This window comes from Thermomonospora sp. CIF 1, from assembly GCF_001896795.1.
In the GTDB taxonomy this organism is placed as follows: domain Bacteria; phylum Actinomycetota; class Actinomycetes; order Streptosporangiales; family Streptosporangiaceae; genus Thermomonospora; species Thermomonospora curvata.
Window position 1 is genome coordinate 336,541 of sequence record NZ_MOYN02000023.1, and the last position, 57,671, is coordinate 394,211.

At 72.0% G+C, this 57,671-nt stretch carries 45 protein-coding genes, 1 other RNA gene and 2 pseudogenes (2 of these 48 only partly in view); 11 read left to right on the plus strand and 37 right to left on the minus strand.

Translation table 11 applies throughout. The annotated features are described in order from the left end of the window. The 10 genes from BUE48_RS19905 to ftsE all read right to left on the minus strand — a co-directional run. Positions 1-2,181 carry the 5' portion of an acyl-CoA dehydrogenase family protein gene (locus tag BUE48_RS19905; protein ID WP_286990719.1) on the minus strand. The gene continues 24 nt to the left of window position 1, outside the view, so only the first 2,181 of its 2,205 coding nucleotides appear in the window; it begins with the start codon at positions 2,179-2,181; the stop codon falls past the left edge of the window. Between the two features lie 57 nt (positions 2,182-2,238). Then, entirely contained in the window at positions 2,239-4,062 is a 1,824-nt protein-coding gene (locus BUE48_RS19910; RefSeq protein WP_148233065.1) for a hypothetical protein, read from the minus strand. Between the two features lie 75 nt (positions 4,063-4,137). Continuing rightward, the gene (locus tag BUE48_RS19915) at positions 4,138-4,977 is read right to left on the minus strand and encodes an EI24 domain-containing protein (RefSeq protein WP_286990720.1); all 840 of its coding nucleotides are present in this window, start codon (positions 4,975-4,977) and stop codon (positions 4,138-4,140) included. Positions 4,978-5,012: 35 nt separating this feature from the next. After that, a complete protein-coding gene (locus BUE48_RS19920; protein ID WP_286990721.1) occupies positions 5,013-5,828 on the minus strand; it encodes an SAM-dependent methyltransferase in 816 nt (271 codons plus the stop codon). A gap of 177 nt (positions 5,829-6,005) precedes the next feature. Continuing rightward, positions 6,006-6,376, minus strand: a transfer-messenger RNA (tmRNA) gene (ssrA, locus tag BUE48_RS19925). A 496-nt stretch (positions 6,377-6,872) separates the two neighbouring features. Beyond that, positions 6,873-8,783, minus strand: coding sequence for a penicillin-binding transpeptidase domain-containing protein (locus BUE48_RS19930; RefSeq protein WP_245536905.1), 1,911 nt, complete (start codon positions 8,781-8,783; stop codon positions 6,873-6,875). A 23-nt stretch (positions 8,784-8,806) separates the two neighbouring features. Continuing rightward, positions 8,807-9,295, minus strand: coding sequence for an SsrA-binding protein SmpB (smpB, locus tag BUE48_RS19935; protein WP_012854316.1), 489 nt, complete (start codon positions 9,293-9,295; stop codon positions 8,807-8,809). Positions 9,296-9,332: 37 nt separating this feature from the next. Beyond that, positions 9,333-10,457, minus strand: a complete 1,125-nt coding sequence (locus BUE48_RS19940; protein WP_041442430.1) for a S41 family peptidase — start codon at positions 10,455-10,457, stop codon at positions 9,333-9,335. Between the two features lie 117 nt (positions 10,458-10,574). Continuing rightward, positions 10,575-11,480 (minus strand): permease-like cell division protein FtsX, encoded by a 906-nt coding sequence (gene ftsX / locus BUE48_RS19945; protein WP_012854318.1) that lies wholly within the window; start codon positions 11,478-11,480, stop codon positions 10,575-10,577. A gap of 63 nt (positions 11,481-11,543) precedes the next feature. Further along, positions 11,544-12,233: a cell division ATP-binding protein FtsE gene (ftsE, locus tag BUE48_RS19950; RefSeq protein WP_041440141.1), complete on the minus strand. Its 690-nt coding sequence runs from the start codon at positions 12,231-12,233 to the stop codon at positions 11,544-11,546. A 264-nt stretch (positions 12,234-12,497) separates the two neighbouring features. On the opposite strand from ftsE, the gene BUE48_RS19955 reads away from it, so the two are divergent. Then, positions 12,498-12,686, plus strand: coding sequence for a hypothetical protein (locus tag BUE48_RS19955; protein WP_012854320.1), 189 nt, complete (start codon positions 12,498-12,500; stop codon positions 12,684-12,686). 23 nt (positions 12,687-12,709) lie between these two features. Here BUE48_RS19955 and BUE48_RS19960 read toward each other — a convergent pair whose 3' ends face one another. Beyond that, entirely contained in the window at positions 12,710-13,798 is a 1,089-nt protein-coding gene (locus BUE48_RS19960; protein WP_286990722.1) for a DUF8094 domain-containing protein, read from the minus strand. Between the two features lie 188 nt (positions 13,799-13,986). On the opposite strand from BUE48_RS19960, the gene prfB reads away from it, so the two are divergent. Together prfB and BUE48_RS19970 are read left to right on the plus strand one after the other, a co-directional pair. Then, on the plus strand, positions 13,987-15,123 hold the full coding sequence (gene prfB, locus BUE48_RS19965; RefSeq protein ID WP_286990723.1) for a peptide chain release factor 2: 1,137 nt from the start codon (positions 13,987-13,989) through the stop codon (positions 15,121-15,123). 334 nt (positions 15,124-15,457) lie between these two features. Beyond that, complete coding sequence (locus tag BUE48_RS19970; protein ID WP_012854323.1) at positions 15,458-16,393, plus strand: DUF8094 domain-containing protein; 936 nt, start codon at positions 15,458-15,460, stop codon at positions 16,391-16,393. 42 nt (positions 16,394-16,435) lie between these two features. Here BUE48_RS19970 and BUE48_RS19975 read toward each other — a convergent pair whose 3' ends face one another. Both BUE48_RS19975 and BUE48_RS19980 read right to left on the minus strand, forming a co-directional pair. Beyond that, positions 16,436-21,280: an NAD-glutamate dehydrogenase gene (locus BUE48_RS19975; RefSeq protein ID WP_286990724.1), complete on the minus strand. Its 4,845-nt coding sequence runs from the start codon at positions 21,278-21,280 to the stop codon at positions 16,436-16,438. A gap of 480 nt (positions 21,281-21,760) precedes the next feature. Beyond that, entirely contained in the window at positions 21,761-23,347 is a 1,587-nt protein-coding gene (locus BUE48_RS19980) for a serine/threonine-protein kinase (protein ID WP_012854325.1), read from the minus strand. A gap of 454 nt (positions 23,348-23,801) precedes the next feature. Between BUE48_RS19980 and BUE48_RS19985 the strand changes: the two genes are divergently transcribed. After that, positions 23,802-24,269 carry a C40 family peptidase gene (locus BUE48_RS19985; RefSeq protein WP_286990725.1) on the plus strand — a complete coding sequence of 156 codons (468 nt, stop codon included), beginning with the start codon at positions 23,802-23,804 and terminating at the stop codon, positions 24,267-24,269. Positions 24,270-24,437: 168 nt separating this feature from the next. Here the strand turns inward: BUE48_RS19985 and BUE48_RS19990 are convergent, their stop codons facing one another. The 3 genes from BUE48_RS19990 to pruA form a co-directional block, all read right to left on the minus strand. Next, positions 24,438-26,441, minus strand: coding sequence for an acetoacetate--CoA ligase (locus BUE48_RS19990; RefSeq protein ID WP_286990726.1), 2,004 nt, complete (start codon positions 26,439-26,441; stop codon positions 24,438-24,440). A 164-nt stretch (positions 26,442-26,605) separates the two neighbouring features. Continuing rightward, positions 26,606-27,355 (minus strand): HAD family hydrolase, encoded by a 750-nt coding sequence (locus BUE48_RS19995; RefSeq protein ID WP_012854328.1) that lies wholly within the window; start codon positions 27,353-27,355, stop codon positions 26,606-26,608. Positions 27,356-27,487: 132 nt separating this feature from the next. Further along, on the minus strand, positions 27,488-29,116 hold the full coding sequence (pruA, locus tag BUE48_RS20000; RefSeq protein WP_012854329.1) for an L-glutamate gamma-semialdehyde dehydrogenase: 1,629 nt from the start codon (positions 29,114-29,116) through the stop codon (positions 27,488-27,490). Positions 29,117-29,262: 146 nt separating this feature from the next. On the opposite strand from pruA, the gene BUE48_RS20005 reads away from it, so the two are divergent. Continuing rightward, the gene (locus BUE48_RS20005) at positions 29,263-29,394 is read left to right on the plus strand and encodes a hypothetical protein (protein WP_012854330.1); all 132 of its coding nucleotides are present in this window, start codon (positions 29,263-29,265) and stop codon (positions 29,392-29,394) included. Between the two features lie 10 nt (positions 29,395-29,404). Here the strand turns inward: BUE48_RS20005 and BUE48_RS20010 are convergent, their stop codons facing one another. Further along, positions 29,405-29,893 carry a DUF6912 family protein gene (locus BUE48_RS20010; protein ID WP_286990727.1) on the minus strand — a complete coding sequence of 163 codons (489 nt, stop codon included), beginning with the start codon at positions 29,891-29,893 and terminating at the stop codon, positions 29,405-29,407. A 4-nt stretch (positions 29,894-29,897) separates the two neighbouring features. After that, positions 29,898-30,596: an HAD family hydrolase gene (locus tag BUE48_RS20015; RefSeq protein WP_012854332.1), complete on the minus strand. Its 699-nt coding sequence runs from the start codon at positions 30,594-30,596 to the stop codon at positions 29,898-29,900. 17 nt (positions 30,597-30,613) lie between these two features. Between BUE48_RS20015 and BUE48_RS20020 the strand changes: the two genes are divergently transcribed. Beyond that, positions 30,614-31,822 (plus strand): acyl-CoA dehydrogenase family protein, encoded by a 1,209-nt coding sequence (locus tag BUE48_RS20020; RefSeq protein ID WP_012854333.1) that lies wholly within the window; start codon positions 30,614-30,616, stop codon positions 31,820-31,822. 96 nt (positions 31,823-31,918) lie between these two features. Here the strand turns inward: BUE48_RS20020 and murQ are convergent, their stop codons facing one another. Both murQ and BUE48_RS20030 read right to left on the minus strand, forming a co-directional pair. Continuing rightward, positions 31,919-32,815 (minus strand): N-acetylmuramic acid 6-phosphate etherase, encoded by an 897-nt coding sequence (murQ, locus tag BUE48_RS20025; RefSeq protein WP_012854334.1) that lies wholly within the window; start codon positions 32,813-32,815, stop codon positions 31,919-31,921. Further along, positions 32,812-33,774 (minus strand): MurR/RpiR family transcriptional regulator, encoded by a 963-nt coding sequence (locus tag BUE48_RS20030; RefSeq protein WP_012854335.1) that lies wholly within the window; start codon positions 33,772-33,774, stop codon positions 32,812-32,814. Before BUE48_RS20030 ends, murQ begins: the two co-directional genes overlap by 4 nt. Positions 33,775-33,862: 88 nt before the next feature. On the opposite strand from BUE48_RS20030, the gene BUE48_RS20035 reads away from it, so the two are divergent. Next, positions 33,863-35,011: an N-acetylglucosamine kinase gene (locus BUE48_RS20035; RefSeq protein WP_286990728.1), complete on the plus strand. Its 1,149-nt coding sequence runs from the start codon at positions 33,863-33,865 to the stop codon at positions 35,009-35,011. Between the two features lie 286 nt (positions 35,012-35,297). Here BUE48_RS20035 and BUE48_RS20040 read toward each other — a convergent pair whose 3' ends face one another. The 8 genes from BUE48_RS20040 to nagA form a co-directional block, all read right to left on the minus strand. After that, entirely contained in the window at positions 35,298-35,768 is a 471-nt protein-coding gene (locus BUE48_RS20040; protein WP_148233066.1) for a hypothetical protein, read from the minus strand. 143 nt (positions 35,769-35,911) lie between these two features. Continuing rightward, positions 35,912-37,543 carry a glycoside hydrolase family 3 protein gene (locus BUE48_RS20045; RefSeq protein ID WP_012854338.1) on the minus strand — a complete coding sequence of 544 codons (1,632 nt, stop codon included), beginning with the start codon at positions 37,541-37,543 and terminating at the stop codon, positions 35,912-35,914. Positions 37,544-37,937: 394 nt separating this feature from the next. After that, complete coding sequence (gene ptsP / locus BUE48_RS20050) at positions 37,938-39,650, minus strand: phosphoenolpyruvate--protein phosphotransferase (RefSeq protein WP_286990729.1); 1,713 nt, start codon at positions 39,648-39,650, stop codon at positions 37,938-37,940. Then, positions 39,643-39,912: an HPr family phosphocarrier protein gene (locus tag BUE48_RS20055; protein ID WP_012854340.1), complete on the minus strand. Its 270-nt coding sequence runs from the start codon at positions 39,910-39,912 to the stop codon at positions 39,643-39,645. Before BUE48_RS20055 ends, ptsP begins: the two co-directional genes overlap by 8 nt. A 130-nt stretch (positions 39,913-40,042) precedes the next feature. After that, positions 40,043-40,492, minus strand: coding sequence for a PTS sugar transporter subunit IIA (locus BUE48_RS20060; protein WP_012854341.1), 450 nt, complete (start codon positions 40,490-40,492; stop codon positions 40,043-40,045). Between the two features lie 56 nt (positions 40,493-40,548). Then, a complete protein-coding gene (locus tag BUE48_RS20065) occupies positions 40,549-40,782 on the minus strand; it encodes a PTS sugar transporter subunit IIB (protein ID WP_012854342.1) in 234 nt (77 codons plus the stop codon). Between the two features lie 21 nt (positions 40,783-40,803). Further along, complete coding sequence (locus BUE48_RS20070) at positions 40,804-41,859, minus strand: SIS domain-containing protein (RefSeq protein ID WP_286990730.1); 1,056 nt, start codon at positions 41,857-41,859, stop codon at positions 40,804-40,806. Beyond that, positions 41,856-43,088 carry an N-acetylglucosamine-6-phosphate deacetylase gene (nagA, locus tag BUE48_RS20075; protein WP_286990731.1) on the minus strand — a complete coding sequence of 411 codons (1,233 nt, stop codon included), beginning with the start codon at positions 43,086-43,088 and terminating at the stop codon, positions 41,856-41,858. The genes BUE48_RS20070 and nagA overlap by 4 nt, the downstream gene beginning before the upstream one ends. A 292-nt stretch (positions 43,089-43,380) precedes the next feature. Between nagA and BUE48_RS20080 the strand changes: the two genes are divergently transcribed. The 3 genes from BUE48_RS20080 to BUE48_RS20090 all read left to right on the plus strand — a co-directional run bounded on the left by BUE48_RS20080 (position 43,381) and on the right by BUE48_RS20090 (position 46,303). Beyond that, a complete protein-coding gene (locus BUE48_RS20080) occupies positions 43,381-44,121 on the plus strand; it encodes a GntR family transcriptional regulator (RefSeq protein ID WP_012854345.1) in 741 nt (246 codons plus the stop codon). 31 nt (positions 44,122-44,152) lie between these two features. After that, a complete protein-coding gene (locus BUE48_RS20085; protein WP_012854346.1) occupies positions 44,153-45,535 on the plus strand; it encodes a PTS transporter subunit EIIC in 1,383 nt (460 codons plus the stop codon). A gap of 165 nt (positions 45,536-45,700) precedes the next feature. Beyond that, positions 45,701-46,303 (plus strand): Rv3235 family protein, encoded by a 603-nt coding sequence (locus tag BUE48_RS20090; RefSeq protein ID WP_012854347.1) that lies wholly within the window; start codon positions 45,701-45,703, stop codon positions 46,301-46,303. A 276-nt stretch (positions 46,304-46,579) separates the two neighbouring features. Here the strand turns inward: BUE48_RS20090 and BUE48_RS24535 are convergent, their stop codons facing one another. The 3 genes and pseudogenes from BUE48_RS24535 to BUE48_RS24545 form a co-directional block, all read right to left on the minus strand. Then, positions 46,580-47,977, minus strand: coding sequence for a preprotein translocase subunit SecA (locus BUE48_RS24535; protein ID WP_353745306.1), 1,398 nt, complete (start codon positions 47,975-47,977; stop codon positions 46,580-46,582). Between the two features lie 112 nt (positions 47,978-48,089). Continuing rightward, positions 48,090-48,170, minus strand: a pseudogene (locus BUE48_RS24540) (preprotein translocase subunit SecA); the annotation flags it as partial. Positions 48,171-48,253: 83 nt separating this feature from the next. Beyond that, positions 48,254-49,363 (minus strand): annotated as a pseudogene (locus BUE48_RS24545) (preprotein translocase subunit SecA); the annotation flags it as partial. Between the two features lie 288 nt (positions 49,364-49,651). Here BUE48_RS24545 and BUE48_RS20100 point away from each other — a divergent pair. Next, positions 49,652-49,978 (plus strand): HGxxPAAW family protein, encoded by a 327-nt coding sequence (locus BUE48_RS20100; RefSeq protein WP_012854349.1) that lies wholly within the window; start codon positions 49,652-49,654, stop codon positions 49,976-49,978. Between the two features lie 11 nt (positions 49,979-49,989). Here the strand turns inward: BUE48_RS20100 and BUE48_RS20105 are convergent, their stop codons facing one another. The 6 genes from BUE48_RS20105 to mtrB all read right to left on the minus strand — a co-directional run. After that, positions 49,990-51,186 carry a winged helix-turn-helix domain-containing protein gene (locus tag BUE48_RS20105; RefSeq protein ID WP_012854350.1) on the minus strand — a complete coding sequence of 399 codons (1,197 nt, stop codon included), beginning with the start codon at positions 51,184-51,186 and terminating at the stop codon, positions 49,990-49,992. 129 nt (positions 51,187-51,315) lie between these two features. Next, positions 51,316-51,966 (minus strand): response regulator, encoded by a 651-nt coding sequence (locus tag BUE48_RS20110; protein ID WP_425358346.1) that lies wholly within the window; start codon positions 51,964-51,966, stop codon positions 51,316-51,318. 635 nt (positions 51,967-52,601) lie between these two features. Beyond that, positions 52,602-53,267: a ribosome hibernation-promoting factor, HPF/YfiA family gene (hpf, locus tag BUE48_RS20115; RefSeq protein ID WP_012854352.1), complete on the minus strand. Its 666-nt coding sequence runs from the start codon at positions 53,265-53,267 to the stop codon at positions 52,602-52,604. 936 nt (positions 53,268-54,203) lie between these two features. Next, a complete protein-coding gene (locus BUE48_RS20120) occupies positions 54,204-54,938 on the minus strand; it encodes a ComF family protein (protein WP_286990732.1) in 735 nt (244 codons plus the stop codon). Positions 54,939-55,044: 106 nt separating this feature from the next. After that, the gene (locus BUE48_RS20125; protein WP_286990733.1) at positions 55,045-56,835 is read right to left on the minus strand and encodes an LpqB family beta-propeller domain-containing protein; all 1,791 of its coding nucleotides are present in this window, start codon (positions 56,833-56,835) and stop codon (positions 55,045-55,047) included. Then, on the minus strand, positions 56,832-57,671 hold the 3' portion of the coding sequence (gene mtrB, locus BUE48_RS20130) for an MtrAB system histidine kinase MtrB (RefSeq protein WP_012854355.1). 945 nt of this gene lie beyond the right edge of the window; only the last 840 of its 1,785 coding nucleotides appear in the window; the start codon falls outside the window, past its right edge; the stop codon is at positions 56,832-56,834. The genes BUE48_RS20125 and mtrB overlap by 4 nt, the downstream gene beginning before the upstream one ends.

Consider the following 57,671-nt stretch of genomic DNA (forward strand, 5'->3'; position numbering starts at 1 on the left):
GGGGTCGCGGGGCAGCCCCAGGATCCGCTCACCGATCACGTTCAGGTTGACCTCGGTGGTGCCGCCGCCGATCGTCATCGCCCGCGAGGCCAGCATGTAGAAGGACCACCGGTGGCGCAGCTCGGCCTTGCGGCCGCCGTTGAGCATGCCGTCCTCGCCCAGCAGGGTGAAGCCGTACTCGGTGACGCGCTGGCCGTGCTCCATGGCCACCAGCTTGCGGACGTTGGCGGTCACGCCCGGGTCGGTGCCCGAGATCTGCTTGAGCGTGGCGCGCAGCCCCAGCAGCAGGTAGGTGTGCTCGTCGGCCACCAGGTCGCCCAGGTTGTCGCGCACCACCGGGTCGTCGGCCAGGCCCAGGTCGCCGATCAGGCTGACCAGCTTGCGGAGGCTGGCGCCGAGCTGGAAGGAGCCGGTCAGCCCGACCCGCTCGTTGGCCAGGGTGTTGCGGGCCACCTTCCAGCCCTGGTTCACCGGGCCGACCACCAGCTCGTCGGGCACGAACACCCCGTCCAGGAAGACCTCGTTGAAGACCGCCTCGCCGGTGCACTCGCGCAGCGGGCGGACCTCCAGGCCGGGGGACTTCATGTCCACCAGGAAGTAGGTGATGCCCTCGTGCTTGGGGGCGTCGGGGTCGGTGCGGGCCAGGCAGATGCCCCACTGGGCCTCGCGGGCCAGGGAGTTCCAGATCTTCTGGCCGGTCAGCTTCCAGCCGCCCTCGACCTTCTCGGCGCGGGTGGTCAGGGAGGCCAGGTCCGAGCCGGCGCCCGGCTCGCTGAACAGCTGGCACCACAGGATCTCCCCGCGCAGCGTCGGCGGCAGGAACCGCTGCTGCTGCTCGGGCGTGCCGTAGGCGACCAGCGACGGCACCACCCAGCCGGCGATCATCAGCGGGACCGGGCGCACCCCGGCGCGCTTGAGCTCCTGCTGGATGACGATCTGCTCCACCGGGCCGGCGTCCTTGCCCCACGGCTTGGGCAGGTGGGGGGTGACCCAGCCGCCCTCGGCCATGGCCGCCCGCTGGGTGAACGGGTCCATCTCGGCCAGCTCGGCGACCTCGGCGCGCACCTGCTCGCGCAACTGTTCGGCCTCCGGCGGCAGCTCGATGTCCATCGGGCGCCGCACGCCCGCCAGCGCCAGCCGTGCCGCCCGCTCCCGGTAGCGGGAGGGACGCCCGATCAGGGCGCGCAGGGTCATGGCGCGCCGGTAGTACAGGTGCGCGTCGTGTTCGAAGGTGTAGCCGATGCCGCCGTGCACCTGGATGTTGTCCTCGGCGCAGTCCACCGCCGCGTCGGCGACCAGCGCCCCGGCCACGGCGATCGCGTAGCCGCGCTGGTCGGGTTCTTCGCCGGCGTCGATGGCGCGGGCGGCGTCCCACACCGCGGCGCGGGCCCGCTCGGCGGCGATCAGCATCCGGGCGCACTTGTGCTTGATGCCCTGGAACTGGCCGATGGGACGGCCGAACTGCTCGCGGATCTTGGCGTAGCCGGCCGCCTCGTCCACCGCCCGGCCGGCCACCCCGCACGCCTCGGCGCCGAGCACGACCACCGCCAGATCGCCGAGGGCGCCCTGGAAGATGCGCTCGGCCGGGACGGTGACGTCGCTCACCTCCACCCGGGCCACCGGGCGGGTCAGGTCGAGCGCGTCCAGCGCGGTGATCTGGGCCGCCTCGGCGTCCACCACGGCCCACCGGTCCTCGCCCAGCGGCAGCACCAGCAGGTCCGCCTGGGTGGCGCACAGCACCGTCTCGGTCGCACCGCTGATCCGTGCGCCGCCGTCGCCGCCGGGGGCGGCGGTGAAGTCGCCGCGCAGCGCCACGGCGGCGGTGCGGGAGCCGTCGGCCAGCCCGGGCAGCAGCGCGGCCTTGGCCTCCTTGGACGCGTACGCGGCGATCGCCGCGGCGGCCAGCACCGTGGGGACGTACGGTCCGGGGGCCAGCGCGCGGCCCAGTTCCTCCAGCGCGACCGCCTGCTCGACCAGGCCGAAGCCCTGCCCCCCGTACTCTTCGGGCAGATGCAATCCCAGCAGGCCCTGGTCGGCCAGGGCCTGCCAGAACCGCGGCCGCCGCGGGTGCTCGGCGGACTCCACCGCCTCCCGCACCACCTGCGCGGTGATGTGCCGTTCCGCCAGGCCGCGCACGGATGCGGCCAGTGCCTCGTGTTCCTCGGTCAAACCGATGGCCATACCCACCCCTTCCTTGGATGAGCACAGCCTATTAGAACGGCATTCGGTACTAGAACGTCACTCGGTCGCCTTGGTGATCGGCTTGAGCCGGCTGAAGAACAGGTTGATGTCCGGCCACTGCGCGCGGTGGGTGTTGGGGACGCCGGCCAGCACCACCGCGGGCGCGCTCCGCCCGGTGTCGATGACCGCGACCGCCACGACCTCGCCGGTCGCCTTCACCCCCGGACGCTTGAACTTCAGGTACGAGCTGATCAGCCAGCCCCGGCGCCCTCCCACGTTCAGCGGCTGGGAGGCCAGCGCCCGTTCCTGGTGCGGGAAGTCGTAATACAGCTCGATCACATCCCGCAGCGCCTTGGCCGTCACCGTGCGCAGGCTGCGCGGACCGGTGTACTCGGCCGCCAGCGGCGACTGCAGCACCCCCGTCAGCAGCCTGGCGTGCCGGGCCTGCTCGCCCCGCTGCTCGGCCGCCACCGCCTGCTGGCCGGACCAGCCGGGCACGGCCAGGTCATTGCGGGCGGTGGGCACCCGCCACGGCGCACCCAGCCGCGGGTACGACAGCCCCGCGCGCCGGTCGTCCAGCATGCCGACCACGCGGGCCGGGCTCCCGGAAAAACGCGGCATGGCCTTGTTCGGCGGCAGCTTCACCTGCGGCTCGGTGGTGATCTGCGGGAGCGCGGAGGTCGGCGACTCCTTGACCGCCCGCGGCGGCGGCGCCGTCGCCGCCGCCGAGTCGCCGCGCCGCAGGAAGAAGTAGCCCCCCGCGCCGATCAGCACCACCACGACCAGCGCACCGGCCAGCAGCGCGATCCGGCGCGAACGCCCGGTCTCCTCGTCGAACCCCACATCGGCGCTGGTGCTCAGGCCCTCCTTGGCCCGCCGTTCCTCCTCGCGGATCCACTCGGGCATCTCCCAGCTGCCGCTGCTGGGCCGGCCCGGCTTGGGCGGGGTGCTCGGGCCCGACATCTCGACCGGCGCATACCCGGGCACGCCGCCTCCGCCATCGGCGGATCCGTCGAACAGCGAGCCCTCCCAGCCGGGACGCTCCGCGGACGTCTTGGCCGGCCCGTCGGCGGGCAGCGGCGCGACCCGCACATCCCCGGGCTCCTGGCCGGAAGTCCCCGGCGAAGGCTTGGCGGAGGAGGCCTCAAAGGACTCCTCCCGGGACTCGGCGAAAGCCCCCGGGCGCCGGGCGGCCTCCCCGGGCGCGGGCTCCTCCCGCTCCCAGGAGGGGCGCTCCCCGGTGGGCTCCCCCCAGGCGGCGGCAGGCGACCCGGCCGGCTCCGGGGCGGACGGCTCGCCGAAGGCGCCGCCTGGACCTGCGGTGGGACCGTCCGAAGACGCCCACGGCGACGAATCGCGGGAGCCGGCGAAGGCCGCGCCCGAAGGCTCTTCGAAGGCCCCGGCGCCGCCCGGATCGTCAAAGTCCCGGCCGGGAGAGTCGCCCTGCGGGCTCTTGGCGGCCGTGATCCAGAACCCGGCGGGGGCCTGGTCCGCGGACTCGGCCGCAGAGTCCTCGGGCGAGTCCGGCTCCTGCCGCGGCGGGGCGGGCGGCCTGGGCGGACGCTCGAACCAGGAGTTCACCGCGGGACGCTCGGCGGCCGTGCCACCGCCGGGCCGCTCGGCGGGCCGCCAGTCATCGTCGGGGTTCTCGTCGGGGGAAGGGCTCTCGGCTGGACCGGAGAGCCGGGCCTGCGCGGGCTCGGTGCGGTCCGGCGACCGGGACGCCTGGTCGGCGTCCGGCCGAGCGGACGCCGTGGCGCCCCGCTCACCGGACCGGTCGGTGCTGTCGATCTGCTGGATGGGGCCGGTGGGCTCGTCCGTCGCTGCGATCTCGTCGTTCATTTCGGTCCAGCGCGCTCCGCGCTCCCCCTGATCGGACATGCGGCACACGTTACGCGAAGATCACCATATGTGGCCGGAGCGGCAGTTACGCTCCGGCCACATCTTCTTATCGCCTCAATACTCACTCTGGGCACTCTTGTCATTGGCGGTCGTCGGCGGCCTTTCGGCCAGCCGCTCGCGGGCAAGCAGCGTACCGCCCGCCACCGCGCCGGGCATACCGATCACCGCACCCAGGGGGATCAGGAAGACGATCATCGTGGCGGTCCCGAAGCCCACCACCAGCAGCCGGCGGCTCCGCATCAGCGCGAACCGCTCGCGGCGGGCCAGACCACGCCGTTCCAGGGCGATCGCGGTCAGTTCCCCCGCCAGAAAGTACCCGGAGACACCGGCGGCCGCCACCGGCACCACGGTCTGCCCGGCCACCGGTATGAATCCCAGCGCGAAAAAGATCACGGCGAAGGCGACCGCGACCGCCCCCAGCGCCAGCGAGTCCCTCACCGCCCGGACGATCTGCTCGACCAGTGGCACCTGCGGCTCCGGCGGCGCCCCGCCCTGGGAGTCCTCCACCCGCTCGGCGAGCTTCTCATAGAACGGGCCTCCCACCAGCAGCGTCACCGCGGTGAACGTCAGCACCGCCAGCAGCGCCCCGACCCCGACGATCGCCGCCGCCGCGACCACCCGCACCGTGCGGCGCAACCCGCCGGACCACTCGTCGGCGAAGGGCGTCGCCCAGGCGGCCAGATCATCGGCCCGCACCGCCAGCCACACCAGCGCCGCCGCGTAAACCACCAGCACGATCAGCGCCGGGAGCAGCCCGAACAGCCACTGTTTCGGGCGCCGGGCCACCCACCCGAGCCCGCGCAGCAGGTAGCCCGCCCCGACGAGCAGGTCCCCGGCGCTCGATCCGTGCCGCCGCCCCGTATCCCTGGTGCCCGTTTCGTGCTGCTTGTTCACCGCAGCACTGTAGCCGTCCCTTTACCCGGGGCGGTTCAGGGCTTGCGGGCCACCCCGCAGTAGGTCTCCACCTCCGGAGGCTCCCCGAACGGGGTCTGCTCCGCCCGCCACCGGGAGGCCGAGACCACGCCGGGGGGAAGCAGCTCCAGGCCCTCGAAGAAGCGCGCGATCTGCTCGGGCGTGCGCGGGACGATGCACTCGCTTCCGCTCTCGCGGCACAGCCGCAGCGCCTCCTCCCGCTCCGGGCTCGGGGTGGCGTCGTTGAGCACCAGATAGCTGCCGGACGGCAGGCCGTCCACCAGCTCCCGCACGATCGCATACGCCTGCTCGTCGTCTTCGATGTGCTCCATGACGCCCAGCAGCATCAGCGCGACCGGCCGCCCAAAGTCCAGGATCCGCGCCGCGTGCTCCAAGATCGCCTTCGGCTCGCGCACATCGGCGTCCAGGTAGTCGACCACCCCCTGCGGCGTCCCGGCCAGCAGCGCCCTGGCATGGACCAGCACCAGGGGGTCGTTGTCCACGTACACCACCCGGGAGTCCGGCGCGATGCGCTGCACCACCTCGTGGGTGTTGTCCGCGGTGGGCAGTCCCGTGCCGATGTCCAGGTACTGGCGCACCCCGGCCTCTTCGGCCAGGTACCGCACCGCCCGGCGCAGGAACGCCCGCGAGTGCCGCGCCACGTCCACGATCGCCGGGAAGACCTTGACGATCTGGTCCCCCAGCTCCCGGTCGGCCAGGTAGTTGTCCTTGCCGCCCAGCCAGTAGTTCCACACCCGCGCCGTGTGCGGAACGGCGGTGTCGATGCCGGGGATCTCACCGGCCCCCATCGAATTCGTCGCGCCCTCGGTCATCAGATGCCTCCCACGCCGATCACATCCGACCGCCCCGACCAACGTAGGACTCCCGACTTCTCTAAAACAGCCCCTTTGCCTATTCCGGCCACCCCGCTCCCTCACCGGGGATCTCAGGCACGACAAAGGGCCGGTGCGCAAGGCGGCGAAGTCGCCTTGCGCACCGGCCCCAAGTCCGCGTGGAGGTGGCGGGAATCGAACCCGCGTCCTTCAGTGATGAGTCAGGGCTTCTCCGGGCGCAGCCTGCTCAGCGTTTTCTCAGCCCCGGTGCTCACGCAGGCAAGTCACCGACGGGCTCAGTCGCTGTGCGGTGTCCCCGCTCGCCCCGCGACCGGGCGAACGGGCTGAGTCTCCTCACGATGCCAGACACCGGGCCGGAGACACTCCCGGGCTGACAGAGTCGCTACTCGCTCAGGCGGCGAGAGCGAACTCGGACTGCTTCTTGTTGGCAGTTATTTTTCGCGGTCACAGGATTAACGAGGTTGCAACCGCAGCCCTCGGCCCGCTTCCCCTGGCTCGATCTACCGAAGTCGAAGCCAGTCACCCCCGTGTGCACTTGTCAAGAACCCCGGGCCCGCCACGGCGGGTCCGGTTCAAACCGTACCTCTACAACAGCGAGGATGCCAACGCTATTCCCGCCTGTGACCTGCCCGTCCGCCCGCACGAGGGCGAGGAGCCCTTTGCGCCATGTGGCCCTGGAGGGGGACGGGAGCCCAAGCGGTGTCCAAGGCCGCGGCGTCGCCGGTCACGGCACCGTCCCCGACCGCGCCGTCCCCGTCTCGACCTGCGGGAACGGCGTGTTGGAAAGGCTCAATGAAAAGCCCCGGTGGGCGGCGCTCTCAGCACGCCCACCGGGGCTGACCGGCAGGGTCGGGCCGGTCCGGACGGCAGAGCCTCCCCCGAGACGAGGCTCTGGTCTCATCACGGCGACTGAGTCCGCAACCCCCCAAGCGGTGTCTCAGTCACCCATAAAGACGAACGGAGGGGTCCGTTCGGTTGCGCCCACACGGTAAAAGGATAACAAAACGATAACAATGGGATCGGTCAGCCGGCGAGGAACCGGGCGGCCACGGAAGCGGCCGAGACCTTGCCCTCGATGGCGATGGCGAACGCGATGTCACCGCGGAACCCCACGAACCAGGAGACCGTCCGAGGCCGGCCGCCCTCCTGGTAGTCCACGGTGGCGACCACGCCGTGCACCGCCACGGGACCGGGAACCCGGGCGGCCCGGGCGGTCCCGGAGTGGACCGCGCGCTGCATCATCAGCTTCAGGTCGCCGGCCGGGACGGCGTCCAGCGGCTGAGGCTGGATGGTCTGGGCGTCCTGCGGGGAGCGCATCAGCAGCGGCGGGCGCCACAGACCGGCGTCGACCGCGGCGGCGGTCAGCGCCATGCCCAGCGGGCTGACCCGCACCGGGCCCTCGCCGATCGCGATGGCGGCCTTCTCGGCGTCGTTGGCGGGCATGGGCACATGCCCGGAGAAGGCCGGGACCGACAGCTGCCAGTCCTTGCCGAACCCGAACCGGGCGGCCTCCTGCACCAGGGTGGCCCCGTCGATGCGGGTGCTCAGCGAGGCCAGCGTGGTCGCGCACGAGAAACCGAAGTGGAACTGGAAGGTGTTGTCGGCGCGACCCCCGCCGGGGTTGGTGAACTGGCGGCCGCCGACCGTGGCGGTGGCCGGGCACTCGGTCTTGTCCTGCCCGCTCATGCCGCTCTTCAGCAGCGCCTCGGCGGTGACGATCCCGAACGTCAGCCCGGGCGGGTACTTGCCCTCCATGGCCTGGTTGCGGCCGCCGGTGCGGTGGTTGGCCACCGCCAGCACCTCGCCGTTGTTGGCGCGCACCACCGCCATCGACGCCGGCACCGGCAGCCGGGCCAGTGCGGCCTCGGCGCGGTCCTGCCAGCGGGAGTCCAACGAGACGCTGACCGGCTGCGGATCCCGGCCCCGCCACTCGGCCAGCACCTTCTGCTGCTCGCCGGTGGCGTCGACGGCCACCACCTTGACGGTGGGGGTCCCGGCCAGGTGCCGCTGGTGCAGGAACTGGATGCCGCTGACGCCGATGGTGTCGCCGGGCTGGTAGGGGGCGCCGACCCGCTGCAGCCGGTCGTCGGTGGCCGGGCCCAGGGTGCCGACCAGCTCGGCCGCCCGGGCCGGCTCGACCGGGGCGAGGATCGACTCCACATACAGGCCCGGGATCCGCCTCAGCCGCAAAATCAGATCGGCGTGCTCGGCACGGCTCAGCATGAGCAGCGGCAAGAAGGTCTCCGGCGGCGCCGAGCGCACCCGGCCCAGCAGCCGCTCGGCGTCCAGCCGGCGCCCGTCGGCGTCGGTCGCCGCCGCCACCAGCTGCCCGATGGTGCGCCTGGGGTCGCGCAGCCGGCCCGGGTACACGCCGATCACATCGGCCGGCACCTTGCGCAGCAGCGACCGGCCACGGCTGTCCTTCACATCGCCGCGCTGCTGAGTCTCGGTCACCACCGCCAGCCGCTGGCCCTCGCTGAGCTGCGGATGGATCAGCGACGGGCTCCAGACCACCCGCCACTTGCCGTCCACCCGCCGCAGGCGCATCTGGCCGGCGTAGCTGAACGGCTCGCCGTTCTCCCCCAGGTCGATGGTGACCGAGAAACGGGCCGTGGCCTCGTTCCCGTTGCGCACGATGACGTCGGAGGCCTCCCCGCCGGCGGACGACGACAGCCCCAGGCCCAGCTTCATGGAGGCCGCATCCAGCTGGTCGCGGACCTGGCTCAGCGCCCTGGCCACGAGCCTGGGATCGGCGCCCACCGTCCGTTCGGCGGCGGCCTTGTAATTGCCCACCTGCCAGGCGATCAGGAAGTCCCGGACGGCCGGCATCGCCGAGGCCTCGGCGTAGTCGATGAAGAAGGCGAAGGCGCTTCCCGCCAGCAGGGCTCCCCCGGCCGTCAGCGAGATCACTTTGCGGACACGGGCACGCCGCACTGCGCGCGGGTCCCTCTTCATGCTCAGCCCCTGCCCCCCACGCGGGCCCGCAGCCGAGCCGAACGCGCCTTGGCCATCTCCCGCTCGGCTTCCCGCTTGGCGATCGCCTGCCGTTTGTCGTAGCTCTTCTTACCACGACCCAAGGCGATTTCGACCTTGGCTTTGCCGTCCTTGAAGTACAGCGACAGCGGGACGATCGTCACCCCGGGCTCTTTGCTCTTGGCGATGATCTTGTTGATCTCCCGCCGGTGCAGCAGCAGCTTGCGGGGGCGGCGCGGCGCGTGGTTGGTCCAGGTTCCCTGCACGTACTCGGGGATGTGCACGCCCTCCAGCCACACCTCCCCGTCCTTGATGCGCCCATAGCCGTCCACCAGCGAGGCCCGGCCGGCGCGCAGGGACTTGACCTCGGTGCCGGTCAGCACCAGGCCCGCCTCCCAGGTGTCGCCGAGGTCGTAGTCGTAGCGGGCCCGCTTGTTCTGGGCCACCAGCTTGCGGCCTGTCTCACGTGGCACGGAATCAGCCTCAGTCCTTCTCGCGGGGCTTGCGGATCTAGCGTCGATCCTTGGTGGACGCGGAGGCCATCAGCCCGCGCAGCACCGCGCCCGCGCGTTCCAGGGCCTCCTCGGGGGGGCGGTCGGCCGAGACGGCCACATCGGGCTCGATCCCGGTCCCGTCCAGGTCACGGCCACCGGGGGTGCGGTAGCGCCCCACGGTCAGTTCGATCACCGAGCCGTCCTGCAGCCGGACCGGCTCCTGCACCGACCCCTTCCCATAGGTACGGGATCCTACGAGGACGGCGCGGTCGCGATCGCGCAGGGAACCGGCGACCACCTCGGCGGCGCTGGCGGTTCCGGCGTCCACCAGCACCACCAGCGGGGTGCGGCCGTCCCCCGGCTCGGTGACGCGCAGCTCCCGGGGCCGCTCGCCGCGCCGCTCATAGACGGCGACCACCCCGTCGCTCAGCAGCGCCGAGGAGGTCTCCACCGCCTCCTCCAGCAGCCCGCCCGGGTTGCCGCGCAGATCCAGGATCAGCCCGGACTCCGCGCCGCCGGCCGGCCGCTCGACGGCCTCGCGCACCTGCCGGCCCACCCCGCGGGTGAACGCCGCCACCCGGATCACCCGAATGCTGCCGGAACGCTGCTCCACGGTCACATCGCCGGTCTGCACGGCCGAGCGCACCAGCGTGAAGTGGCGCTCGGCGCCCTTCCGCAGCACGGTGAGCGTCACCGAGGTGCCGGGGGCGCCGCGCAGCGCGGCGGCGACCTTGCTCACGGTCCATCCGCCGACCTTGCGGTCGCCGATCCCGGTGATGGCGTCGCCGACCCGGACTCCGGCGCGTTCGGCGGCCGACTCCGGCTGAACGCTGGCCACCAGGACCCGTCCGGACCCTTCCTCGACGCCGAGCCACAGCCCGACGCCGCTATAGCGCCCGTTCAGCCGGCCACGGGTGTCGTCGTACTCCGTCGCGGTGTAGTAGCGGGCCCAGCGGTCGCCGAGCCGCTGCAGCATCCCGTTCACCGCGGCGCGCTGCAGCTCGGCGCGGTCGACCGGCAGGGCCGACTCCTCGGCGATCCGTTCGGCGGCCTCATCCAGCGGCCCCCGCTGGGGCCGGGTGGAGGAGGAGGGCGCCTCGGCGCCGGTCACCACGCCGGCGCCGTAAACGCACAGCACCACCGTGATCAATGCCGCACCACGGGTGAATCCACCGGCGCGAAAGCCTCGGGGGACACGACCGGTGATCCGGAGCATGGCAATGAGTGTAAGGCGGCCTTCCGATCGGATTCGCGGATATCAGACTCGCAGGTACCGGCGCAGGCTCAGGAAGGAGGCCACGGCGCACAGCAGCACGCCGACGCAGATCGAAAAGACGATCACGCCGAACACCGAGCCCCATCCCAGCTGGCTGGTGAACTGCAGCGACTCCTGAAGCTGATCGATCAGCGCCACCTTGCTGCCCATCAGCAGGATGGCCGCGAACATGCCGCCGATCAGGCCGGCGATCGCGCCCTCCAGGATGAAAGGCAGCTGGATGTAGAGGTTGGAGGCGCCCACCAGGCGCATGATGCCGGTCTCCCGGCGGCGGTTGAAGGCCGACAGCCGCACCGTGTTGGTCACCAGCAGCACCGCCGCGATCACCTGGATCGCCGCGATCAGCATCGCCGCCCACTGCAGGCCGTTGAGGATCTTGAAGAACCGGTCCAGGATCTCTTTTTCGTTGACCACCTGGTCCACGCCGTCCCGGTTCGCCAGCAGCTTGGTGACCTCTTCGAACTTCTCCGGATCGGTCAGCCGGACGCGGAAGGAGTCGGGGATGTCACCCACTTTGGTGCTGTTCACAAAGCCCGGGCTGTTGGAGAAGCTCTCCCTGAACCGCTGATAGGCCTCTTCCTTGCTCTCGTAGGTGACGTCCTTGACCACCGACAGGCTCTCCAGGTCGGCCTGGATCTGCTGCTTCTGCTCCTCGGTGACGTCGGTCTTGTTGCAGCTGGGGTTGGAGCTGGTCTTGGCGCACAGGAAGATCGAGACCTCGATCCGGTCGTGCCAGTAGCTCTTGGAGCTGTCGACCTGGAGCTTGATGAGCAGACCGGTGCCCAGCAGCGCCATGGCGATCGCCACGGTGATGACCAGCGAAATGGTCATCGTCAGGTTCCGGCGGAGACCGATCCAGATCTCCTGGGCTACGAACTGTACGCGCATGCCTCGCTGTCCTTGGTCGACCTTGCCTGCCGGAATACCGGGCCGGGCTCGGTGCAGGCTGTATCAGTACGCCTGGCCGTAGACGCCGCGCGACTGGTCCCGGACGATCCGGCCGTCCTCCAGCTCGACGACGCGCTTGCGGAAGGCGTCGACGATCGCGGCGTCGTGGGTGGCCATGACGACGGTGGTGCCGGTGCGGTTGATGCGGTCCAGCACCTTCATGATGCCGATCGAGGTCGCCGGGTCGATGTTCCCGGTGGGCTCGTCGGCCAGCAGGATCATCGGCCGGTTGACGAACGCCCGGGCGATGGCGACGCGCTGCTGCTCACCGCCGGACAGTTCATCGGGCATCCGGTCCGCCTTGCCCTCCAGGCCCACCAGATCGATGACCTCGGGCACCACCTTGCGGATGAACCGCCGGGGCTTGCCGATCACCTCCAGCGCGAACGCCACGTTCTCAAAGACGTTCTTGTTGGGCAGCAACCTGAAGTCCTGGAAGACACAGCCGATCCGACGACGCAGGTGCGGCACCTTCCAGTTGCTGAGCCGGCTGAGATCCTTGCCGGCCACGTGCACACGCCCCTGCGACGGACGCTCCTCCCTGAGGATCAGACGCAGGAACGTCGACTTGCCCGAACCGGAGGGCCCCACCAGGAACAGGAACTCGCCCTTCTCGATGGAGACGTTCACATGCTGGAGGGCCGGGCGATTCTGGTTCGGGTAGACCTTGGTGACGTTGTCAAAGTGGATCACGGCTGCATCACGGCTCGTCAGTCTAGAGGCTGGGAACGGCTCCTTGGCCACCCCCGAGGGGGCCCTCGCACCTGCACGGGCACGGGGCACTCCGGGATAGCAGCCCGGTTGACCTGGGAGCAGTCTAGGGGGGAAAGTCAAGCGTCCCGGTCCACTCGCGCCGACTCCGCGGTTTCGACGGTCACGGACCGGCCAAGGTGACCATACAAGGCAGCTAGGGTGGATGGGGGCAAAAAAGGCCATTTACCCCAAGGAGGTTGCGAGATGAGCTGCGATCACATGATCTGCGGTCGATGCTCGCACCCGGTCAGTGAGGGGCGCTGCCGCAGCTGCCGGCAGTTCCGCGACGAGCTCCACGGGTACGGGGTCGTGGTGCCCTCCACGATGCTGCTGGCCGTCCTGCTCCTGCTGCTCGCCCTGGCCTTGACACTGCGGCTGAGCACCCTCGGCTGAGCGCTCCGGCTCTTTGCGGGCCGTCAGTTGACCTTCTGCGGAGCGGTGGCCCGGACGGCGGCGCCGTCGATGGCGATCACCTCCGCCTTGGGCTGGGTCTTCTTGCCGTTCTTGGCGTCCTTGATCTTGGGCGGGTCGTAGGCGGCGAACTGCAGCACCTCATAGACGTTGAGCTGGTTGCCCAGGATCAGGCTGTCGAGCAGGTGGGCGGCCTCGGTGGGGATGGGCGGACGGTCGTTTTCGTCCTTGGCCAGCGTCACGGTGTCGCGGCCCAGCGCATACAGCACAAAGGCCCCGCCATCGACGGTGCGCAGCGAAAAGATCGGGTACAGCGTGGCGGGGAAGACCACATCGAAGGCCAGGCCCTCCTTGGCCGCCCGCTTCTTGATCTGCTTGGTCTCGGTGAAGTAGCCGGTGGTGCCCGGACCCGGCTTCATCAGGTCGGCGGGGACGCTGTCGGGGCCCTCCTCGGCGATGGCCGCCTGGATGCCGGCCAGGCTCTTGGGCGGGATCAGCAGGTCGTCTTCGCCGGTGAGCACCGCGGTGGCATAGCCTTCGGCGTCCAGTGCGATCTTGGGCAGCCGGGCCTTGTCCCGCAGCAGCGTGGACAGGCTGAGCTTCCAGGCCGACTCCCGGTCGCGGCGGATGAAGGCCATGATCGCGGTGCGGCTCCGGCCGGAGCCGGCCCGCCGCCCGGCGGCGGCCCGCTCGGTGCGTTCGGCCACCACGACGAACCACTGCGGGAAAGTGGACTCCGACAGGCGCGGGACGTAGATGGTCGGGCTCTTGTACTCGTGGCGCGGCACCGGCTCGCCGTGGAAGACGGCCCGGCGGTACTCGGCGGCGGTGATCGGGGTCTGGCCGTCGGCCACCCAGTTCAGCGCCAGCCGCTCATCGCCGCTGGCGCGGGCCACATCGTCGTTGTTGACGAACTTGCTGAACTCGCGGGCGGCCACCTGCGGGGTCAGCCGCTGCGGCTCCGCCGGGGAGGCCGCCGCCACCGGGGCGGTCGGGGCGCTGCGGTCGCCGGCCGAGCAGCCGGTCAGCAGGGCCGCCGGCAGCACCCACAGCAGCACCGCGACGACCGGCACGGCCAGTGAGGATCGTTTCACCGCCTGTCCCCCCGACTCGTCCGGCTCGGCGTGCTGATGAGACGTGCTGATGAGTGAGACCTGATGAGGTGAGATTCTGCCATCAAGAAGCGTACGTGCGCGTGCCGGGACCGGTTCGGCGCGTACCGTCGCAGGCGGCGGACGCGCAACAGACCGGACCGGTGCCGGGCCGCGGATAAACTCACAGTGTGGCAGGCATCGATTCCGTAGATCAGCTCAAGGAGCTCGGCTCGACCCTGACCGGGATCGAGGCCGTGCTCGACCTGGACGCCATGCGCGCCGAGATCGCCAAGCTGCGCGAGGAGTCGGCCGATCCGGACCTGTGGAGCGACCAGGAGCGCGCCCAGCAGGTGACCCGCAGGCTGTCCTACCTGGAGAACGAGCTGAACCGGGTGACCTCGCTGCGGCAGCGGCTGGAGGATGTCGCCACGCTGTATGAGCTGGCCGAGGAGATGGACGACGCCGACACCCGGGCCGAGGCCGACGCCGAGCTGGAGTCGCTGCGCAAGGACATCCAGCAGCTGGAGGTCCGCACCCTGATGTCGGGCGAGTACGACCACCGCGAGGCGCTGATCACCATCAACGCTCAGGCCGGCGGGGTGGACGCGGCCGACTGGGCGCAGCAGCTGCAGCGGATGTACCTGCGCTGGGCCGAGCGGCACGGCTACCCGACGGAGATCTACGAGACCTCCTACGCCGAAGAGGCCGGGATCAAGTCGACCACGTTCGCGGTCAAGGCCCCCTACGCCTACGGCACGCTGCGCGGCGAGCACGGCACCCACCGCCTGGTGCGCATCTCCCCGTTCGACAACCAGGGCCGCCGCCAGACCTCGTTCGCGGGGCTGGACGTGGTGCCGGTGGTCGAGCAGAGCGACCACGTGGAGATCGACGAGAACGACCTGCGGATCGACGTCTACCGCTCCTCCGGCCCGGGCGGTCAGGGGGTCAACACCACCGACTCGGCGGTGCGCATCACCCACATTCCCACCGGGATCGTGGTGTCCTGCCAGAACGAGCGGTCCCAGCTGCAGAACAAGGCCACCGCGATGGCGGTGCTGAAGGCCAAGCTGCTGGAGCGCAAGCGGCAGGAGGAGGCGGCCAAGATGGCCGACCTGCGCGGCGAGGGCACCAGCAGCTGGGGCACCCAGATCCGCAACTACGTGCTGCACCCCTACCAGATCGTCAAGGACCTGCGCACCGGCGTGGAGTCCGGCAACCCGGCCGCGGTGCTGGACGGGGAGATCGACGAGTTCATCGAGGCCGAGATCCGCTGGCTGCGGCAGCGGGAGAGCGAGCAGAAGCAAAAGCAGGAGGCGACCTCTTAAAGCCGCGGGCCGCCGAGGCACGGCGGCAGATTGCGCGTTCAGACAGTGACCACATGGTCACTGTGCGATGATTGCGGGAGGGTCTTCCGTTCCCCGGGAACGCCCCGGGTGCCCGCTTTCGCCGTCAGCCGACCGTTCCGTCCTCTTTAAGGCTTTCGCGCGGCGGGACCCGGTCGTAGGCTCTATGGCCCCGCCGGGCACCGGTTCCCGCCCGCAAGTCCTGACCGCTGCAGGCGGGCGAGGCGGTGCCCGGCGGCATCCGGCCCGCGCAGGGACGCCGCCGCCGAGTCCGTACACTGGCCGCGCCCTTGTTGTTCGTCCCGAGGTGGGGAGCATGCGCCGACAGGTGGCCGGTGTCCTGGCCGGTCCGCTGCTGCTGGGGTGCCTGCTTGCGGGGGGCTGCACCGGAGGCGGCGCGGCCGACCCGCACGGCCGGCCGGCTGAGGACGCCCCCGCGGTATCGGCGGCGCAGTCGCAGGAGATCATCGCCGGCTGGGCGGCGCGCTACAACCGGGCGGTGGCCTCCGGCCGGGAGGCCGACTGGCGGGAGCTGACCACCGGTGCGCTGCAGGAGGTGATGGTCGAACGGGCCCGCGTCCACGGCGGGCTGCCGGACTCCGAGCGCATCGCCCTGCACAACCCCGCCCTGTACGTGCCGCGGCTGCCGGCCCACCCCAAGTGGTTCGCCGTCGCCGCCCTCGACGACGTGGGCGGGCCCACGCGCCAGGTGCTGGTGCTGTTTCAGCAGGCCAGGCCGGATGAGCCGTGGCGGGCCGCCCACCTGCTGGAATTCCGCGGGGCGCCGCCCAAACTGAGCTATGACGGCCAAGGCTATGCGATCGCCGCGACGGACGCCTCCCTGCCCGCCGGGCACGCCGGGTACCTGTCGTCGGGGGACATGACGACGTTCCGCCCCGACCGTTTCACCCGGCGGGCCCGCACCGCCGCCCGCCCCTCGGCGGCCCCCGCCGGCTGGTCGCTGACCAGCCGGTTCGGCACCGGCCCGCACCCCTCCTACAGCCTGCGCACCGACGACGGCGGTGCGCTGGTGTGGTACTCCATCGAGCAGCGGCAGACCTTCCGGGCCTCGGGGGCGGCCCGCCCTAGCACGCTCCCGGCGGACCTGCGGGCTTATCTGACCCGGACCGGGCGGCTGTCGGCCACCCGGATCCAGGCCTCCTGGACGTGGCTGGCCATCGGCTACGCCCCGCCGCAGGGCACCACCCATGTGCTGGGTGAGAGCGTCCACCTCACGCAGGTCCGCACCTGACCCGCACCGGGCGGTCCGGGCGGGCCCGGACCGCCCATCCGGTCACAGGGTGACGGCGGTGACCAGGGTGCGGATGGCGCCCAGGGCCACGGTGAGGGTGGCCAGGTCGAAGCTGTCGCTCTCCCAGATCTCGCCCAGCGTGCGCTGGGCGCGCGCCACCGCGCTGTGGTTCTTGTCGCTCCAGCCGGTCAGCCGCTCCTCCGGGCTCAGGCCGGGCTCGGTGGAGGCCAGCACGTCCCGGGTGAGCGCGGCGTGCGCGGCGTACAGGTCGTCGCGCAGCGCCGCCCGGGCCATGGTCTTCCACCGGTCGCCGCGCGGCAGCGCGATGATCCGCTCGCGCAGCCGGGCCAGCTGCAGCCGGTCGGCCAGGTCGAAGTAGACCTCGGCGACCTCGGTCACCTCCCGGCCGGTGTCGCGGGCGATCTCCACCAGGTCGAAGGTGGAGTAGGCGGGCACCATCAGCGCCACCTGCTCGGCCAGCTCGTCCGGCACGCCCCGCTCGGTGAACCAGGTGCGGCGCTCTTCGAAACGGGCCAGGTCCAGCCCGGCCAGCAGCTTGGGCAGCTGGTCGGTCAGGGCGCGGGCGCCGGCGGCGAAGAAGTCGATGGTGTCGCTGATGCCGAAGTGGGGGCGCCGGTTGCGCAGCAGCCAGCGGGTGCCGCGCTCGGTGAGCTTGCGGGCCTCCAGCAGCATCTTGATCTGGGTGGACTCCTCCACCTGGTAGGACAGCCCCTCCACCCGGCGCCAGAAGCGGGGCATGTCGAACACCTGGCGGGCCACCAGGTAGGCGCGGGCGATGTCGGGGCCGGCGGCGCCGGTCTCCTCGTTGATCCGGAAGATGAAGGTGGTGCCGCTGTTGTTGACCAGGTCGTTGACCACCCGGGTGGTGATGATCTCCCGGCGCAGCGGGTGGCGGTCCATGTAGGGGCGCAGCCGCCCCCGCAGCGGGGTCGGGAAGTAGTCCACCAGCCACGACTGCAGGGACGGGTCGTCGGGCAGGTCGGAGGCCAGCAGCTCGGCGTCCAGGGTGAGCTTGGTGTAGGCCAGCAGCACCGCGAACTCCGGCCCGGTCAGCCCCAGCCCGGCCTGCCGCCGCTCGGCCAGCGTCTTGTCGTCGGGCAGGAACTCCAGCCGCCTATCCAGCCTGCCCTCGCGTTCCAGCTTGCGCAGGTAGCGGCCGTGGACGTGGAGCATGGAGGGGGCCTGGCGGCGGGCGGCGGCCAGCACCACGTTCTGGGCGTAGTTGTCGGCCAGCACCAGCTCGGCGACCTCGTCGGTCATCTCGTCCAGCAGCGCATCCCGCCGCTCGCGGGTCAGCTCCCCGTCGCGCACCGCCTGGTCGAGCAGGATCTTGATGTTGACCTCGTGGTCGGAGGTGTCCACCCCGGCGGAGTTGTCGATGAAGTCGGTGTTGATCAGCCCGCCCTTGCCGTCGGGGCCGCCGCGCAGCGCGTACTCGATGCGGGCCAGCTGGGTGAAGCCCAGGTTGCCGCCCTCGCCGACCACCTTGCAGCGCAGTTCGGCGGCGTTGGCGCGCACCGCGTCGTTGGCCTTGTCGCCCACGTCGGCGTGGCTTTCGGAGGTGGCCTTGACGTAGGTGCCGATGCCGCCGTTCCACAGCAGGTCCACCGGGGCGCACAAGACCGCGTGGATCAGCTCGAACGGGGTCATCGCCGTCACCTCGTCGCCGATCCCCAGCGCGCGGCGCATCTGCGGGGTGATGCGGACCGACTTGGCGGTGCGGGGGAACACCCCGCCGCCGGGCGAGATCAGCGCCGGGTCGTAGTCGGCCCAGGAACTGCGCGGCATCTCGAACAGCCGCTTGCGTTCGGCGTAAGAGCGCTCGGGGTCGGGGTCGGGGTCGATGAAGATGTGCCGGTGGTCGAAGGCGGCCACCAGCTTGATGTGCCGCGACAGCAGCATCCCGTTGCCGAACACGTCGCCGGACATGTCGCCGATGCCCACGACGGTGAAGTCCTCGCGCTGGATGTCCTTGCCGAGGGTGCGGAAGTGGTATTTGACCGACTCCCAGGCGCCGCGGGCGGTGATGCCCATGGCCTTGTGGTCATAGCCCACCGAGCCGCCGGAGGCGAAGGCGTCGCCCAGCCAGAAACCGTAGGAGGCGGCGACCTCGTTGGCGATGTCGGAGAAGGTGGCGGTGCCCTTGTCGGCGGCCACCACCAGGTAGGGGTCGTCGCCGTCGTGCCGGACGACCTTGGGCGGCGGCACCACGGCGCCGTCGACCAGGTTGTCGGTGATGTCCAGCAGGCCGCTGATGAACTCCTTGTAGCAGGCCACCCCGGCGGCCAGGTAGGCGTCGCGCCCGGCGGCCGGGTCCGGTAGCCGCTTGCCGACGAAGCCGCCCTTGGCCCCGGCGGGCACGATCACGGTGTTCTTGACCGCCTGGGCCTTGACCAGGCCGAGGATCTCGGTGCGGAAGTCCTCGGGCCGGTCCGACCAGCGCAGCCCGCCCCGGGCCACCGACCCGAACCGCAGGTGCACGCCCTCGGTGCGCGGCGAGTAGACGAAGATCTCGAACTTGGGGCGGGGTTCGGGCAGGTTGGGGATGCTGCGGGGGTCGAACTTCAGCGACAGGTAGGGCTTGTCCTGGAAGTGGTTGGTGCGCAGCGTGGCGTTGATCAGCGCCAGGTAGGAGCGCAGGATGCGGTCCTCATCCAGGCTCTCCACCTCTTCCAGGGCGCCGGTGATCTCCTCGGCGATGGCGGTGCTGCGCTCGGCCTCGCCGTCGATCAGCGCCGGGTCCAGGCGCGACTCCCACAGCCGCACCAGCAGCCGGGTGATGGCGGCGTTGCGCAGCAGCACCTGCTCGATGTGCCGCTTGCTGAAGTTGATGCCGGTCTGCCGCAGGTACATGGCGTAGGCCCGCAGCACCATGGCCTGCTTCCAGGTCAGGCCGACGTGCAGCACCAGCGCGTTGAACCCGTCGTTTTCGATGTCGCCGCGCCACAGCGCCCGGAAGGCGTCTTCGAACAGCTCCTTGACCTGGTCTTCGGGCACCGCGCTGACCGGCTGGTAGCGCAGCCCCAGGTCGTAGATCCAGTAGCGGCGCAGCTCGGAGGTGACGATCTCATAGGGACGTTCGTCCACCACCTCCACGCCCATGTTGTGCAGCAGCGGCAGGATGTGCGACAGGGAGATCGGCGGACCCAGCCGGTAGATCTTCAGCCGGCGTTCCCCGGTCACCGAGCGGCGCGGCTTGTACAGGTCGATGCTGATCTCGCCGTCCTCGCGCAGCGCGTCCAGCCGCCGCAGGTCGGCGACGGCGGTGTGGGCGGGGAAGTCGGCCTTGTAGCCCTCGGGGAAGGCGTCGCCGAACAGCTTGGCCAGGCGGCCGGCCTGCTCCCCTTCGCACTGCTGGGCGATGGCGTCGGCCAGGTCGTCGGCCCACGAGCGGGTGGCGGCGGCCAGCCGGGCCTCCAGCTCGGCCGGGTCGGCCTCCGGCAGCGGCTCGCCGCGTTCCCCGCGGACCACGATGTGCAGCCGGGCCAGGGTGGACTCGGAGACCATGGCGCTGTAGTCGACGGCCACGCCGTTGAAGGCCCGCCGCAGGATCTCCTGCATGCGCAGCCGGATCTGGGTGGTGTAGCGGTCGCGCGGCAGGTAGATCAGGCAGGACATGTAGCGGCCGTAGACGTCCTTGCGCAGGAACAGCTTGAGCTGTTTGCGGTCGCGCAGCCGCAGCACGCCCAGCGCGATCGGCAGCAGTTCCTCCACCGACATCTGGAACAGCTCATCGCGCGGGTAGGTCTCCAGGATCTCGGCCAGGTCCTGGCCGTCGTGGCTGTCGGGGGTGAAGCCGGCCCGGTCGATCACCTCGTCCAGCTTGCGTTTGAGGACGGGGATGTGCGCGATGGACTCGCTGTAGGCGACATAGGTGAACAGGCCCAGAAAGCGCCGCTCCCCGACCACCTCGCCGTTGGCGTCGAACTTCTTGACGCCGATGTAGTCCAGGTAGTGCGGGCGGTGCACGGTGGAGCGGGAGTTGGCCTTGGTGAGCACCAGCAGCTTCTTCTCCCGGGCCTTGGCCCGCACCGGCGGCGGCAGCGCCGCGAAGCCGCCGGAGTGGGACTTGTCGTGGCGCAGGATGCCCAGCCCGGTGCCGGTCACCGGGGTGAGGACGGAGCCGTCCTCGCTCAGGTCGTAGTCGCGGTAGCCCAGGAAGATGAAGTGGCCGCCGGCCAGCCAGTCCAGCAGCTCGACGCCCTCGGCCAGTTCCTTGTCCGGCAGCGGCGGGGGGTTCTGGGAGATCTCCCGGGCGATGGCCTTGGCCAGCGCGCGCATCTTGGGCTCGTCCTCGTAGGCCACCCGCACGTCCCGCAGCACCCGCTGCAGGTCCTCTTCGACCTGCTTGAGCAGGCCGGGGTCGGTGATGCGGTCCACCTCGATGTGGATCCACGACTCGTCGAGGTCGTGCGGGCTGGCCTTCTTGGCGCGGAAGGCGTGCAGGCGACCGGCCACGTCGCGGTCCACGCCCAGCAGCGGGTGCACCACCATCTGGGTGGTCAGGTCGTGGCGGAGCAGCTCCATCGTCACCGAGTCGACCAGGTAGGGCATGTCGTCGGTGACCACCTGGACGACGGTGCGCCCGGGATCCCAGCCGTCCTCCTCGCGGCTGGGGTTGAACACCCGCACGTTGGCGCGGCCCTGGGGCCGCACCCGGCCGAGCCGCCAGTGCGCCAGGGCCGGGCCGTAGATGTCGGCCGGGTCGCGTTCGGCCAGGTCCTCGTGAGGTACGTGCCGGTAGTACAGCCGCAGGTAGGCGACCGTTTCCCGGTGGTCGCCCGGACGGTCACCGGGGGCTTGCGCGCAGGCCTCCACAACCGTTCGAAGCAGTTCGTCCTTGGCCGGATCGAGCTCGCCGCCCATGTAACACTCCCCTAGAACTTTGCGTCACCTCTTTGTGACGCCGCTCATGGGCGCCAGCCTAGTCATCCAACGCCCCTTTCGCTGGACGAAGATCGGGATACCCTGCGACGACAAGAGCGCACTTCGCACCGGGACACGTTCCTGTCTTTTTCGGAAATCAGCGGCGATGGCGCCGAGACGGGGCCGGATGGTGCCGAAAATAGAGATTCTCGCAGCGCTGTCGTCGCAGGAGAAACCACCGCCCCATGCCGCGGCTCCCGGGCTTCATTTCAAAGACCGGTCTCAGGTCCGGGGAGCGCCGCGCCCGGATTCGGATCGCCCCAGGTCACACCGCCCCCTGCAGGCGGTCTGCGGAAATGGCGCGCCAAAAAGTTCAGTACACCCTTTTTGGTGCCTGTTCACCGATCGGCGGGGATCGTTCCCCGCCCCGGCGACCGGCATCCGCACGGACGCCGGTCGCCGGGGCGCGGGCGGCGAGGTTCAGTGACCGTCATCGGCCGTCCCGCCGGAGTCCTCCCCTCCCCGGCTCGGCTCGGGGTCCGGCTCCTCCGGTTCCGGGGCGTGCGTCGGAGGGTCCGCCGGAGGGTCGGACGGCTCGGGGGTGTGGTGCGTGGGCGGCGTGGTGGGATGGGTGGGCGGCGGCGTGTACGGCGGCGGGTTGTGCGGATCGCCGCTCGTCGGCGCGGCACTGGGCGTGGCGCTGGGAGTGTGGCCGGTCGGGGTGGGGGTGGGAGTCACGCCACTGGATTGCGTCCCGGTCGGCTGGGTCCACCCGCTGTTCTCCGGCACGCCGCCGGGGGCCCGGGCGGGGGTGGAGGTGGCCGACTGGCTGGAGTTCCCGGAAGTGGGCGCGATGTAGTGGCGGTCGTTGAGCGCCGAGGCCGCCAGTGCCGCGATCGCCACGGCCGCCGCCAGCGCCCCGGCTCCGGCCAGGAGCGCCCGCCGGTTCAGGGCGGGCCGCCGGTCCGGGTGCGGGCTCGCGTTGAAGGCGGCCTCCGCGGGCAGAGTGGCCTGGGCGTCCGGGTCGAAAGACGCCGCATGCCCGCCCCCTGAGCCCGGGTCCGTGAACGCCTCCGGGGAGACATCCGCCTCCCCCGGGGTCTGGCCGGCCGGCACCGCGGCCACGCCCCCGAGCGCTCCGGCGGCGAGGGTGGCGGCCTGGGCGAGCGTCCCCTCCTCGAACGGGGCGGCGGCCGGGTCCGGCGCGCCCGCCGGGGACGCCGCGGCGGGCGCAGGGGTCTGCTGCTCCTGGCCGAGCAGCCGCAGCAGGATCTGCCGGGCGGTCGGCCGCCGGGCCGGGTCCTTGGCCAGGCACTCGGCGACCAGGGAGCGCATGGGCTCCGGCAGGTCGCCCAGGTCCGGTTCGGCGTTGACGATCCGGTTGACCACGCTGGGGATGGTGTCCATCCCGAAAGGGGCCTGGCCGGTCGCCACATAGGCGATCGTGGCGCCCCAGGCGAAGATGTCCACGGCCGGCGTGATGGTCCCGCCCGACAGCTGCTCGGGCGCCATGTAGGCGGGGGTGCCGACGATGCGGCTGCTGGTGGTGGCGGCCGACAGGTCCTTGGCGACGCCGAAGTCGATCACACGCGGGCCGTCCTCGGCGATCAGCACGTTCCCGGGCTTGAAGTCGCGGTGCACGATCCCGGCCTGGTGGATGGCCACCAGCGCGGTGATGGTGCCGATGGCCAGCCGCTCCAGCGCCGAACCGGTGATCGGCCCCCGCTCGGTCACCAGGCGCTGCAGCGACGAGCCCGTGACGTACTCGCTGACGATGTAGGGCTGATCGCCCTCGACGTCGACGTCCAGCACCTGGGCGGTGCAGAACCGGGCGACCCGCATGGCCGCCCGGGCCTCCCGGACGAACCGCTCGCGCGCGGCGGCGTCTTCCACCAATTCCGGGTGCAGCAATTTGACCGCGACATGACGGCCGTCCGGTGCGGTGCCGAGATAAACGGCGCCCTGACCGCCGGACCCCAGCCTGCCGATCAGTTCATACCCGCCCAACCGGCGCGGATCGCCCGTGCGCAGCGGAGTCGCCGCCGGCTTCGGGATCGAGGTCGCCATGACCGATCCTCCCCCTCCAAGTGCTGACGGGCCGTTCGGTCCGGTGATTCATCCGGTCGGTCCCACAACGTCTGTGATGCCGAGGAGCGCTTTCGGGTTCGCCCTTCATAAGGACTAGAGAGGACGGCAGTGATTGAGAAAAGACGGAATGTAATTAAGTGGCTACGGGTAGTGGTTGCTGTGGCGTTCTTCGAGAGGGGGTACGACACAAATGTCAATTCCTTTAAAGGCGCTCTGCGGTGCGGCCACCGTGGCCCTGGCACTGGTGCCCAGTGTCGGTCAGGCCCGAGTATCCGGCCACGCCGCGGTGCCGCGACCCGATAAGACCGCCAGAGGGCATACCGGTCACGTCGCGGCGCAGCAGCCACAGCACGGTCGCCCTGAGGGGAAGCAGGGTGCACCGGCGGGCCTGTCGCTACGGCACGACCTGTACGTCCGGCAGAACGCCGCTGTGATGCGCGAGCAGGCGCTGCAGACGGCCCTGCGGCGGCGCATGGTGCGCTACCGGCGGGCCAAGCTGATCGAGCAGTGGCAAAGGCGCGCCGACCGGGCGGTGCGCTTTGCGCTCAAGCAGCGCGGCAAGCCCTACCAGTGGGGCGCCACGGGCCCGCACAGCTACGACTGCTCCGGGCTCGTCCAGCAGGCCTGGCGCCGGGCGGGGGTGTCCATCCCGCGGGTGTCGCAGGCGCAGTACCACGGCATCCGCACCAAGGTCCCGCGCGACCGGCTGCGGCCCGGAGATCTGGTGCTGTTCAACGGGCTGCGGCACGTCGGCATGTACATCGGGCGGGGCCGTTTCATCCACGCGCCGAGGACCGGCCGGACGATCACCGTCGAACGGCTGCGGGGGTACTACGCGCGCAGCTACGTGGGCGCGGTACGCCCGGCCTGGCCCCGGCTGCCCAAGGTTCCCAAGCACTGATACCGCTCATCGACCGAACCGGCCGCACGCAATTTTCGGCGCGGCTCCCCGCATCACCGCTGCGACCCGGTGATGCATGGGCAGGCCCGCCGCGTCCGGCCCGCCGGTCTGTTCGGTGCCCCGGGCATAGGGCATATGCCCGGGGCACCGCCGTTCATGCATGGAACTTCACGGCCGGTAGTGCTCCAGCACCTCGGGGTTGGCCATCGAGCCGGGATTGGCGGCCTTCTCCACGGGCGTGCCGAGCAGGATCTTGCGGACCGGGATCTCCAGCTTCTTGCCCGACAGGGTGCGGGGCACCCCGGGGACCTGCCGGATCTCGTCGGGCACATGGCGGGGCGACAGCGCCGTGCGCAGGGCCTGCCGGATCCGGCCGGCCAGCTCCTCGTCCAGGGCGACGCCCTCGGCGAGCTGGACGTACAGCAGCAGGCGGCCTTCTTGGCCGAGCCGGCCGGTGTCGATGACCAGGCTGTCGACGACCTCGTCGAACGCCTCCACCACCCGGTAGAAGTCGGAGGTGCCCATCCGCACCCCGCCCCGGTTGAGGGTGGAGTCGGAGCGGCCGTAGATCACACAGCCCCCGTCGGGCAGGATCTTGACCCAGTCGCCGTGCCGCCAGGCCCCGGCGAAGCCTTCGAAATAGGAGCCGCGGTAGCGCGCGCCGTCGGGGTCGTTCCAGAAGAACACCGGCATGGACGGCATCGGCTCGGTCAGCACCAGCTCGCCGACCTGGTCGACGACCGGTTTGCCGTCCTCGTCGTAGGCCTCGACCTTGGCGCCCAGCCCCCGGCACTGGATCACCCCGGCCCGCAGCGGCAGCAGCGGGCACGGCCCGACGAACCCGGTGCACACGTCGGTGCCGCCGGAGAACGACCCCAGCAGCAGGTCCGAGCCGACCGCCGCATAGACCCACTCGAACCCCTCCGGCGGCAGCGGCGAGCCCGTGGAGCCGATGCCGCGCAGCCGCGACAGGTCGTACTCGGCGCCCGGCCGCAGGCCCGCCTTGCGGGAGGCCATGATGTAGGGGGCGCCGACGCCCAGGTAGGTGACGCCGAGCTCGGCGCTCAGCCGCCACAGCTCATCCCCCTTCGGCGCGCCGTCGTACAGCACGACGGTGGCTCCCACCAGCAGCCCGCCGATCAGGTAGTTCCACATCATCCAGCCGGTGGTGGTGTACCAGCAGAACACATCCCCCGGCCCCAGGTCCTGGTGGAACGACAGCGCCTTGAGGTGCTCCAGCACGATGCCGCCGTGCCCGTGCACGATCGGCTTGGGCAGCCCGGTCGTCCCGGACGAGTACACCACCCACAGCGGGTGGTCGAACGGCACCTCTTCGAAGGCCAGGTCGTGGCCGGGGCGGGGCAGGTCGGCGTAGGCGACGCCGTTGCGCAGCAGCCCGTCCGGGGAGGCGGCCGGGTCCAGGTAGGGGATCAGCACGGTGGCGCTCAGCGACGGCAGCGCGGCCTCGATCTCGGCGACCACCGCCCGGCGGTCGAAGCGCCTGCCGCCGTAGACGTAGCCGTCGACGGCGATCAGCACCTTGGGCTCGATCTGGGCGAACCGGTCGATCACGCTGGCGGAGCCGAAGTCCGGCGAGCAGGAGGACCAGATCGCCCCCAGCGAGGCGGTGGCCAGGAAGCAGATCAGCGCCTCGGGGATGTTGGGCAGGTAGGCCGCCACCCGGTCGCCCTTGCCGACCCCCAGCCCGGCCAGCCCGGCCCGCACCCGCGCCACCTGATGCGCCAGCTCGCCCCGGGTCAGGACGCGGTGCCCGCCGGCCTCCGAGCGGAAGACGACCGCCACCTCCTCGGGGCGTTCCGCGGCCCCGCGCAGCGCGTTGGCCGCGTAGTTGACGGTGGCGCCGGGGAACCAGCGCAGCCCGTCCACCGGCATCGGCCCGCCCCGGCGCACCGGGCCGTCCCCGCGGGTGCCGACCACGTCGAAGTAGGACCACAGCGAGTCCCAGAAGGCGTCGATCTCGGTCACCGACCAGCGCCACAGCTCCTGGTAGGAGGCCTGCGCGCCGGGGCCGAGACCGCGTTCGGCCAGCCACCGCCGGTACCGGGTCAGCTGCGCGCGCTCGATCACCTCCGCCGGCGGTTCCCACAGCACCCGGCCCTGCGCCGCGTCCTGCCGGCCCTCCTGCACACTGGCGGCCTCATTGCCTGCCATAGCTCCCACCTCCGAGTGGACCATACGCCCGCCGGTGCTCGGTCGCTTCCTTCCCGGCCTCTCCCGGGACGCAAGCGTCCCGGCGTCGATGGTCCACCCAAGACGGACGCGGGCTCAACGACGCGGGCGCGGCGGGCGGCCGAGACGACCCCGCCAGGCGCCGGTCAGGAACGGGCCGGGGCGGTCAGGTGATCGACGGCGCGCAGGACCGTGTCGGTGTCGGCCAGGGTGGGCAGCACGATGTCGGCGCCGGCGGCGCGCAGCTCGGTCTCGGTGGCGCTGCCGGTGGCGACCGCCAGCACCTGGGCGCGGGCGATCTTGGCGGCCTGCACGTCGCGGGCGGAGTCGGCGATGTAGACGGTGGGTCCCTTGGCGGTCCCCTCCTGCCAGGCGGCGGACTCGTCGAAGGCGACGCCGTACTTTTGGGAGGCCTTGCGCCGGGCCAGCTCCAGCAGTGCGGCCTTGCTGTAGACGCCGTCCTCATAGCCGCCGACCTCGGGGTCGATATGGGAGTCCAGGCCGAACTCGGCGAGCTTGATCACCGCGTTGGGGCGGATGCAGCCGGTCAGCACCGACTGCACGGTGCCTGGCCGCCGGGCCAGGGCCGCCACCGCCTCCTTGGCGCCCGGCAGCAGCCGTCCCTCGGCGCGCAGCCGGCCGCGCCGGGCCGCGAACGCCTGAGCCAGCGCGGACATGAACGCCGGCAGATGCTCGTCGGTCACCTCGACGTCGTTGAACGCCAGCGTCTCGAAGATGATCTCCGACTCGGTGCGCCCGGCGGTCGGCGCCAGTTGTTCCAGGGGGCGCCCCGTGGTCCGTTGAAAGGCCTCGGCGTAGGCGTCCCGGGTGACCCTCCCGACATCGACCAGCGTGTGGTCGATGTTCCACAGCACCAGACGATAGGTCGTCGACATCCCGTTTCCCACTGTGCTAATGCCGACGCCCGGGAGCGCTCGTCCCGGCACGGTAGCGGCGTTCGCCCATAGCCTACGGTCAGGGGTCGTGCCTGGACAGCCCCGCTCCCGATATCGCCCGTGCTCGTTCGCTCAGCCCATGTGCGGGTAGCGGTGATCGGTGGGCGGCACGAACGTCTCCTTGATCGTGCGGACGTTGGTCCAGCGGATCAGGTTGAAGATCGAGCCGGCCTTGTCGTTGGTGCCGCTGGCGCGGGCCCCGCCGAACGGCTGCTGTCCCACGATCGCCCCGGTGGGCTTGTCGTTGATGTAGAAGTTGCCGGCCGCAAAGCGCAGGCGTTCGGTGGCGGCGGCGATGGCCTGCCGGTCCCGCGCGATGATCGAGCCGGTCAGCCCGTAGGGGGCGATGCTCTCCATCTGCCGCAGCATGGCGTCGTAGTCGCCGTCGTCGTAGACGTAGACGCTGAGGATGGGGCCGAAGTACTCCTTGGTGAAGACCTCGTCAGTGGGGTCGTCGGCCTCCAGCACCGTGGGGCGCACGAAGTAGCCCTCGGAGTCGTCGGCCCGCCCGCCGGCCAGCACCCGGATGGAGTCGCTGGCGTGGGCCCTTTCGAGGGCCGCCCGGTGCTTGGCGAACGCCCGCTCGTCGATCACCGCGCCCATGAACAGCGACAGGTCCTCGGCGACGTTGCCCATGGTCAGCGACTCGACCTCGGCGCAGAAGTCGTCGCGCACGGCCTGCCACAGCGAGCGCGGCAGGTAGGCGCGGGAGGCCGCCGAGCATTTCTGCCCCTGGTATTCGAAGGCGCCGCGGATCAGCGCGGTGCGCAGCACGGCCGGGTCGGCAGAGGGGTGGGCGACCACGAAGTCCTTGCCGCCGGTCTCGCCGACCAGCCGGGGGTAGCCGCGGTAGCCGGCGATGTGCTCGCCCACCGTCCGCCACAGGTGCTGGAAGGTGGTGGTGCTGCCGGTGAAGTGGACGCCGGCCAGCTCGGGGTGGGGCAGCGCCACGCGGGAGACCGCCTGCCCGTCCCCGGTGACCATGTTGATCACTCCGGGCGGCAGCCCGGCCTCCTCCAGCAGCCGCATGGTGTAGTGCGCGGCCAGCTGCTGGGTGGGCGAGGGCTTCCAGATGACCACGTTGCCCATCAGGGCGGGCGCGGTGGGCAGGTTGCCGGCGATGGAGGTGAAGTTGAACGGGGTGATCGCCACCACGAACCCCTCCAGCGGCCGGTACTCCATCCGGTTCCAGGTGCCGGGCGCCGATTCGGGCTGCTCGGCCAGCAGCCGGCGGGCGTAGTGCACGTTGAAGCGCCAAAAGTCGATCAGCTCGCAGGCCGAATCGATCTCCGCCTGGTAGGGGCTTTTGGACTGGCCGAGGATGGTGGCGGCGTTCAGGGTGGCCCGCCAGGGGCCGGACAGCAGCTCGGCGGCCCGCAGGAAGATCGCCGCGCGTTCCTCGAACGGCAGCGCCCGCCAGGCGCCGGCGGCCTGCCGGGCGGCCTCGATGGCGGCGCGCACGTCGGCGTCGGTGGCGTTGCCGAGGCGCCCCAGCACGTGGCCGTGCCGGTGCGGCTCGACCACCTCGATGGGCTCCCCGCCGCCCAGCCGGCGCTCGCCGCCGATCGTCATGGTCAGCTCGTGCTGCTCGGCGCCCAGTTCCTTGATCCGGTCCTCCAGCGCGGCCCGCTCGGGGCTGCCGGGGGCATAGCTTTTGACCGGCTCGTTGGCCGGTACCGGCACGTTGGTGACCGCGTCCATGGGCCTGCTCCCCAAAAGTCCGACATCGTCGTCGAAGGCACCCGTCAGGAGACCTACCCGGATCGCGCGCCCGCGACGCTCCCGCCGGGGACCGCGATCCGTCCCAAGGTCTGGACGAGCCGCGCGAAGGGAGCGACCATCGGGCAATGGACGGCAAGACCCGCACCGCGATCTATCTGCGCCAGACCGGCCGCAAGAAGCTGACCGGCAAGCAGGCCAAGCGCCTGCGTCAAAAGGAGAACCGGCGCGCCGCCTCCGGCGGCGCCGCAAAGAGCTGACGGCGGGGGCTCACAGGTCGCCCAGTTCCTGGGTGGCGTACCACAGCAGTTCGTGGCCCTCGGCGCCGTCGACGGTGAACTGGGCGTCGGCGTCGCCGGCGTCGGCCGCCGGCAGCGCCTTCACCGCGGCCAGGATGTCGTCCGCGGCGGCCTCGTCATCGACGTGCCCGGCGGCGATCTGGCGCATCCGCACCGGCGCGGTCACCTGCACCAGCGCCCGCTCCTGCTCGCCCGGGCGCCACTGGACGATGCGCTCGGGGACCTCGGCGGCCAGCACCACGCGCCGCGGCGGCGCCGCCGGGTCGGCGGCCAGCAGCCGCAGCGAGGCGCGGGCGGCGGCCGTCATCGCCGCGTACTCCAGTTCCTCGGTGTCGCCCTCGGCGTACCACTCGCGCAGCGCGGGGGTCACCGCATAACCGGTCAGCGGGGCGGGGCCGACCTGGCCGGCCGCCAGGACGTCGGCCAGCTTCACAAGCGTGGACGGCAGGTAGACGCGCATGACGTCAGCAGTCTGCCAGAGGCACTCCCAACAGTTCTCCCAGGCGTTCGATGGTGACGGCCACATCGGTGTGGTGCAGGCCGATCATCCCGATCGCCTCGGCGGCCCGCACGTTGTGCTCGATGTCGTCGATGAAGGCGCACTCGTGCGGCTGCAGGCCCATCAGCTCCAGGGTGTGCCGGAAGATCCGCTCGTCCGGCTTGCGCATCCCCACCTCGCAGGAGATGACGACCGCGTCGAACAGCTCGCCCCACATCTGGCGGGGGTAGTCGTTGCCCCAGGAGTTGGACAGCAGCCCGATGCGGGCCCCGGCGGCGCGGGCGGCGCGCAGCGCCTCGTACATCGGCTCCACCGGGTGGAAGGCGGCGAACATCCGACGCAGCAGGCCCTCGCTCTCCACCGGCCCGCCGTCCACCGTGCGCAGCTCGGCGGCCAGCAGCCGCTCGAACTCCGCCGGGTCCAGCGTGCCGTCCTCCAGCCCGTGGATGGGGTTGGCGGTGCCGGCCGCCGGGTCGTAGGCCTGCATGACCCACGAGCGCATGACGTCCTTGTAGCGCCGGGCGTCGATGCGGTCGGCGGCCATCCACTGCCTGATGGCGTCGTTGAGCGGAGAGGTCAGCACCCCGCCCCAGTCGGTGATCACAGCCTTGACGTCCACGTCCCGAATGGTAGGGGATGCCCCGGCACAGGACCCGAATCTCATTCTGCGAGACTGGGGGCATGGACTTCGAACTCAGCCCCAAGGCCCGGGAGTACGCCGAGAAGCTGCAGGAATTCATGGACGAGCACGTCTATCCTGCAGAGTCCGTCTATGAGGCCCAGCGCGCGGAGCTGACCGCGGCGGGCAAGCCCAACGCCTGCCCCCCGATCATCGAGGAGCTCAAGGCCGAGGCCCGCAAGCGCGGGCTGTGGAACCTGTTCCTGCCCGACATCTCGGGGCTGTCGAACGTCGACTACGCCACCCTCGCCGAGATCACCGGACGCTCCTTCCACCTGGCGCCGGAGGCGGTCAACTGCGCCGCCCCCGACACCGGGAACATGGAGGTGCTGCACATGTTCGGCACCGAGGAGCAGAAGGAGCGCTGGCTGCGTCCCCTGCTGGAGGGCCAGATCCGCAGCGCGTTCGCGATGACCGAGCCGGACGTGGCCTCCTCCGACGCCACCAACATCACCACCTCCATCGTCCGGGACGGCGACGAGTACGTCATCAACGGCCGCAAGTGGTTCATCAGCGGCTCCGCCGACGACCGCTGCAAGATCTTCATCGTGATGGGCAAGACCGACCCGGACGGCCCGGTGCACCGCCAGCAGTCGATGGTGCTGGTGCCGCGCGACACCCCGGGCGTCCGGGTGGTGCGGGACCTGACGATCTTCGGCTACCGGGACCAGCACGGCCACCCGGAGGTGGTGTTCGAGAACGTGCGGGTGCCGGTGAGCAACCTGCTGGCCAACGAGGGCGACGGGTTCATGATCGCCCAGGCCCGGCTGGGTCCCGGCCGCATCCACCACTGCATGCGCGCCCTGGGGATGGCCGAGCGCGCCCTGGAGCTGATGTGCCAGCGGGCCGTCTCCCGGGTGGCCTTCGGCAAGACGCTGGCCGAGCAGGGCGTGGTGCAGCAGCAGATCGCCGAGTCCCGGATGGCGATCGAGCAGGCCCGGCTGCTGACCCTCAAGGCCGCCTGGATGATCGACAAGTACGGCTCCAAGGGCGCCCGCACCGAGATCGCCGCGATCAAGGTGGTGGCGCCGCGGGTGGCCTGCGAGGTCATCGACCGCGCCATCCAGGTGCACGGCGGCGCCGGCGTCAGCGGCGACACCCCGCTGGCCGGCATGTACGCCTGGGCCCGCGCCATGCGGATCTTCGACGGCCCGGACGAGGTGCACATCCGCACCGTCGCCCGTCAGGAGCTCAAGCCCTACCGGAGCTGAAGCGGCCCCGCCGCGGCGGGCGGCCTCCCGGCCCGTGCCGAGAACCGGCCGGGAGGCCGCGCCGTGAGCGCGCCTCGTCCCGCCCGCCCGCCGCGGTCACCCGGTGCGCAGGCGCCGCAGGGCCTCCCGGACGCCGCCGTGGGCCTCCTGCAGCGCCAGCGTGGCCCGGGAGGTGGAGACCTCCCCCAGCAGGGAGACCAGCGCGACCTTGGTGTCGCCGCCCGCCTCCGACAACGCGTTCTCGCAGGTCTCGGTGTCCATGCCGGTGGCCTCGATGAGGATGCGCACCAGGCGGGCCCGCAGCTTGTCGTTGACCGCGTTGACGCTGACCATCAGGTTGGAGTAGGTCCGGCCCAGCCTGATCATCAGCGTGGTGGAGAAGGCGTTGAGCACCAGCTTGGTGGCGGTGCCGGCCTTCATCCGGGTGGAGCCGGTGATCACCTCCGGGCCGGTGGCCATCCCGATGTGGATGTCCACCTCCTGCCCGTAGGGGGAACGCGGGTTGGCGCTGACCAACGCCGTGCGGGCACCGGTCCGCGCGGCGGCGCGCAGCGCGCCGATGACATACGGGGTGCGCCCGCTGGCGGCGATCCCGACGGCGATGTCGCCGGGGTGCACATCGGCGGCGTCCCGGGCGCCCAGGTCGGCGTCGTCCTCCACGTCCTCGATGGCCTGCGACAGCGCCCCCAGCCCGCCGGCGTGGTGGGCCACCACCCGGCCCCACAGCCCGAAGGTGGGCGGCAGCTCGGCGGCGTCGATCACCGCCAGCCTCCCGGAGGTCCCGGCGCCGAAGTAGTGCACCCGGCCGCCGGCCCGCAGCGACTCCACCGCCAGGTCCACCAGCTCGGCGATCTCCGGCAGCACCGCGGCCACCACGGCGGGCACCTTGGCGTCCTCGTCGTTGATCAGCCGCAGCACCTCGATGGTGGGCAGGACGTCCACATCGACGGTGCGCGGGTTGCGGCTTTCGGTGGGCAGATCGCACTCGATCACCGGCGCCTCCGATCGGGTCGTACCGTACGGCTGCGGACCGCCTCGTAGGTGGCCTCCAGCGCTTTGCGGGTGGTGGCGTAGGTGCGCTGCGCGACGCCCACGAAGACGCAGTCGATCACGGTGAGCTGGGCCAGCCGGCTGGCGGTGGCGCCGGAGCGGAAGGTGGTCTCGCGGGCCGCGGTGGTCAGCACCAGGTCGGCCACCTCGGCGATCGGGGACTTGGGGAAGTTGGTGACGGCCACCGTGGTGACCCCTCGTCCCTTGGCCACCGCGAGCGCGTCGATGGTCTCCACCGTGGCGCCGGTGTGCGAGATGCCCATCGCCACGTCCCCCGGATTGAGCACGGCGGCGCTGGTCAGCATGATGTGCGCGTCCGACCAGGCCGAGCAGTGCCGGCCGATGCGGTGCAGCTTCTGCTGGAAGTCCATGGCCACGAAGGCGCTGGCGCCGACTCCGTAGACGTCCACCCGGGAGGCGGCGACCACCGCGTCGATCACCTGTTCCAGCACCTTGATGTCGAGCTGGGCGGCGGTCTCCTCGACCGCGCGGGCGTCGGCGAAGGTCACCTTCTCGACGATCTCCTCCAGGGAGTCGTCGGGGCTGATGTCACTGCCGATGACCCGCCCCCCGGAGACGCTCTGCGCCCGGCCGGCCTCGGTGGCCAGCGTCAGCCGCAGCTCCGGGTAGCCGGTGAAGCCGATGGCCCGGCAGAACCGGATCACGGTGGTCTCCGACGTCCCGCAGGCGTGTGCGAGCTCGGTGATGGTGGAGTTGGCGACCCCCTCGGGGTCGTCGATCACCCGCTGGGCGACCCGGCGTTCGGCGGGCGGCAGCGACGGCAGCAGCGAGCGCACCCGCACCACGGTGCTGAGCGGCGCCTCCTTGGTGGAGCGCGAGGCCGCCGGGGGCGCGCCGGTATCCCCGTGGCCCCCTGTGTCTCGGCCGTTGGTTTTCCTCATGTCAGTAAGTTTCTTACGTTCAAGATGTAACGTCAACGGGTTAAAGGTCTACGGTCACCATGTGTTGACCCATTTGGCTGGTCCTTACGTGATCGGCGTTGACGCGGGTGGCACGAAGACCCGCGTAGCCGTACTAACGCTCGGGGGGGCCCTGGCCGGTTCCGGTACCGGTCCGGGCGCCAACCCCAACTCCGGGGGCGACACCGTAGGTGCGCTCACCACGGCCCTGAGCGCCGCACTCGGCGACTTGGACCGTTCCCTTGTCCTCAACGGTGTATTCGGCATCGCCGGAGCCGGTTCGGCCGGGCGGCCCGCCGCGGTGGCCGCCGCCCAGCGCGCCTGGCACGCCGTCGGCCTGTCCGGCTCGCCCGCCGTGGTCACCGACATCGCGGTGGCCTTCGCGGCGGGCACCGACGCCTCCGAGGGCATCGTGGTGTTCTCCGGCACCGGCGCCGGAGCCGCCGTGATCAGCGACGGGACCATCGTGCGGCGCGCCGACGGCTACGGCTACCTGGTCGGCGACCAGGGTTCGGCCGTATGGCTGGGCCGCGAGGCCGTCCGGGCCACCCTGTCGGCGCTGGACGGACGAGGCGAACCCACGCTGCTGGCCGAGTCGGTGCCGCGGGCGCTGCTCGGCCCGGCCGCCCCTCCCCTGCTGGCCAAGGGCGTGCCCGTCCCCGATCTGCTGCCGCCGGAGAACCCGGACCGGGGCCGCGCGCACGCCCCGCCCGGCCGGGCGCTCGCCCTGGCCTCCGCCAGGCCGCGCGCGGCCACGGTCCCGCGCCCGCGCGGCCCGGGCGACCCGGGCCACCGCGCGGCGATGCGGCAACGGCCGCCGGGTCGCAGGCCGCCGGCGGCCCGCCGCCGGCCCCCGGCCGACCCCGCCCTGGCCCAGGCCATCGTCAAGGAGGTCTACGGGCGGTCCCCGGCGGCACTGGGCAAGCTGGGCCCGGTGGTCTGCGCCGCGGCCGCCGCCGGCGACCCGGTGGCGCGGAACATCACCGAGGAGGCGTCCCAGTGGCTGCTCTTGGCCGTGGACGCGGTGCGCCCCGCGCTCACCGACATGTGCGCACCGGTGGTGATGGCCGGTTCGGTGCTCGGCGACGGACCGGTCGCCGACGCCGTCCGGGACGGTCTGCGCCAGCGCTTCCCCGCCGAACCGCAACGGGCGGGCGACGGCGCCGTCGGCGCCGCCGGAATGGCGCTGCGCCGGCTCGGCCTCGAGCCGCCTCGCTGACGGCCGGGGTCCGCCCGCCCGGCTCCGGTGCTCTTCGCACCACCTGAACGGCCACACGATCGGCCGGCGTTTCACCGATCCCACCCCCCAAAGCGGGCCACTGCATGCCCGCCCACGGGTCAGGTGATCGCAACGCCGCTCCGGTGAGGCGCCGATCACCTGACCCGTGCCGTTCAATCCGCTCGAACGCGGCGCTCTCACGCCCGGCTCACGGCCGGGTGAACATGCTTCCCCGAAAGAACCCGCCCTACCCTCCCCCGCCGCCGACGGCATCCTGCCGCGCGCATCAAGCGGCGATGCGCCAACGGCCGCCGACCCGGCGGAGCACGAAACGTTCGGCGAGCAGCCCCGCGGGCTCGGGCGGTGCGGTACGCCAGCGCAGATCGCCGAACCGGACGGTCATCTCGTTGTCCCCCGGCCCCCGGCGGGCCATCGGGACGGTGACGCCGCGCAGCGCCGCCAGGGTGCGCGCGCCCAGCCGGCGCCGCTCGGCGGCCAGCCCGCTGCGGCAGCCGCCCACCGCGCCGAAGGCGTCCTGCTCGTACTCGGGAATCAGATAGCCGCAGACCCGCACGTCCCCGGCCGCCACCCCGCGCAAAAACCGGTAGAGCACCAAACGGGCGGGCAGGCTCTCTTGCGGCGGCACGGTGGCCGAGCGCGGGTCGATCAGGCGGGCGTCGCCGGACTCCCACACCAGCGGCGGGATCTTCGGCTCGGCGTCGGTGAACAGGGCGCACGCGCCCAGTGCCGGGAGCATCAAGACAAGCAGCGGCGCAACGAGCGGACCGGCCGGCAGGCGCACAGGGACCTCCCGAAAGCACAAGGCGGCCGGGCCATGGGCCGGCCTCCCCGAAAGCCGTCGGGTGCCGATACTCCCACAGCCCGCCGCCCCGGCGTCGCTCAGAAGGTCAGGCCGTGCCCGAATCGGTAGCCGCGCACCTCCACCGGGAGCCTGCCGGTGGGCTTCACCCGGCCGGTCATCACCTCCGCCAGCGCCTCCAGGGACGGCGCGCTCGAGGAGTAGGCGGCCAGCGCCGCCTGGGCCCGGGTCGCATACGCCAGGTCATAAGGGCTGCCCAGCGCCGCGAACACCAGCGGCCGGCCCGCCAGCGCGGCGACCTGAGCGGCGACGCCCGATCCGCCGTCCACCGCGGTCAGCACCGTCACATCGGCCGCGGCCGGGGAGGCGGCCGTCTCCACTCCCCGCCTGCGCAGCGCCGCCGCCAGGGCCTGGGCGTGCGGGCCGGTGACGTGCACCCGCCTGCCGGCCAGCGGCAGCAGGCCGCCCCGGTTGCGCACCAGCGTGATCGACTGCTCGGCGACCCGGCGGGCCACCGCCCGGTGCGCGGCCGAGCCGATGACCTGCCCGGCCCGGGCGGGATCGACCTGGACGTCGCCGAACAGCCCGCGCTCGGCCTTCAGGCGCAGGATGCGGGTCACCGACTCCTCCAGCCGCCGCTGGGAGATCCGGCCGTCGCGCACCGCCGCCAGCACCGCGGCGTGCGCGCCCGCCAGATCCGGCGGCATGAGCAGCTGGTCGGCGCCCGCCTGCACGGCCCGCACCGCGGCCTGCTCGGCTCCGTACCGGGTGCGGGCGCCCGCCATGCTCAGGGAGTCGGTGACCACCACGCCCCGGTAGCCCAGCTCCTTGCGCAGCAGCCCGGTCAGCACCGCCTGCGACAAGGTCGCCGGGTCGCCGGAGTCGTCCAGCCCGGGCATCACGATGTGCGCGGTCATGATGGCGTCCACGCCCTGGGCGATGGCGGCCCGGAACGGCGGCGCGTCCAGTCGCTCCCACTCGGCCCGCGAGTGCCTGATCACCGGCAGCCCGGTGTGGCTGTCGGTGTCGGTGTCGCCGTGGCCGGGGAAGTGCTTGACGGTGGCGGCCACGCCCGCGTCCCGGTACCCCTGCAGGGCGCCGCCCAGCATCAGCGACACCAGTCCCGGGTCCGAGCCGAAGGAGCGGACGCCGATCACCGGGTTGGCCGGGTTGACGTTGACGTCGGCGACCGGGGCGTAGTTCTGGTTGATCCCCACCGCCCGCAGCTCGGTGCCGATCACCTTGGCGGCCTCGCGGGCGGTCTGCGGTTTGGCGGTGGCGCCCAGCGCCATGTTGCCGGGGAAGCGGGTCACATACGACAGCCTGGTGACCAGGCCCTGTTCTTCGTCCACGGCGAGCAGCAGCGGGATCTTGGAGGCCCGCTGCAGGGCGTTGGACAGCCGGGCCGTCTGCTGTGGGCTGCGGGCGTTGTCGGGGAAGTAGATGAGCCCGCCGACGTGGTATTTCTTGATCTTCTGCTCGGCGTCCTGCCGGCTGGCGAAGGTGGGCACGAACAGCTGGCCGACCTTCTCCTCCAGGCTCATCTTCGCGACGACGTCGAAGACCCAGGCGGTCCGGTCCGCGCTCGGCGCGGCGGTGGTCGCCTCCCCGGCGTTCTCCGGCACGGCCTTTCCCGTTCCCGCTCCGCTGCATCCGGCCAGCGACAGCATCAGCGCCGCCGCGCCCAGCGCCAGCGAGCGCTTTGCGCGCACCGGCCCGCTCCCCCTGCCCCCGGTCGTGGTGAAATTCCTGGTCATCGTCCTGGCGACGCTAACATGCCGCGGGAGCGGTCAGGACAAAGATCAGCACCGGCCGGTGCCCGTGACCCGGCGGACCCGGCCCCGGGCGCGGTTTCCGGCCTCGCAAGCACCCACAACAGGCATTTCCATTTCATCCCCCATTTAACGATCGCCCCATTTTTGGGGGTTGTGAACTTTTCTGCCCTGATCCGATGCACCTTCGGGTTCCCCGCAGGCGATACCCGGCGCATTCACCGCAAATGGAGGATCCGGAGCAAAAGTTCGGCCCACGGAACACCCGATGCGGGCCGGGAGAACGGTACGGGTGCGGCCGTGCACCCCCGAGGCACAGCCGCACCCGTCCGGCTCAAGCGCCCGGCTCCACCGGCGCGGGCAGGTGGGCGCGGGCGGCGGCGCGGGCCCGGCCGGCCGAGCGGGCCGCGCGGGCGGCGGCCGCGGCGCTGCGGCATTCGGCCAGGGTGTGGCGGGCCAGGGCGGCACGGACCGCGGGCAGCGCGGAGGCGCTCATCGACAGGGAGGTGACGCCCAGGCCGACCAGCACGCACGCCAAGAGGGGGTCGGCGGCCGCCTCACCGCAGACCCCGCAGCCGCGGCCGGCGTCGGCGGCGGCCGCGGCGGTCAGCGCCACCAGGTCCAGCACGGCCGGCTGCCAGGGGTCCTGCAGGTGGGCCAGGGCGCCCAGCTGCCGGTCGGCGGCGCAGGTGTACTGGGCGAGGTCGTTGGTGCCGATGGACAGGAACTCCACCTCGGCCGCCAGGTCGCCGGCCCGCAGCGCGGCGGCCGGGACCTCGACCATGACCCCGGCGTGCTCGATGCCGGCCGCGGTGCAGGCGGCGGCGAAGGCGCGGGCCTCCTCGGCGTCGGTCACCATCGGGGCCATCACCTCCAGCCGGGCGCTCAGGCCGGCGGCGGCCCGGGCCAGCGCGCCGAGCTGGGCCTCCAGCACCTGCGGGTGGCGGCGCAGCATCCGCAACCCGCGCTCGCCGAGCGCCGGGTTGGGCTCATCACCGGGCGGCGGCAGGAACCCCAGCGGCTTGTCGGCCCCGGCGTCCAGGGTCCGCACCACCACCCTGCCCTGCGGGAACGCCTCCAGGACGGCGCGGTAGGCGGCCTGCTGCTCGGCCTGCGACGGCGGGTCGGCCCGGTCCAGGAACAAGAACTCGGTGCGGTACAGGCCGATGCCCTCGGCCCCGGCCTCCAGGGCGGCCCGCACGTCCTGCGGGCCGCCGATGTTGGCCAGCAGCGGCACCGGATGGCCGTCCTTGGTGGCGCCGGGCCCCGGGGACGCGGCCGGCGGCCGGCGCCGGCCGCGGGCCGCCCGGACGCCGGCCGCCGGCGGGTCGATCCGCACCGTCCCGGTGCTCCCGTCCACCAGCACCACGGTGCCCTCGGCCAGCTCGGTGCAGCCGGGGCAGGCCACCACGGCGGGCACGCCCAGGGCGCGCGCCAGGATCGCGGTGTGACTGGTGGGCCCGCCCTCCTCGGTGACGAACGCGACCACGCGCTCGGGGTCCAAGGCGACCGTGTCGGCGGGCGCCAGATCCCGGGCGACCAGCACGAACGGCTCGCTCCGGCGCGGCACGCCGGGCATCGGCAGCCCCAGCAGCCGGGCCAGCGCGCGGTCCCGGACATCGTCCAGGTCGGCGACCCGGGCGGCCAGGTACTCCCCCGCCCCGGCCAGCATGCGCCGGTAGCCGGCGAACGCCTCGAACACCGCGCGGGGGGCGGCCAGGCCGGCGTCGATCCGGCCGGCGATCGCCTCGGCCAGCTCGACGTCGCGGGCCATCATCGCCAGCGCCTCCAGCACATCCCGGGCCTCGGCGTTGCCCGCCGCGGCGGCCTGCGCGCCGCGCTCGCTCAGCTCGGCGGCCACGGCCTCCAGCGCGGCGGTCGCGGCGGCCCGCTCGGCACGGGCGTCCTCGGGCGTCCCGCCATGGCGGGCCGGGGGCGGCTCCGGCACCGCACCGGCCAGGTGCACCACCGGGCCGACGCCCGTGCCGGGGCTCACCCCGGTGCCGGTCAGCACCGCCCCCAAAGGTGCGGGCCGCAGGTCAGGCACCGTCGGCCTCTGCGTTCACCGCGGCCTCCAGCTCATCCAGCAGCCGCTCCGCCGACTCGCCCTCGGCGGTGATGACGATCTCCTCGCCGCACCGGGCGTCCAGGCCCAGCACCGCCAGGATGCTCTTGGCGTTGACCGGCCGGCCGCCGACCTTGGCGACCGTGACCTCCATCGGCGCCTTGGCGGCGGTCTGCACGAACAGCGCCGCGGGACGGGCGTGCAGCCCCACCCTGGACCGGATCCTCACCTGCCGCTGGGTCACAACCAACTCCTCGTTCTCGCCCCCCGGGCGAGGACCGGCCGGCCCTCGCCCGGTCTCCCCCGCACACCGGGGTCGCCGGTCTCCTCCCTGAGATCCGCCCTGCTCCGGCCCGCCGCCCGCCGGGAAGGGCTCAATGCCACGAAAACAGCCCGGCGCCCTTTTCCACCCGGCCGGACTCGCGGACATCCGACAGCGCCTCCGCGCCGGCGTCCAGCGCCACCACCGCGGTCACCGGCGAGCGGCCGCCCGCCTCGATCTCGGCGGGGTTCCAGCGGATCAGCGGCTGCCCCGCCACCACCTCATCGCCCTCGGCGGCCAGCATCTCAAAGCCCCGCCCCTTGAGCTGGACGGTGTCGACGCCCAGGTGCACCAGCACCCCGTGCCCTTCGGCGTCCACCACCACATAGGCGTGCGGATGCATCTTGACGATCTTGCCGCTGACCGGGGCGATGGCCTCCCCCGGGCCGCGCTCGGGGTCGACCGCCGTGCCCGGCCCCACCATGGCCTGGGCGAACACCGGGTCCGGCACTCCGGCCAGCCCGACGACCCGCCCGCTGACGGGTGCCAGAACTCGCGTCACTGCAGGGCTCCTTCGCTCAAAGGACGTGGGTGGTCGCTGGAAGGTCGGTGGTGGAGTCAGCCGAGCAGGTCCTCGATGTCGGTGGCGATGGTGTCGGCCTCGGGCCCGACCACCACCTGGACGACGCTGCCGCTGCGCATGACGCCGAACGCGCCGGCCGCCTTGAGGGCGCCCTCGTCCACCCGGGCCGGGTCGGCGACCTCGGTGCGCAGCCGGGTCGCGCACGGCTCGATCTCCACGATGTTGGCCGCGCCGCCCAGCGCGGCGACGATGGCCTCGGCCTTGTCCATGCTGGCTCCTTGAAGTGGCGGTCAGTCGGTCTGGGTGACCTTGTCCAGGCCACGGGGCAGGTCCGGGTCGCGCCCCAGCCGGCGGGCCAGCGCCTCGGCCACCAGCTGGCCGGGGACGATCAGGCCCAGCGGCGCCACCCACTCTGGCAGGCGCGGCCCCGGCAGCGCCCGGCTGCAGGCGCCGGCCAGGGCGGCGCCCCCGCCGATCCCGTAGGCGCGAGCGCCGCTCGCGGCGATCCGGCGGGCCAGCGCCACGGTGCCGGGCAGGGCGGGGCCGTCCTCGGCGGCCACCAGCACCGCCGGAGTGCGGGCGTCCACGACGGCGATCGGCCCGTGCAGCAGGTCGGCGTACGACAGGCCCATGGCGTGCAGGTAGCAGGACTCCTTGAGCTTGAGCGCCAGCTCCAGCGCGGTGCCGAAGGCCAGGCCGCGTCCGGAGACCACCGCGCCGCGCGCTTGAGCCAGCTCATCGGCGATGGCGGCCAGTTCGGCGGAGTCCTCGGTGACCTCGATCAGCCGTTCCACCTCGTCGGGCACCCGGCGCAGGTCGGCGGAGTCGAGGTCGGCGCCCAGCCCCAGCGCCAGCACCGCCAGCGCGGCCAGCTGGGCGGTGTAGGTCTTGGTGGCCGGCACCGCCGTCTCCGCGCCGGCCTCGGTGATCAGCGCCACCTCGGCGGCCTGGGCCAGCGGGGAGGCGGGTCCGTTGGTGATGGCGATGGTGCGGGCGCCGCAGTCGGCCGCCCACTGCAGGGTCTGGACGATCTCCTCGGTGCGGCCGGACTGGCTGATGGCCACCGCCAGCACGCCGTTCAAGTCGACCTTGCTGCGGTAGACGGTGGCGATGGACGGGGCCGCCGGCGTGGCCAGGCGCCCGGCCTGTGACTCCACCAGGTAGCGGCCGTAGACGGCGGCGTTGTCGGAGGAGCCGCGGGCGATGAAGAGGACCTGCCGGGTGCCGCGGGCCAGCAGCCCCACATCCGACATCCTGGGCAGCAGCACCTCGATGGTGTCCCGCAGCGCCCGCGGTTGCTCCCCGATCTCCGCCCGCATTCTGGTGATGGTTCTGCCTGCGGTCATGGCCGCGTCCTTTCGGTCGAAGGGGACGGACCTTGGGCGTTCCCGTTTTCGGGGTTCCCGCTCCCGGCGTCCCAGACCTGCCGTCCGGCCACCCAGGTGCGGCGGGCGCGCAGCCCGCCGGTGCCGTCGGGGACCAGCCAGGTGAGGTCGGCGGCGGCGCCGGGTGCGATGCGGCCCAGGTCACGGCGGCCGATCAGGTCGGCCGGCAGGCGGGTGGCGGCGTCCACGGCGGCGGCCGGGTCGATGCCCAGGGCGATGGCGTTGCCGACCGCGGCATCCAGCCGCAGCGCCGAGCCGGCGATGGTGCCGTCGGCGCGCAGCGGGGGGCCGGCGGCGGGCAGTTCGATCGGCTCGCCGCCCAGCTCATAGCGTCCCGGCGGCATCCCGGCGGCGGAGACGGCGTCGGTGACCAGCACGATCCGTCCCGGGGCGGCGGCGAAGGCCAGGCGGGCGGCGACCGGCGCGACATGGTGCAGGTCCAGGATCAGGCCGGCGGTGAGGCGGGGGTCGGCCAGCGCCTGGGCGGCCACCCCGGGCCTGCGGTGGTGAACGCCGGACTGGGCGTTGAACAGGTGGGTGACCTTGCGCGCCCCGGCGTCGGCGGCCCGTGCCACCTGCTCGGCGGTGGCGTCGCTGTGGCCCACGCTGACCAGCACGCCGCGTTCGGCGAGGGTGCGCACGGCCGCCAGGGCGCCGGGCCGTTCGGGCGCCAGCGTGACCAGCTTGACCAGGCCGGTCTCCAGCAGCGGGGCCAGCGCCTGCGGGGTGGGGTCGGTCAGGTGGGCGGGGTTGTGGGCGCCGCGCCGCCGCTCGGACAGGAACGGCCCTTCCAGGTGGACGCCCAGCACCCGGGCGCCGGGCGGCAGGTGCGGCAGCAGGCGCGCGGTGCGGCGCAGCGCCTCGGCCAGGGCGGGCAGCGGCGCGGTGATGAACGTGGGCAGGAAGGCGGTGACTCCGGTCTCGGGCAGCCGGCCGGCGACGGTGTGCCAGCCGGCGGTGCCGGCGTCGGCCAGGTCATGCCCGAAGAAGCCGTTGACCTGCAGATCCACCAGTCCCGGGGTTAGCATTCCGCCTTCCAGGCGCAGGTCGGGGGCGCCGGGCGGGTCCCCTTCGCCGACCTCGGCGATCAGCTCGCCTTCGACCCGCAGCCATCCCGGCGACAGCGACCGCGCCGCCCCGGTGGCCGGGGCGGCCACCAGGGTCTGCGCGGCGATGAGGAAGGAGGCCATCTTCAGCGCACTCTCCGTGCCGGTCGTCGGTGTCTGGTCTAGTCCGGCCTAGACCAGTACGAACCATATCCCAGCGATCCCGCGAAGCACAGGGGTCCAAAAGGCGACTTTCCGGTAGCGTCCAAAACGCGCCTCACCGTAATGGCGACGTTATCCATTTGTGCGTTGACACTCATGACAGGCTGTGGTCTAGTCCGGCCTAGACCAGTACGAACCGGACCGGAGGCAACGCGGGTTCCACGATCCTTTTTGCTTGGAACCTCCGACCGACCGTATGACCCCGAGGACGACCGTGGCGACGATCGACCCGAACAGCCCCGTACCGAAGTACTTCCAGCTGCGTGCCATCCTGCTCGACCTGATCGAGCGATCGGAGCTGCCCGTCGACGCGCCCATCCCATCCGAACGCGAACTGTGCGCCCGGTACGGACTGTCGCGGATGACGGTGCGCCAAGGGGTCGAGCAGCTGGTCTCGGAAGGACGGCTGTACCGGGTTCCGGGCAAGGGCACCTTCGTGGCCCGTCCCAAGATCGAGATGCCGCTGCGGCTGGTCTCCTTCTCCGAGGACATGATCTCGCGCGGGATGCGGCCGGGCGCCATCGACATCTCCCGGCGCACCATCCCCGCCGACGCCCGGCTGGCCCGGCTGTTCGAGGTGGAAGAAGGGACGATGATCCACGTGATCGAGCGGCTGCGCACCGCCGACGGCGAGCCGATGGCCATCGAGCGGGCGCACATCCTGGCCTCGCTCGCCCCGGACCTGCTGGACCGGCGGCTGGCCGACCGCTCCCTGTACGGCGTGCTGGAGGCGGTGTACGGGATCGTCTTCGACGCCGGCGACCAGACCATCGAAGCCGGGCTGGCCGACGCCACCGAGGCCAAGCGCCTGCAGATACCCCGGGGCAGCGCCGTGCTGCTCCTGCAGCGCCGTTCCTACATGAACGGCGTCTGCGCCGAACTGGGCGTGTCGACCTACCGGGCCGACCGCTACCAGATTCGCACCGCCCTAGGAAACCGGCCGTCGCGCGGCTGACCCGCGCGCGACCCCAGCAGGAGGCGATCCCATGAGTTCCCCCGCCGCCGCCGTTCCCCGCCGAGGATCCAGAGCCCTCGCCGTCCTCCAGCGCATCGGCCGCAGCCTGATGCTGCCGATCGCGGTGCTGCCCGCCGCCGGCCTGCTGCTGCGGCTGGGGCAGCCGGACGTGCTGGGCGAGAACAAGGACGCCTGGATCAGCTTCTCCGGCTCCGACCGGATCGCGGAAGTGTTCGCGGCGGCCGGCGGGGCGCTGTTCGACTGGCTGCCGCTGCTGTTCGCGGTCGGGGTGGCGGTGGGCTTCGCCAAGAAGGCCGACGGGTCCACGGCGCTGGCGGCCGTAGTGGGCTACCTGGTGTTCCACTACGTCAGCATGAACATGTTCTTCCACTCCGAGGAGCTGCGGCCCCGGGTGGTCAAGGCGCTGTTCGACCCGGACAACCCCGGAACCCCCAACGAGGTGCTGGACCTGGGGGCGGGCAACCCCACCCAGGTGCTCGGCGGCATCGCCATCGGCATCACCGCCGCCCTGCTCTACCAGCGCTACTACCGCATCAAGCTGCCGACCTGGCTGGCGTTCTTCGGCGGGCGCCGGTTCGTGCCGATCATCACCGCCTTCGCGGCGACGGTGCTGGGCCTGCTGTTCGGCTGGATCTGGCCGCTGCTGGGCGGCTGGCTCACCGACTTCGGCCAGTGGATGGAGCGCAACAGCACCCTCGGGGCCGCCGTCTACGGCGTGGTCAACCGGCTGCTGCTGCCGCTGGGCCTGCACCACATCCCCAACAACGTGGTCTGGTTCCAGATCCCCGAGTGCACCATCGGCGGCAAGACCTACACCGGCGACCTCAACTGCTACCTCAACGGGGCGGACGGCGCGGGCTGGTCGATGGCCGGCTACTTCCCGGTCCTGATGTTCGCCCTGCCGGCCGCCGCGCTGGCGATCTGGCACGCCGCGCCCCGGCACCGCCGGGCCGCCGTCGGCGGCATCATGTTCTCCGCCGCGCTGACCGCGTTCGTCACCGGCATCACCGAGCCGATCGAGTTCGCGTTCATCTTCGTGGCGCCCGTGCTCTTCATCGCGCACGCCCTGCTCACCGGCGTGGCCATGGCGCTGGCCGACGTCTTCGGCATGAAGCTGGGCTTCAGCTTCTCCGCCGGCGCCATCGACATGCTGATCAACGGCGGCAAGGACAACACCCACAACCTGGCCGGCCTGATCGTCATGGGGTTGATCTACGCGGTCGTCTACTACTTCCTGTTCTCCCTGCTGATCAGGGTGATGAACATCCCCACCCCCGGCCGTGAGCCCGAGGGCGTGGAATCGGTGGCGGCCGACCCCTCGGCCTCCCCGGAGGTGGCGGCGTCCGCCGCTCCTTCCCCGGCCCAGGCCGAGAGCCGATCCTCTGACGGCTGAGGTCACGGTCTCCGTCCGGGAGCACGCCTTGTGACGGCGGGGGCCGAGCGCCCCCGCCGTCGCGTCACCGAACGTGACCGGATCCGGTCACGGTGTATCAACGGGCGTTGCTGCGGCCTCTTCTCATCCGCCTCGGATTTCCCATCTGCACGAGGAGGCCGACATATGCCCAGCCGTACCAGGCGTCACACCGCGTCTCCCGTACGGGTCCTCCCGTACGCCGCCGCGTCCGCCCAGCCCGCCGTCTTCGGTGCGCTGGCCCTGCAGCCCGAGCCGGCCCCCGCCGGGCTCTGCCCGCTCCCCGGCGGGCCGTCCCGTCCCGGCGAACGGGCCGCGGCCGGCCGGTCGCGCCCGGCGATCTCGCGGAACTCTCCGGCGATGCCCGTGCTGCGGGCGGTGGGCTCCCCGGACCGGGACGAGGACCTGCCCGCGGTGGCCGCCGCCACCGTGCGGCTGGTGGCCGAGGTGCTGGCGGGCATCCGCCCGGTGCGGCAACTGGCCCGCCGGGCGACGCCCCAGGTCTGCGAGGGGCTGCTCCCGTTCCTCGCGCCGCACCGCGGGCCGGTCCGTCCGCCCCGGATGCTGGCCTCCTGGCTGCAGGAGCCCGCCCCGGGCGCCGCCGAGACGGGAGCGGTCATCGCCCTGGCCGGGCGGGTGCAGGCGCTGGCCCTGCGGCTGGAACGCCACCGGGGCCGCTGGCGCTGCACCGCCCTGGAGACGACCGCGCCGCCGGGAACGCCTCACCGGCAAAGACCACCGGGCCGGTGAGGGCGCAACGGCCACACCGCCACAGGCCGGGTGCCGGCGAGCCTCGACCTCTCCAGAAGACCGCTTCGCATGCCCCTCCCACCGCCCGGCGCCGCCTTCAAGCAGGCGATCTCAGCAGCCGGGAACACCTCACCGCCAGGAAGCATCGGGCGGTCAGAAAGCGGCACTCCCCCGTGACCGGGTGCCCGGCGGGACGGAAAAGGCGAAGCGGCCCTCCGGAGAACTCCCGGAGGGCCGCTTCGCCCGGGTCATGCCCCGTTCGCCGGAGCAGATGCGTCAGTTCCGGTTGCGCGGGTCGCCGTGGCAGCGCTTGAACTTCTTGCCCGAGCCGCAGGGGCAGGGCTCGTTGCGGCCGACGCCCGCGTACTCGTCCTTGACCTCCTCGCTGCGGACCTCCACACCGCCCTCGCCGTCGACGGTGGGCGCGGAGTAGTCCAGCTTCTTGGGCTTGGGCTTCTCCAGGCCCTTGGCGCGGATCGTCGGGGTCTCCTGGGCCTCGGCCGGCTCGCCCTCGGCCTCGGCGGCCTCCTCGGCGCTCTCCTCGGCCTTGGCGGTGTCGGTGGCGGTCGCCGCGACGGCCACCGGCTTGGCCCCGACCGCCGGGGCGGGCGGCGGCTGCTCTTCGACCTCGACCTCGATGTTGAACAGGTAGCCGACGGACTCTTCCTTGATGCCGTCGAGCATCGCGTTGAACATGTCGTAGCCCTCCCGCTGGTACTCCACCAGCGGGTCGCGCTGCGCCATCGCCCGCAGGCCGATGCCCTCCTGCAGGTAGTCCATCTCGTACAGGTGCTCGCGCCACTTGCGGTCCAGCACCGACAAGATGACCCGGCGCTCCAGCTCGCGCATGACTTCTGGCCCCAGCTCGGCCTCGCGCCGGTCGTAGGCCTCCTGGGCGTCCTTGCGGATCCGCTCGGCCAGCGTCTCGGCGTCCAGGGCGGAGATGTCGCCGCCGACCTCCTCCACCACGTCGTCGATCGTGACGGAGATCGGATACAGCTGCTTGAACGCCTTCCAGAGCTTGTCCAGATCCCAGTCCTCGGCGAAGCCCTCGCTGGTGGCGCCGGCCACATAGCCGTCGATGACCTCATCGATCATGCGGCGGACCTGCTCGTGCAGGTCGGCGCCCTCCAGCACCTTGCGGCGCTCGGCGTAGATCACCTGGCGCTGCCGGTTGAGGACCTCGTCGTACTTGAGGACGTTCTTGCGGATCTCGAAGTTCTGCTGCTCGATCTGGGTCTGGGCGGACTGGATCGCCTTGGTGACGATCTTGGACTCGATCGGCACGTCGTCGGGGATGTTGAGGCGGTTCATGATCGCCTCGACCCGGACGGAGTTGAACAGCCGCATCAGGTCGTCCTCCAGCGACAGGTAGAACCGGGACTCGCCCGGGTCGCCCTGCCGGCCGGACCGGCCGCGCAGCTGGTTGTCGATCCGCCGCGACTCGTGCCGCTCGGTGCCCACCACATACAGGCCGCCGGCCTCGACGACCTTCTCGTACTCGCCCTTGACGGCCTCCTTGGCCTTCTCCAGCGCCTCCGGCCAGGCGGCCTCGTACTCCTCGGGCGTCTCCAGCGGGGACAGCCCGCGCTCGTGCAGCTGCCGGTCGGCGATGAAGTCGGGGTTGCCGCCGAGCATGATGTCGGTGCCGCGGCCGGCCATGTTGGTGGCCACGGTGACCGCGCCCAGCCGGCCCGCCTCGGCGACGATCGCCGACTCCTTCTCGCCGCTCGGACTTCTCCACCGAGGTGGTGCCGACCAGCACCGGCTGGCCCTTGGCGTGCCGCTCGGCGATGTCGTCGACCACGGCCTCGAACTTGGCCTGCTCGGTCTTGTAGACCACGTCCGGCTGATCCTTGCGGATCATCGGCTTGTTGGTCGGGATGGGCACCACGCCGAGCTTGTAGATCTTGTTGAACTCCGCCGCCTCGGTCTGGGCGGTGCCGGTCATGCCCGCCAGCTTCTCGTACAGCCGGAAGTAGTTCTGCAGGGTGATCGTGGCGAGCGTCTGGTTCTCGTCCTTGATCGGCACGCCCTCCTTGGCCTCGATGGCCTGGTGCATGCCCTCGTTGTAGCGGCGGCCGTGCAGGATGCGGCCGGTGAACTCGTCCACGATCAGGACCTCGCCGTTCATCACGACGTAGTCCCGGTCGCGCTTGTACAGCTCCTTGGCCTTCAGCGCGTTGTTGAGGAAGCTGACCAGCGGTTGTCGATGCCCAGCCAGTCCTCGACCTTCTCGACGCCGGACTCCAGGATGCCGACGGTGCGCTTCTTCTCGTCGACCTGGTAGTCGCCGTCGGTGGCGTCCTTGTCACTGGCCCGCTTGAGCTTGGGCACGATCTTGGCGAACTCCACGTACCACTTGGTGTTCTGCTCCGCCGGGCCGGAGATGATCAGCGGGGTGCGAGCCTCGTCGATCAGGATCGAGTCGACCTCGTCCACGATCGCGTAGTGGTGGCCGCGCTGGACGCACTCCTCCAGGCTCCAGGCCATGTTGTCGCGCAGGTAGTCGAAGCCGAACTCGTTGTTGGTGCCGTAGGTGATGTCGGCGTTGTAGGCCTTGCGCCGCTCGTCCGGCGTCATCTGCGGGAGGATGACGCCCACCTCCAGGCCCAGGAACTGGTGCACCCGGCCCATCCACTCGGCGTCGCGCTTGGCCAGGTAGTCGTTGACCGTGACGATGTGCACGCCTTTGCCGGTGAGCGCGTTCAGGTAGGCCGGCAGCACGGCGGTCAGGGTCTTGCCCTCACCGGTCTTCATCTCGGCGATGTTGCCCAGATGCAGCGCGGCGCCGCCCATGACCTGGACGTCGAAGTGGCGCTGACCCAGCACCCGCCTGGCCGCCTCGCGTGCGGTCGCGAACGCCTCCGGCAGCAGCTCATCCAGCGTCTCGCCGTCGGCGATCCGCTCCCGGTACTTGTCGGTCAGCTCGCGCAGCTCAGCGTCGGTCATCTCGAGGAAGTCCTCTTCGATGCTGTTGACGTGATCTGCGAGCTTCTTGAGCTTGCGCAGAGTTTTACCTTCGCCCGCACGAAGGATCTTGTCGATGACTGGCGGCACTCTCGGAGGCTCCTTGCAGATCGTGGGTCACCGCGACCAGCGGTACGCACACCACACGTACGTTGCCATCGTAGGCGACACCAAGGATGCTCTAGGTCACACGACGGCGCAATCGAAGCCCTTTACTGTTTGACCGCCTCCTGACGAGGAAAATCTGTGGTCACTTGACAACGGAACCGAACGAACATCCCGGGCGGGGCGCTGCGCGCGGGTTTGGCCGGCAAGCGCCGAGGGCAGGACGTTTCGGCCGGTCACCTGCGGTGTGAAGCGCCCTGCCGAGGAGGCTCGATGTCGAACAGTCATGGGGGACGGCCCAGCTCGTGGGCTGTGGTCGCGTTGGCGCTGGTGGGGTTCGCCACCGGCGGAGTCGCCTTGTGCCTAGGCCCTAACTGGGTGCTGTTTTGGGTGGGCGTTGCCATAGTCATGGCCAGCGGACTGCTGGGCGTGGTGGTCGGGATCTTCTCCGACGTGGTGGTGGACGAGCCCAGGGTCGTCCCGGAGGTGATCGACTACTCGCTGTTCGGCTCGCAGGGCGGCCGGCGGCGCGGCGGCCCGTATGCCGGCAAGTCGCCCCACCCGATGGGCAGCGACCCGGAGGTCAAGCCCCACGGCTGACCGGAGGCGGTTCAGTTCTGCGGCCCGCCGCGCAGCGCCTGCTCCACGGCGGCCGTCAGTTCCGGGGGATCCATGGCCTCCACCCGCACGTCCCCGCAGCCGACCCATTGGGCGGCCCGCCACAGCGCGGTGCTCAGGGCGGCGACGGCCTGCCGCGTCCGGGCGGGCGTGGCGGTCGCCCACGGCTCCAGGAAGGCCCGGCGGGCGACCAGCACGCCCGCCTCCCGGGCCGGGTCGACCCGGCCGATCAGCCGCCCGCCCGCCAGCAGGGGCATCGTGTAGTAGCCGTGCACCCGCTTGGCCTTGGGGACGTACGCCTCCAGCCGGTGTTCGAAGCCGAACACCCGCAGGGTGCGGGCGCGGTCCCACACCAGCGAGTCGAACGGGGACAGCAGCGTGGTGACGTGCCGTCCGCGCGGCGGCGCCTGCAGCGCCCGCGGGTCGGCCCAGGCCCGCTGCCGCCAGCCCGCCACCCGGACGGGCACCAGCCCGCTGGCCTCGATCACCGCATCGACCTGTTCGCCCTTGAGCCGGTAGTAGTCGGCCAGGTCGGCCCGCGTCGCCACGCCCAGCGCCCGGCCGGCCCGGGCCACCAGGTGCGCCAGGCACTCGGCGTCGGTGGGCGTCTTCTCCAGCAGCGGCCCGGGCACGACGCGTTCGGGCAGGTCGTAGACCCGCCGCCAGCCGCTGCGGCGCACGCACACCACTTCGCCGATGTCCAGCAGCCACTCGACGGCCACTTTCTGCTCGCTCCAGTCCCACCAGTCGGCGCCGGCCCTGGCCCCGCCCAGCTCCCGCATGGTCAGCGGGCCGTCGGCGCGCAGCCGCTTGAGCACGACCCGGCACGCCTCCTGCGGGACCTCGTGCCAGCGCCGGCCGCGGCGGCGGAACTCCCGACGGCGGAACTCCAGCAGCGGCCATTCCTCCATCGGCAGCACGCAGGCGGCGTGCGCCCAGTACTCGAACGCCACGCCCGTGCCGGCGGAGGTGTTCCAGTAGGCGTCCTCCACCGCTCGCCTGCCGACCGCTCCCAGCCGCGCGTACGGGACGAGTTCGTGGGAGCGCGCCAGCACGGAAATGGTGTCCAGCTGGACGGCCCCCAGCCGGCGCAGCACCCCTGCGACTCCCTCGCGGCGCACCTGCGCTCCCAGCAGCCCTTGGGCGTGCAGCTGGATGCGTCGGGCCTCATCGGCGGTCAGCTCGGTCACGCCGAGATCGTACGCACCGGCGCCGACAGCGGCCCGCTCATCGGCCGCCGGCCGCCCGAAGGCCGCCGCCGCAGTGGGCAGCCGGTGACCGTCGTACTCCGCGCCCGGAGGGTTCCGGAGCGGCGGCCGTCAGGTGATCTCCAGGAGCTTTTCGCGGACGGCGTAGACGACGGCCTCCATCCGGGAGTGCAGCTGCAGCTTCTCCAGGATGTTGCGGACGTGGTTTTTGACCGTGTTCTCGGAGATGAACAGCTCCTTGGCGATCTCCCGGTTGCCCAGGCCCCGGGCCACCAGGCGCAGTACCTCCATCTCCCGCTCGGTGAGCTTGGGGGCGGGCACCTGCTGCTGGCGCTCCTCGCTGCGCTTGGCCAGCGCGGCGAACTCGGTGATCAGCTTGGAGGCCATCGAGGGGCTGATCAGGGACTGACCGCCGTGCACCGCGCGCACCGCCTGGGGGACCTCGTCGATGGAGATCTCCTTGAGCAGGTAGCCGCTGGCGCCCGCCTTGATGGCCTCGAACAGGTCGGTGTCCTCGTCGCTGATGGTGAGCATCACGATCTTGGCGCTGGGCACCGCCTCCTTGATGGCCCGGCAGGCCTCGATGCCGCTGCGGCGGGGCATGCGGATGTCCATCAGCAGCACGTCGGGCAGCAGGTCCCGGGCCATCTCGACCGCCTCGTTGCCGTCGCCGCCCTCGCCGATCACCTCGATGTCGGGCTCGTCGGCCAAGACCATCTCCAGGCCCCGGCGGAACAGCGCGTGGTCGTCGACGATCAGCACCCGGATCGGGTCCGTCGCTGACTGCTCGTCTCCAGCCGCGGCCGGCTCACCGGACCGCCGTCGGGCAGCGCCCCCAGGCGCGGCGCCGGGAGTCCCGGGGTACTCGCTCACAACGCCGCCCTCCCTTCGAATGTCGGCGACCTTGTGCTTTCGGAGGGTTTCATCTCTTCGGGAGGCTTGCACGGATCGGCGGCCCTGGCGATAGGGCATTGTCGCCAGGCAGCCAACCCCCGCCGCCTCTGCAGCGGAGCCGGATGGCACCACCTAGATCATTACACGCTCGGGCCCGGACGGCGTGCATGTGACGCATCCCCGTGCCACCGCCGGGCCGGTGCAAGGTCGCCGCCTTCCGGGGCCGGCGGTCCCGGGCGGCCCGCCGGCGGGGGAGGCGCCCCTCCCGGCGGGGCACCGGCGCCTCCGCCGCGGCCCGGCGGCGCCGTGCGGCCGGGCGCCGCTCGCCGGCGGACCGCCGGGGCCGTCGCGCCGGGATCACCGAACCTTTTCCGCACGTGGCCCCAGGTGGCCGAGATCGGGAGCCCCGGTGACGCGCGGTGCCGCGCCCCGGTAGGTCACGGCCTCCTCCCCGACCGCGGCGTACCCGTACTGAGCTGCGGAAGCGGTGCGTTGAAAAAGGTTCACTCCTCTACCAGCCGGATGACTCCGTAGTTCCAGCCCTTGCGCCGGTAGACGACGCTGGGATGGCCGTTCTCCTTGTCGCGGAACAGGAAGAAGTCGTGTCCCACCAGTTCCATCTCATACAGGGCCTGGTCGATGGTCATCGGGGCCGAGCGGTGGAACTTCTCGCGGACGACGAGCGGGCCGTCGCCGTCCATCGCGATCGGGACCACGTTCCCGCCCTCTTCGGCGGGCTCGGTCGCCGCGGCGGGCTCGGCCGCCGGTGCGCCCTCCGCGGAGTCTTCCGGGGGGGCGGCCGCGGGCGGCTCGGTCAGCGGCTCCAGGTGCGCCAGCTTGGCGGGAGCGCGGGTGCCGCTGTTGTAATGGATCTTGCGCCGGTCGGCGCTGCGGCGCAGCCGGGCCTCCAGCTTGTCCAGCGCCAGGTCCAGGGCCCCGTAACGGTCCTCGGCCGCCGCCTCGGCCCGGATCACCGGGCCGCGCGAGCGGATGGTCAGCTCCACCCGCTCCCGCCGGTCGGCCAGGCGCGGGTTGTGCTCTTCGGACACCTCCACGTCCACCCGGATGATCTTCCGGGCGAAACGCTCGATCTTGGCCAGCTTGTTGTCGACGTGCTCCCGGAATCGGTCGTTGACCTCGGTGTGCCGGCCCTTCACGATGATGTCCACGTGGGACCCCCCTTCTCCCCGATTGTGTTCTTCGGCCGCCGCGGGTGGGGTGGCCCGCGACGGTCGCACAGCTCGGTGGGATGCACCCGCCCGGCCGACCTGGTCTTCGTCCCCACATCCGCCGGATGTCTGATCCCCCGGCGAGGCAGGACTTACCTCTAAGGCGCACCGTGATCGGTCGACGAGAAGTCGCCTTACGTGGGCCGTTTCGCCTGCGCCTGGCATCGGCTTGCCGGACCGGCGGCGCTCCGGCGGAGCACCGTGATCCGACGCAACCACGGACCCGGGCGGGTGCCATGTCAGGAACGCTAACCCCTTACGCGTCGAATGTCAGGAGGGTGGAGCCGGGAAAAATCACCGACCGTCATCGTCCGACGCCACCCAGGGACCGTGACCGGGGACGCCCATCCCCACCGCACAGGGCCTCCTTCCTTCACACGTCACCCCAGGTCATACCGGTATGACCAGACGTCGAGTCTGAGAAACCCCAATCTCGATAATAACAGATTGTAACCATTTCGCTACGCCGCCCACCTGTGACTTTAAGGACTTCTCCAGCCGACCACTACGCTGAGTAATCTTTTCTCCGGCCCGATTCATACGTGAACAATCTCACCGCCTTCGCCACATATATCCCCCGAAAACCGCAGATCACACCAGAAACAGCACTTTCAGTTCGGGCCGTATCGCGGTTTTTCGTCACACCGCCGCCTCCCCGCCCCACCGCGGCCGTCCGCCGGCGCACCCGGCCGCACGGCGGTGAGTCCTTCCCAACACGCCGTTCCCACAGGCCGCACGCGGGGGCATCGCAGCCGGAACGGTGCCGTGACCTGCAACGTCATGCCCCCGGACACCGTCAGGGCCCTCCTCCCGGCCCCAAGAGCAGGTGTCGGAACACGCGCTGAAGAAGGCCCGGTGCGGGAGGCGAAGCGCCGGTCAGGGGCGGCGGCGCGCGGTGACGGCCACCGTGGCCGCGCCGACGAGGCGGGCACCGCTCTCCCGCAGCGCCCGCACGGCCTCGGCGAGCGTGGCCCCGGAGGTGACGACGTCGTCCACCACCACGACCCACCGGCCCTGGACCCGGCGGGCGGAGGCGACGCGCAGGGCGCCGGAGAGGTTGGCGGCCCGTGCGGCGGCGTTCAGCCCCGCCTGGTCGGCCACCGCCCTGGCCTGCCGCAGCACGGGCCGGCAGCAGACGGGGACCCCCTCGGCGCGCAGCCGCCGGACCGCGACCTCGGCCAGCCCTCTCACCGGGTCGTGCCCTCGCCGCCGCACCGCCCGCGGAGCCGAGGGCACCGGGACGACCAGGACCTGCGGCCGAGGCCGCGGGCAGCCGGCGTCCACGACGGCGCGGACGGCACGGGCCAGGGCCTCGCCCAGCGGATCCGCCAAGGAGACGCGCCCCGCCTCCTTGTAGGCGTTCAGCATGGCGCGCACCGGGCCCTCGTAGTCGGCGACGGACCAGGACGCAAACGGCATCCCCGCCGGCCCGGCGCGCCTGGGCGGGCCGGTGAGAGCGGCCCGGCAGACGGGGCACAGCGGACCGAGGCCGCGCGGGGACGAGCCGGCTCGCAGGGCGGCCGCGCCGCAGCCGGCGCAGTGCTGCGGGAGCACCAGGTCCAGCAGATCGGCGAGGAAGCCGGCGAGGAAACGCGTCACGAAGGTCGCCATACGACGACGATGCGCCCCCGCGACGCCACGGCGCCAGACACCGGCGAACCTGTGGACAACCTCGCGTGTTCGGCCCGCCTCCGCCCGTCCCGGGCCGGCGGGCGCCTCAGCTCCAATAGGTGGGGTCAGAACCCAGCGGCGCGCACTTCCACTGGTCGAACCGCCAGTCGCGCAGGCTGCTTTGGCGGCAGATGTTGTCCTCACCGTTGATCCGCGCACCGATCACGATGCGCGAGCCCGGCGCCGCGGTGATCGACTCGGCCTCGCCCTGGCTGGCGGTGCCCACCGGCAGGATGTCGCCCCCGTTGACCGGCACCCAGTAGGGCGTCACCTGGGTCTCGGTGGGCTTGGTGCGGCCCAGCACGGCCAGCGAGGTGGAGTCGCCCCAGGCCAGATCGGTGACGTCCACCAGTTCGGGACTGATCGGCAGGAAACCCCCGACGCTGATCACTCCCTTGGCGTCGCGCACGATCCGGCCCAGCCGCAGCTGCCTGCTGCCGCCGATCTTCACGATGGCCGCCACGCGCACCCCGTCCCGGGCCACCCGGAACGCCACCACCCGGTGCCCGGACAGCTCCCACTGGCGGATCCGGACCGGCTGCCGGTCCCGCTGCCGAAGCCACAGGGACGAGCCGCCGGAGAAGGACTCCACGCTCCACAGCCAGCCGCGCAGATCCCACGAGGGCGGGGTGAAGCGCCCGTCGGAGTGCTCGGCCCACATCACCGGGCGGATCGGGGTGCCGCCCAGCAGGTCCCCGCTCAGCACCGTGTCGCCGTCGGCGTTCAGGCCGGCGATGCGGCTGCGCCCATCGTGCGGGGACAGCGCGGGCCGGTGCAGGCGGTCCCGGCCGGAGGTGTTCGCCGGGGTGGTGACGTCGTTGTCGTGCAGCTGGTGCGGGCGTCCGTCGGGGCCGCGCAGGTAGACGGTCTCCTCGGTGCCGCCCTCGGAGGTGTCGGAGTTGTACTCCTCCCAGTCCTCGGGGGCCTGGATCGGCCCCACCCCGCCCGGCTCGATGGCGTCCCCGTCGATCTGCAGCCGGACCCGCCGCACCTCCGGCAGCCGCTGCAGGGTCCAGGTCAGCTGGGCCGACATGCGCTCATGGTCGCCCCGGTAGGCCTCCGCGCTCAGGCTCACGGTGGCCACGCCGTCGGAGATGTCCACATCCTGCAGCCGGGTGCCGGAGGGGAAGTAGCTGCGCACCGCGGGCTTGAGCCAGGTGGTGGGCCCGGCCAGCAGTGCGGCGACCAGCTGCCGGGCCAGCCGCTGGCGGTTGACCAGCGGCAGGAAGACGGCGTTGGGCACCAGCACCTTGCCGTCGGGGTCGAAGAAGTACAGGTTGAGCACCCGGAAGACGCGGTCCACATCGCTTTGGCTCAGCAGCAGGCCGTCGCGCAGCTCGGCCGGCATGCGGCTGATGCGCCACTGGCCGGCGGAGTTGCTCTGCAACGCGAAGGTGGCGGTGTAGGCGCCGCCGGGCTGCGCCGTGTACTGGCCGTCTGAGCCGATGTGGCCCAGGCGGGTGGCGGTCACCTCCACGAGCATCTCCCCGCCGGCCTCCCGGGGGGCCGAGATGATCGGCTCGCCGTCCAGGACGATCACCTGGGGCCGCGGGCCGGGCCGCCAGGCGGCGTCGGCCGAGGAGGTCAGGTACTGGCGGGCCACCTTGTAGTCGTCGTTGAACGCCGAGGAGGCGATGAGGAACCCCTTGACGATCTTGTCCGGCGCCCAGCCGGGACGCGGCGAGACCGGCACCACCCGCACATAGGGCTCGGCGATCGGCTCGGCGCGCTCGGCGGGCCGGCCGGAGGTGACCCGGCCGCCGCTGGGCACGCTCGCGCACCCGGCCAGGCAGGCCAGCGCCGCGACGGCGGCGGTCAGGCGAAGCCGGGCCCTCACCGGCCGTCCTCCCGCGCGGGCTGTGCGCCCTGCGGACGCGGCTCGCCGTCCCCGGCCGGGCCGCCCGTCTCGCCGACGCCCGCCTCGGCGCCGGCTGCGCCCGCGTCCTCGTCGGCGCGGGCGTCTGCGGGGACGGGCGCCGGCTGCGGGTCCTGGGCGCCGGACCGCGGCTTGGGCACCGGAGATTCGGGCGCCGGGTCCGTGGCGGAGGGCTGGGAGTCCGGCGCGTCCGGGGCGGTGCGGCCGCCGAAGGAGGCCCGGGGCAGGTCGATCTCCGGCGGGACCAGCGGCAGCGGCGAGCCCCGCAGCTCGGCCCCGGCGACCCGGGGCAGCGACAGCCGGAACTGCGAGCCCTTGCCCGGCTCGCCCCAGGCCTGCAGCCAGCCGCCGTGCAGCTGGGCGTCCTCCTTGGCGATGGCCAGCCCCAGCCCGGTGCCGCCGGTGGTGCGGGCGCGCGCCGGGTCGGCCCGCCAAAAGCGCTCGAAGACCTGCTGGGCCTGCCCCGGCTTGAGGCCGACCCCATGGTCGCGGACGGCCATGGCGACCGCGTCCCGGTCGGCGGCCACCGACACCACGATGTCCTTGCCCTCCCCGTGCTCGATGGCGTTGACCAGCAGGTTGCGCAGGATCCGCTCCACCCGGCGGCGGTCCACCTCGGCCATGCACGGCTCACCGGGCAGCTGCAGGACCAGCTTGCTGCCCTTGCGCTCGGCCAGCCCCTCGGTGTCGCCCACCGCGCGCAGCACCAGGTCGCGCACGTCCACGGACTCGGCGTCCAAGGTGGCCGCGCCCGCGTCGTGCCGGCTGATCTCCAGCAGGTCCGCCAGCAGCGCCTC

Coding starts and splice junctions, on each gene's coding strand:
- nagA (WP_286990731.1), bottom strand. CDS start 43,088: ATGGCCTCCTTCCTCATCGCCGCGCAGACCCTGGTGGCCGCCCCGGCC.
- BUE48_RS19995 (WP_012854328.1), bottom strand. CDS start 27,355: ATGTCGACGACCTATCGTCTGGTGCTGTGGAACATCGACCACACGCTG.
- BUE48_RS20040 (WP_148233066.1), bottom strand. CDS start 35,768: ATGCTCCCGGCACTGGGCGCGTGCGCCCTGTTCACCGACGCCGAGCCG.
- BUE48_RS19985 (WP_286990725.1), top strand. CDS start 23,802: ATGCGCGAGCAGGCGCTGCAGACGGCCCTGCGGCGGCGCATGGTGCGC.
- BUE48_RS19955 (WP_012854320.1), top strand. CDS start 12,498: ATGAGCTGCGATCACATGATCTGCGGTCGATGCTCGCACCCGGTCAGT.
- BUE48_RS20065 (WP_012854342.1), bottom strand. CDS start 40,782: ATGGACAAGGCCGAGGCCATCGTCGCCGCGCTGGGCGGCGCGGCCAAC.
- BUE48_RS20015 (WP_012854332.1), bottom strand. CDS start 30,596: ATGAGATTCGGGTCCTGTGCCGGGGCATCCCCTACCATTCGGGACGTG.
- ftsX (WP_012854318.1), bottom strand. CDS start 11,480: ATGCGCGTACAGTTCGTAGCCCAGGAGATCTGGATCGGTCTCCGCCGG.
- BUE48_RS20020 (WP_012854333.1), top strand. CDS start 30,614: ATGGACTTCGAACTCAGCCCCAAGGCCCGGGAGTACGCCGAGAAGCTG.
- BUE48_RS19990 (WP_286990726.1), bottom strand. CDS start 26,441: ATGGCAGGCAATGAGGCCGCCAGTGTGCAGGAGGGCCGGCAGGACGCG.
- BUE48_RS19910 (WP_148233065.1), bottom strand. CDS start 4,062: ATGTCCGATCAGGGGGAGCGCGGAGCGCGCTGGACCGAAATGAACGAC.
- BUE48_RS19980 (WP_012854325.1), bottom strand. CDS start 23,347: ATGGCGACCTCGATCCCGAAGCCGGCGGCGACTCCGCTGCGCACGGGC.
- BUE48_RS20010 (WP_286990727.1), bottom strand. CDS start 29,893: ATGCGCGTCTACCTGCCGTCCACGCTTGTGAAGCTGGCCGACGTCCTG.
- BUE48_RS20030 (WP_012854335.1), bottom strand. CDS start 33,774: ATGAGGAAAACCAACGGCCGAGACACAGGGGGCCACGGGGATACCGGC.
- BUE48_RS20100 (WP_012854349.1), top strand. CDS start 49,652: ATGTCGAACAGTCATGGGGGACGGCCCAGCTCGTGGGCTGTGGTCGCG.
- BUE48_RS20120 (WP_286990732.1), bottom strand. CDS start 54,938: ATGGCGACCTTCGTGACGCGTTTCCTCGCCGGCTTCCTCGCCGATCTG.
- BUE48_RS20070 (WP_286990730.1), bottom strand. CDS start 41,859: ATGACCGCAGGCAGAACCATCACCAGAATGCGGGCGGAGATCGGGGAG.
- BUE48_RS20090 (WP_012854347.1), top strand. CDS start 45,701: ATGCCCAGCCGTACCAGGCGTCACACCGCGTCTCCCGTACGGGTCCTC.
- BUE48_RS19975 (WP_286990724.1), bottom strand. CDS start 21,280: ATGGGCGGCGAGCTCGATCCGGCCAAGGACGAACTGCTTCGAACGGTT.
- pruA (WP_012854329.1), bottom strand. CDS start 29,116: ATGGACGCGGTCACCAACGTGCCGGTACCGGCCAACGAGCCGGTCAAA.
- BUE48_RS20085 (WP_012854346.1), top strand. CDS start 44,153: ATGAGTTCCCCCGCCGCCGCCGTTCCCCGCCGAGGATCCAGAGCCCTC.
- BUE48_RS19970 (WP_012854323.1), top strand. CDS start 15,458: ATGCGCCGACAGGTGGCCGGTGTCCTGGCCGGTCCGCTGCTGCTGGGG.
- BUE48_RS19920 (WP_286990721.1), bottom strand. CDS start 5,828: ATGACCGAGGGCGCGACGAATTCGATGGGGGCCGGTGAGATCCCCGGC.
- BUE48_RS20005 (WP_012854330.1), top strand. CDS start 29,263: ATGGACGGCAAGACCCGCACCGCGATCTATCTGCGCCAGACCGGCCGC.